This window comes from Pseudomonas sp. R2-7-07, from assembly GCF_003852355.1.
In the GTDB taxonomy this organism is placed as follows: domain Bacteria; phylum Pseudomonadota; class Gammaproteobacteria; order Pseudomonadales; family Pseudomonadaceae; genus Aquipseudomonas.
This window is the reverse complement of record NZ_CP027759.1, coordinates 1,840,007-1,897,677: the sequence shown is the minus strand read 5'-3', so window position 1 is coordinate 1,897,677 and position 57,671 is coordinate 1,840,007. Positions and strand designations below refer to the sequence as shown.

Genomic DNA, 57,671 nt, shown 5'->3' with positions numbered 1-57,671 from the left:
CCTGATCCGGGAAGGCAACCTGAGCGACGCCAGTCACCACCAGCGGATAAGCCACGCCGGTGATCAGGGTCATGAGTACCAGCAGGCTCAGGGCCGGGCGGATTGTATTAGTCATCGTCAAATCCTCAATAAATCGGCCACAAAAGACCGCAGGGTTACACCAGGTGCAGCGCCGTCAGCAGCATGTCGATCGCCTTGATGCCCACAAACGGCACCAGCAGCCCACCCAGGCCGTAGATCAGCAGGTTGCGTCGCAACAAGGCCGCCGCACTCGCCGCCTGCACGCGCACACCGCGCAGGGCCAGCGGGATCAGCACCACGATGATCAGCGCGTTGAACACAATTGCCGACAGAATTGCGCTCTGCGGGCTCTGCAGGTGCATGACGTTGAGCACGCCCAATTGCGGGTAGATCGAGGCGAACAGCGCCGGCAGGATCGCGAAGTACTTGGCCACGTCGTTGGCGATGGAAAAGGTGGTCAGCGCGCCCCGGGTCACCAGCAACTCCTTGCCGATCTGCACCACGTCCAGCAGCTTGGTCGGATCACTGTCGAGGTCGACCATGTTCGCGGCTTCGCGTGCGGCCTGGGTGCCATCGTTCATCGCCATGCCGACGTCGGCCTGGGCCAGCGCTGGCGCGTCGTTGGCACCGTCGCCGCACATGGCGACCAGACGGCCGTCGTTCTGCTCATGGCGAATACGGGCGAGTTTTTTCTCAGGCGTGGCTTCAGCCAGCACGTCATCCACGCCGGCTTCAGCGGCAATCGCGGCGGCCGTCAACGGGTTGTCGCCGGTGACCATCACGGTACGAATCCCCAGCTTGCGCAGCTCGGCGAAACGCTCACGGATGCCAGGCTTGACCACGTCTTTCAGATGGATCGCACCAAGCAATTTGCCATCGGCGCACACCAGCAACGGCGTGCCGCCGCTTTGGGCGATCTTGTCGATTTCCCGCGACAGTGCAGGTAAAAGGTCGCTGCGCTGCTGGCCGATAAACGCCAGCAGCGAATCCACCGCGCCCTTGCGGAATACGCGGCCCTGATAGTCGACACCGGACAAACGGGTTTCGGCGCTGAAGGGGACCGCAGTCAGTTCGTCCGGCGTCGGCTCTGCCTGGGGGTGCAAGGCGCGCAGGTATTCGACGATGGACTTGCCTTCGGCGGTGTCATCCGCCAGGGAGGCGAACAGTGCACCTTCCGCCACTTCCCGACCACTGACACCGGGCGCCGCAACCACTGCCGAGCAACGACGGTTACCGAAAGTGATGGTGCCGGTCTTGTCCAGCAGCAACACATGCACGTCCCCTGCCGCTTCCACCGCGCGGCCAGACTTGGCGATCACGTTGAGCCGCACAAGGCGGTCCATGCCCGCGATACCGATGGCCGACAACAAGCCGCCAATGGTTGTAGGAATCAGCGTCACCAGCAGTGCGACCAGGAACACCAAGGGCAGGCTGCCATTGGCGAAGTGAGCGAACGGCTGCAGGGTCACCACCACCAGCAGGAAGATCAGGGTGAGGCCGATCAGCAGGATATCCAGCGCGACTTCGTTGGGCGTTTTCTGGCGTTTGGCGCCTTCCACCAAGGCGATCATGCGGTCCAGGGTGGACTCACCGGGGTTGGCGGTGATGCGGATCAGCAGCCAGTCCGACACCAGGCGGGTGTTGCCGGTGACGGCCGAGCGGTCGCCGCCGGATTCGCGGATCACCGGAGCGGATTCGCCGGTAATCGCCGCTTCGTTGACGGCAGCGATACCTTCGATCACCTCACCGTCGCCAGGAATCATTTCACCTGCGGCGACGCGCACCACATCACCTTTGCGCAGGCTGGTGGCCGGTACCACCTTGAAACTACCGTCGGACTCCTTGCGACGAGCGCTCAAGCCTTCACTGCCGGCCTTGAGGCTGTCGGCGCGGGCCTTGCCACGGCCTTCGGCCAAGGCTTCTGCGAAATTGGCGAACAACACGGTGAACCACAGCCACACCGCGATTTGCACGGCCACGAAGGTCGGCACGGCGGCGTCGGGCACAAAGCACAGCACGGTGGTGAGGATGGCGGTCAGCTCGACCACCAACATTACCGGCGAGCGTTGCAGTTGGCGTGGGTCCAGCTTGACGAACGCCTGGACCAGCGCCCCGCGCCACAGGGCCGAGATCGCGGTGTTGGCAGGTTCCTGGGGTTTGACCGGGGCCGCATTTTTTACAGGCATATTCATTTTCATATCCCTTGGTTAGAAGCCCATGCTCAGGTGTTCAGCAATAGGGCCCAGCGCCAGCGTCGGCAGGAAAGTCAGGCCGCCCACCAGCAAAATGGTCACGGTCAACAAGGTCACGAACAACGGGCCGTGGGTCGGGAAACTGTTCTGACCAATCGGTGCGGTCTTCTTCATCGCCAGGCTACCGGCCAGGGCCAGTACCGGGAGGATGTAGCCGAAACGGCCGATCAACATGCCCAGGCCAAGCATCAGGTTGTGAAACACGGTGTTGCCGCTGAACCCACCAAACGCCGAGCCGTTGTTGGCACTGGCCGAGGTGTAGGCGTAGAGCAACTGGCTGAAGCCGTGGGGGCCAGGGTTGCTGATGGCGCCGGCCGGGCCTGGCAGGCTGGCGGCAATGGCACCCAGTACGAGCACACCCACCGGCATCACCAGCAGGGTCACCACCAGCAGTTGCACTTCCTTGGCCTGGAGTTTCTTGCCCAGGTATTCCGGGGTGCGGCCTATCATCAGGCCGGCGAGGAACACCGCAATCAACACGTTGAGCAACATGCCGTACATACCGGCACCGACCCCGCCGAAGATCACTTCGCCGACCATCATGTTGACCAGTGCCACCATCCCGCTCAGGGGGCTGAGGCTGTCCTGCATGCCATTGACCGAGCCGTTGGACGCTGCGGTGGTGGTCACCGACCAGAGCACCGTGCCGGTGGTGCCGAACCGTGTTTCCTTGCCTTCCAGCGGCGCGGTTTGCTCAACGGCCGGGTTGTTCAAGGTTGGGTTGGGCTGGTATTCGGCCCACAGTGAAGTCGCGCCGCCGATCAGGAACAAGGCCAGCATGCAGGCGAGAATGGCGCGGCTCTGACGCAGGTCTTTGACGTAATGGCCGAAGGTAAACACCAAGGCCACCGGGATCAGAATGATCGAGGCCACTTCGAAGAGGTTGGCCCAGGCTGTCGGGTCTTCGAACGGATGCGCCGAGTTCACTCCAAAGAAACCGCCGCCATTGGTGCCCAATTGCTTGATCGCAATCTGGCTGGCCGCCGGGCCGAGGGGGATGACCTGATCCACGCCTTGCATCGTCACGGCATCAACGTAATGGGCGAAGGTCTGTGGTACGCCCTGCCATACCAGAAACAACGCCAGCACCAGGCATAACGGCAGCAAGCCGTAGAGGGTGGCGCGGGTCATGTCGACCCAGAAGTTACCCAAGGTCTTGGAGGATTTGCGACCGATCCCACGGCAAAGCGCGACCAGGACTGCCAGGCCGGTGGCGGCACTGACGAAGTTCTGCACAGTGAGGCCGACCATCTGGCTGAGGTAGCTCAGGGACGCTTCACCGCTGTAGTTCTGCCAGTTGGTGTTGGTCATGAAACTGACCGCGGTGTTGAAGGCCAGCGTCCATTCCTGGCCCGGCAATTTCTGCGGGTTGAGTGGGAGATAGTTCTGAAACAACAGGATTGCGAACAGCAGCAAAAAGCCCGCGAGATTGAACGCGAGCAAGGCCAGCATGTATTTCTGCCAGCTTTGCTCCTGTTGATCGTCCACACCCGAAAGGCGATAACAGGCTTTCTCCACAGGCCCCAGCACCGGCGTCAGCCACGTGCGCTGGCCTTCCATCACCTTGTAATAGAACCGCCCCAGAAACGGTGCCGGCACCAGTACCACGGCGAAGAAGGCGATGATCAGCCAATAGTCATAACTGTGCATAGCCTGCTCCTAGTTCCGATCCGCGCGTAACAGCGCAACCAGCAGATAAATGAACAGCGCCACAGCCAACAGCAGTGACACCCCGTCCAGAACGCTCATGGAAGTTTCTCCGTTTAACGGCGAGTGCCGCGTGTGGGGCAATTGTCCGCAGGAGCGGTGTAAAGGAACGAGAGCGAGGCGGGGCGTGGGGCGTAAAGATGGCGTAAAGAGTGGCTTTATGCGGGGTTTACACGGGGATTTCGGCGCCTGGGCGGGTGCTGTCGAGTTGTCATGCCGAGCGCCGATCAACCTGTGGGAGGGGGCTTGCTCCCGATGGCGCCAATCAAGACCCCCTCGCACTTATCTGGTGCGACGTCGCCACTATTCAAACGCCAAACCATCTCCCAGGCGACAGTGGAAGCGCTTTACGACACCACTTTGGGAAGTGGCATGTCCACTGCAACACCTTGAATCATTCCAAACCGTTCAGGGAGCACCACACAATGAACACACACCTCAAACCCACCTTGGGCACCCTCCATCTCTGGGGCATCGCCGTCGGGCTGGTGATTTCCGGCGAGTACTTCGGCTGGAGCTATGGCTGGGGCGTGGCCGGCACGCTGGGTTTCCTGGTGACCTCACTGATGGTCGCCGCGATGTACACCTGCTTCATTTTCAGCTTCACCGAGCTGACCACCGCGATTCCCCACGCTGGCGGCCCCTTCGCCTACAGCCGCCGCGCCTTCGGCGAAAAAGGCGGCTTGATTGCCGGCCTGGCGACCCTGATCGAATTCGTCTTCGCCCCACCCGCCATCGCCTTGGCCATCGGTGCCTACCTCAACGTGCAGTTTCCAGCGCTGGACCCGAAACACGCCGCCGTCGGCGCCTACTTCGTGTTCATGGGCCTGAATATCCTCGGCGTGAAACTCGCCGCTACCTTCGAACTGGTGGTGTGCGTACTTGCCGTCGCCGAACTGCTGGTGTTCATGGGCGTCGTTGCGCCGGCGTTCAGCTTCAGCAACTTCGCCCTGAACGGCTGGGCCGGTTCCGACACCTTCGGTGCCCCGGCGATTGCCGGCATGTTCGCAGCGATCCCCTTCGCCATCTGGTTCTTCCTCGCCATCGAAGGCGCGGCCATGGCGGCCGAAGAAGCGAAAGATCCCAAGCGCACCATTCCAAAGGCCTACATCAGCGGCATCCTGACCCTGGTAATCCTGGCCATGGGCGTGATGTTCTTCGCGGGCGGCGTCGGCGACTGGCGCACCCTGTCGAACATCAACGACCCACTGCCCCAGGCGATGAAAACCGTCGTAGGCGAAAGCTCCGGCTGGTTGCACATGCTGGTCTGGATTGGCCTGTTCGGCCTGGTGGCAAGCTTCCACGGCATCATCCTCGGCTACTCGCGCCAATTCTTCGCCCTGGCCCGCGCCGGTTACCTGCCGTCTTTCCTGGCCAAACTGTCACGTTTTCAGACGCCCCACCGAGCCATTCTCGCCGGTGGCGTGGTCGGCATTGCGGCCATCTACAGTGATGGCCTGATCAACCTGGGCGGCATGACCCTGACCGCCGCGATGATCACCATGGCCGTATTCGGCGCCATCGTCATGTACATCATGAGCATGCTCAGCCTGTTCAAACTGCGCAAAACCGAACCGCTGCTGGAACGCACCTTCCGCGCACCGGGTTACCCCGTCGTGCCGGGCATCGCGCTGGCTCTGGCAGTGGTGTGCCTGGTAGCGATGGCGTGGTTCAACACACTGATCGGGCTGATCTTCCTCGGTTTCATGGCCGTGGGCTTCATCTACTTCCAACTGACCGCCCAAGACCGCGCCGATGCGCCAGCAGATGCGATGTTGACCGGGTTATAGGGTTTACGAGGCAGAACGGGCCTACAATGAACTACTCAGAAAGCCCATAACTCAAAGCAGTTATTACCGTGGGAAAATTCTCCCCCGGCTATCTGCCTCAAGGAGAGCCTTATGCCGTGGTACGCGTGGTTGATTATGGTAATTGCGATCGGGTCGATCGTCGGTGGGTTGATGATGCTGCGTGACAGCGCCAACAAAGTGGAACTCACCGACGAACAACGTAAACGCGTGGCCGAGCGCAATGCGCAAGCGGACGCCAAGGATGCGCAGGATCGCTGAACTTGAGTTACTCCCAATCAGCTTTAGCGATATGCAAGCCGTGCTGCCCCTTATAGGCAGCACGCTCCGGCTGACTCCAGACACTCAGCAATTCGTCCTCCAGCCTGTAGATTTCAACCCCCAACGGACGACACACCGTCAGCGGGTCCTGCGCGTCCGGCCCCCACATCGGCAACGACAAATCCCCACCTGGGCATGTCGATAGCGCACACAGCAAATCAATCTCCGCGAAAAACTCCAGGTAATCGCCCTTCTGCGCCGGGCAGGCTTTCATGAAATACATGTCGTCGTGATTAAGGCCAGTGCACTGGAAAATATTCAGCACGTCGTGCACATCGAATTCCGTCAGACCGTGGGGCAATACTGCACGGGTCAGGTTTGAGTGGCAGTGGTGATGAAAGTCCTCGCCAGTGAGCATACGGTTTACATAGGGGTCGCAGCGTGTGCCGAGCAAATCGTGCAGGCGCCCGCCGTGCTCATCGATGCCGTAGCTTGCGAGACTGTCATCCGTAATAGTGACTAGCGGTCGTAGAAATGGAAGGTTCGACCACAAGCGGTCGTGAGTGCTGACGTGGGCGCCTTGAAGTTGCCGAGTGCGCGCCGCCCACAAGCGTTCGCGCGGGTCGTTGGCATTCCACACATTGAAGTCGCCCACCTGGGGGCCTACAGGCGTGGTCACCCGGAACACATGCCCGGCCGGCACTTTCCACGCCCTGCCCGTGCGGATCGGCACCTCGAACTGTTCGATCAGAGTGCGCTGATCCTTGCGATCACGGATACGTTCATAGAAGGTCGCATCCACCTGTAACGCCGAGCCTTTGCTGACCTGGTAAGCGGCTGGATAGTCTTTGTACATGGGGCGAACCTCCATTAAGGGTGACTGTTGAACAATCGATGATCTTGAGGTAACCACATTTCATGCCAGGGCTGGGCTAAAAACACATGATAAAAGGCCGATCATTGATCGGCCCCTGGGTGACGTCGTTTAGTTGATAACCAGCCTGTCGCGATTCTTCTCCAGCAAAGCCTTGCCGATGCCCTTTACTTCCAACAACTCATCCACCGAGGTGAAGGGCCCATTGCTTTCGCGAAAGGCGACGATCGCTTTCGCCTTGGAGGCCCCAATACCGAACAAATCGCGTCGCAGGGTTTCAGCGTCGGCGGCATTGAGGTTGACCTTGGCCGACTGCTCGGTTTTGGTCATTTGTGCGGAGATGGGGGTTGGCGCTTCAGGTTTGGCGGATGGGGCCGCGGTGGCGGCGACGGAGAGGCTGGTGAGGAAGGCGAAGATGAGGGAGGAAAGGTAGGTGTTATGCATTGGTGACGCTCCATGACATCGGTAAGAGAAAAGCAGCTTTTCCGAAGCTGCTTTTCTAACTTAGGCGATGATTGGAGGGTGTCAAAAATGGGTGAGTAACAGCGTGTGTTTGACTGTTTTCTAAGATGCCAAGAAACCATTTACTGCCGAGCCTCAGCAAGGCCTTTCGCAGAAAAGGACCGCTTCAGAGGTGACCTATCGGCAGCGTAACCGCGCCGAAAATCTCATGGATCAGCATGTGGGTAATCTCGGTGCTGCGTAAGCACTAGCGGTGCACCAAACAAAAAGACATCGAAAAAAATGGAAATCGATTTCCTTTCCAAGAGACTATTACGCTTTGAGTCAAAAGCAGGTGGAGAAAAAATGAGCGATCCTAAAGACTACTTCGTGCACTCTCATGCATTGTGCGAATCAACAGACGTTGGCAAAGGCTCCAGAATCTGGGCATTCACACATATTTTGCCTAACGCAAAAATTGGAGCGGACTGCAATGTCTGCGACCATGTGTTCATCGAAAATGATGTGACCATTGGGGACCGCGTCACGATCAAATGCGGTGTGCAAATCTGGGACGGCATCACTATTTCTGACGACGTGTTTATTGGACCAAATGTTACCTTCACCAATGATATTTATCCCAGAAGCAAAGTCTATCCTGAAAGTTTCGACCGCACTGTTGTATGCAGAGGCGCATCGTTAGGTGCCAACTGCACTATTTTGCCTGGGTTAGAGATTGGCGAAAATGCAATGGTAGGCGCAGGGGCGGTAGTTACTCGGTCAGTACCAGCGAACGCAACCGTCGTAGGTAACCCTGCCAAAATCGTGCGCATTCAAACCAAAAAAAACGTATAGAGACTTACTTAGCTATGCAAAAAAGCCGGTCAAAGACCGGCTAATTATTTAGCTTCAAAAAACACCTTAGAAGATCTCTTGCATAAGCGCTGTTATGTATCGTTTTTGATTCAGGGTTCAAGACGACGTTGCTGATAAATCCAATCGACAATTTCACCGTCCGGTGTATAGCCGCTAACGGTGTCACGCAATAATTGGCGCACCCGATTATAGTCATCCTGTTCGACAGCCGTGAGCAACTCAGACAATTTAACCTTGAGCGCCTCCCACGGCAGATGATCCTCATTAGCACTCATGATCATCGGATGTTGTGTCGCAACGACGTTGTCACCAATCAACAACTCTTCATACAGTTTTTCTCCCGGTCTTAAACCGGAGAACTCGATGGCGATGTCTCCGTGAGGATTTTTGTCTGAGCGAACGCTCAAGCCGGATAGGTGAATCATCTTTTCAGCCAACTCAACAATCTTGACAGGTTCGCCCATATCCAATACGAACACATCGCCACCAAGCCCCATGGAACCAGCTTGTATGACCAGTTGAGCCGCTTCGGGAATGGTCATGAAATAGCGGGTAATTTTCGGGTGCGTAACCGTTATGGGCCCACCCGACTTAATCTGTTTGTGAAACAACGGAATCACTGAGCCGGAAGAGCCCAATACATTACCGAACCTCACCATGGTGAAGCGAGTTTTGTTCACTCGGGAGACATTCGACTTATCACCAAACAGCACGGGTGCAAGCTCACGGCTCAAGGCTTGAAGCGTCAACTCAGCAAGGCGCTTGGTACTGCCCATTACATTAGTTGGTCGCACAGCCTTATCTGTCGAGATCAGAACAAAATTCGACACGCCTGCCTGAAGTGCAGCCTGGGCGGTATTCAGCGTGCCAATAACATTATTCAACACGCCTTCTGCGATATTGTGTTCAACAATGGGTACGTGTTTATAAGCTGCGGCATGGTAAACCGTATCAATACGCCAAGTTTTCATTATATCAAGCAGCTTGGCTTGATCACGCACCGACCCCAATATAGGCAGCAACTTGACCGGCAACGAATTACGAGTAATGTGCTGCTCCAGTTCGGAAAAAATGCTGTAAAGATTGAACTCACCGTGCTCGAACAACAGCAGGGTCGTAGGTCTGAGCTCCAAGATCTGACGACACAATTCAGAACCGATTGACCCGCCCGCTCCCGTCACAAGAACGCTCTGCCCCTTAATACAGTGCTCGAGTAGCTCATCTTGTGCAGGCACCGAATCACGACCCAGCAGGTCGGCAATATCGACCTCTTGAATATCATCAACCTTGACCCGGCCACTGGCGAGGTCCATGAAACCGGGAACGCTGCGAACATGGAGTGGGAAGCCTTCCAGAAAGCCGAGAATCTCACGACGCCGCCCACGGCTCGAGGACGGAATGGCCAAGAGAATTTCCTGAGCTCCCGTTTCATCGATCATCCGCTGAATATGTTTGGGCTTATAGACTTGAAGCCCGGAAATGACACGATCCGAGATCGTGGTGTCGTCATCAATAAACGCCACTGGGCGCATGACGCGCCCCATTCGCAGCGCTGCAACCAATTGATTACCAGCAGCGCCGGCACCATAAATTGCCACCCGCGGAAGACCATCTTCACGGCTGGTAAAGGGCACATGCTGAGCAGCGGCAAACCAGTCACCCAAAAAATATTGGCGCATAGTCAAGCGTAAACCGCCCACCATGATCAAGCTCAACCACCAATAGTTGAAGATAATTGACCGAGGCACGACGTTTTGATGGTTGCTATACCAATATACGACTACACCCAGAATCAATGATGAAAGACTCACCGCTTTGATAATCGCTACAAGCGCGTCATTGCCAAAATAGCGCATGACAGCACGGTACATACCAAAGCGAATGAAAAGCGGAATAGCGACCACCGGCGCGGCTAAAAACAACCACAGATGCATTTTGACAGGGTTTATCATCTCGTCGATGCCGAGGCGAACAACAAACGCCATCCACAGCGCCAAGAATACCAAAACAACGTCCGCAACTACCTGTATCAGTCGTTTTTGGTGACGAGGCAATTTCAATAGCCAAGTGCGCAACCGGTTAATCATGATTCACCTACGGTCCTTGCGTTAGATCAAAATTCTTGTCGACCGCGCAATAAACGCAGAACAAAAAACATTGTATGCCGCCTGCCGGAACAAGCTATTCATTGACGTCTCCACCGCGTCAATGGGATACGCCATCTCGTTTGAGTACCTTCAAAGCTGTCAAAAACAGGATTTTCAGATCAAAAAATAAACTCATATTTTTCGCGTAATAGGCATCATAGCCAACCTTAACAGGTATCGGCAACTCGTCCCGCCCGTTTACCTGCGCCCAGCCTGTAAGGCCTGGCCGTATAAGGTGCACGCCTTGCTCAGTACGCAATGCAATAAGGTCTGCCTGGTTAAAAAGCGCTGGCCTGGGCCCGACAAAGCTCATATCTCCAGCAATGATGCTCCACAGCTGAGGCAACTCATCCAGACTGGACTTTCTTAGGAAATTTCCAATCGGCGTAAGATATTTAGCCGGGTCCTGAAGCAGATGCGTGGCCACCGCGGGGGTACCCGTGCGCATTGAGCGGAACTTTGGCATTTTGAACACGGTATTATTCACACCCACACGGTCAGACCAATACAGTGCCGGACCTTTTGACGTCAATTTTACCGCAATGGTAACAAGCACAATCGGAATTAATAGTATGAGCAGCGCAAAGAGGCTCAGCAAAAGATCAAAGAAACGTTTCATTTTTCAGCACCACCCTTAAAATTCATAATTATCTAGTTGAGGATTTAGTAAACATTTCCGAAAGCTTAGCGGGTAATTGAGAAAGTCTCCCGGCGATCGCTTTTTTACGCAAAATACAAGGGTGCTCAATAAAGTGCCAGGAAAGTACGGCGGAAATAAGCGCTATCGGTAAAGCCACCAAAATAAGAGCAACGGGCGATATGCCCTTCCAGAGGTGGGCCAAAATCTCTTGCGTAGGAAAGGCATAGATATACAGGCCATAAGAATAGTCGCCCAACCTATTAAACTGACGAGCAAACCATTGCGTGTTGAAGGCAACCCAGAATACCGAGTAACTCCAGGCCCCCACAAAAGCCTCAACAAAAACCGGTGACTTGTACAAGAAAAACGTAACCAACCAACACGCCGTCAAAATACGATAGTCCAGCCGAATCTTGAACCTGTATGCGTAAAGCAACATGCCTACGACAAACGCGAAACTCCATTGCACCCACATACGCGTCTGAAATCCGGGGTGAATGAGCTCCCGCTCCACCAAGAATCTAAATGCAAAATAAAACAAAAAATATGCAACAAAAAATATCGACACCCGGCGCACGTTTTTCAAAAAACCTACGACACCTAACACCAAAACCAAAGCGTAGAGTAAGACCTCATAATATAGCGTCCACAGTGACCCATTGATGCCTGGATAAGGATTATCTTGAAACAGGCCTGGTAATTGAAATTGAATATTTTTCAATTTCAAATTAGCGGTCACATAACTATAGACCTCACTTGAAGGAAAGTAGTCGTGCAGGCTCAGAGTCGAAAACAACGGGCCCACCACAAATGCACTTAACACCAAAACAACCAACAGGGCCGGGTAGAGTCTTAAAAATCTCGCGACGACGAAATCAACCTTGCTTTTTGACCGCTGATAACTCAGTGATATAAAAAACCCAGAAATGCAAAAAAAGGTAAATACACCTAAACCGCCAAGCGAGATACCGAGCTGCGCCACTAGCGGTTCGACTTCAATGGCACCACGCGAAATCGGGTATGCATGGGAAATCAGGACAAAAAGGGCAGCCACCATGCGGATAAAATTAAAGTTATTATCCCGGGTGTCAAGCATCTGCGCCAAATTAACCATGAGAGGTGTCACTTCGTTTTTTCTTATAAGAGCGCGCTGTAATAGCAAACGCTTCATCAGTGCTGACAGGTGGTGCCCAGCCTAAGAGCTCCCGCGTATCTGCAATATCGACTTGAAGCGATCCGCACAGACGCTGGAAAAATTCTTTCTTCCCTACTATCGACGCAAGCTGCCCCAAAAGGGATTGCGGAAACGAAAATATACGGGACTGTTTGTTCATTGCCACAGCCAGCTTTTCCAGAATCTGCCCGATGGACAAGTCTTCCCCGTCACTAACCAGGAATACACGATTTGCTGCCTCAGGGTGATGAATGCACACGCGGATCAAATCGATCAAGTTGTCTATGAACACCAGGCTCCTGCGGTTATCAATCGTGCGGAATGGCAGAGGCAGGCCTTTGTCAACAGTAGCTAACATTTTTTCAAAGTTTGCTTTTACACCGGGGCCGTATACCAAGACAGGCCTGATGATTACCACGTTCATCGCGGTTTGCTTCGCCAGCGCCATCAACGCCTGCTCCGCTTCCAGCTTAGATACGCCATAATCATCCAGCGGTGCTGGAGCGTCCGAGGGCTTGAACGCACGATCTCTCTCGGTTTCCTCGCCATTGACCTTAACGGAGCTGACAAATATAAAACGCTTCACGCCAGCTTGCGCAGCTTGTCGGGCAAGGTTGAGCGTAGCGTCCACATTCACTTCCCGAAAGGCTTGCAGCGGATTGCTGTGGGTTTCGTTCATTATATGGGCACGCCCAGCAGAGTGGATTATCACCTCCACTCCCTGTAATGATGCACTCCAGTTGTTGTCCCCAGACAACGTCGAGATCACGCAGCTCTGAACGCCAGGCAGCTCAATTGCGGCGCTCCTGCGTGTCACGTTAACAACTGGATACCTGGCAGCAACCAGGGCCTCAAGCAGCGGGCGCCCGACAAAACCAGTACCGCCGGTAAGAAGAATCTTCGGTAGAGGTGAAATGGACGAGCTACTCAAACCATCGGACATAATCAAGCCCTATCAGAGGACAACAGTTGTTTGAATAGCTTATCGTATTGAGAAGACACACCTTCCCAACGATATCGACGCACCGCGACTTCATGCATTTTTTCACTCAAGGCAGCACGCGCAGCCTCGTCGGCAAAAAGCATGGACGCATGAGCTATAAGTGACTCACTGGAATCGAAGAATTTGGCGCTGTCTTCGGTAGAGGCACGATTGAATGAAACATCGAACGCGATGATAGGCAAGCTCAACCACATCGCCTCCACAAGAGAGGGATTGGTTCCACCCGCACTGTGGCCATGAATATAAATAGTGGCATTGCTGCGTAACGGGCTTAGTTCATCGCCGTCGTAAATAGGGTCGAGCAGATGGAGGTTTTCCGCACCAGCGTACTTGTCTTGGATCGCCCTTCCATAGTCACTCTGCTTCCAGTTCCCAACGATAACCAAATCGAGTTTACTGGCGTGAAACGCTTCGACAATAATATGAATATTATTTTCAGGCTCAATCCTACAGACAGAAAACGCGTAAGGGCTACGTAAAAATGGATAGCGTTCGCGATCGGACTCAACGAGTGCGCGCGTCTTAGCCTGATCACCGCCATAGGCAATAAGAGTACTTTCTCGGCCGTATTCGCTGCGGACATAATCCTGAAGAACCTGATTATCAGTCACCACTGCGTCAGAATACTTGACTGCCACAGCCTCTGAAAATTTCAAGAACTTCTTGGCTAAAGGTGACCATTTCGCACGCTTCCATTCATAACCGTCAATATTCACGACGATTTTCTTCTTTGTAAGCATTTTTATGAATGGAAGCGCAATGCAGCCGGAGACCCCCAGGATCAGCAGCACATCATTCTTGCGATAGGCATGCAGCATGCTGACAATGTCATAAGGAATACTTTGCACGCCGTTCGCTTTTAACGGAATGTAAATCAGATCGGCATTGCCATATTTTTTGGGTTGAGACGCATAGGATTTAGAACTGCAATATACCGAAATCTCGTAATCACGATCCAGATATGTAACCAGTTGCTCTGACAGCGTTTCCCACCCACCATACTGAGCTGGAAGACCGACTGTACCTATGACTGCAAATTTAAATCCCATCAAACACCCCAAGCACACCACTTTCAAATTTTTCACTTGAGAAACTAAGTGACTTTATCTTTGCTGCTGCAGACAGGCGATAACAGGTATCCGAGTCTTTTTGTAGAGCTACCAGTTTTGCAGAAATTTCTTCGACCCTATTAGAGGTCATTAGATACCCCTCGCAGTCGTCGGACACGAGCTCAACGGGCCCGCCTACCGGAGGTACAATGCACGGGATCCCAAATGAAAGCCCCTCAAGAATCGTCAAACCAAACGTTTCCACACATTCATCCGGTTTCGAAAGACTCAGTAAGATACTCGCTTGCTGATAATAAGGCACAACATCAGCACAGTTCGAAATGATAGTCAGATTATCGGGAATCGAAGTGCCCAAAAAAAAGTCAGAAGTTTCAATCTCCGTTGCACCAAGGACCAAGTTAAACTTGAAGCTCGGATGCGAACTCAACGAGCGAGCAATATGTACAAACTCATTGACGCCTTTGTAAGCTTTCAATGAGCAAATCATCAATACACAAAACGTTCCATCCGTGAATGGATGATAAACATGACGGGCAGCGATTCGGCTCATTGCTTGCGGAATAGCATTATAAACAACATGGCTCTCAACCTTGGAAAAGCCTTCGGTCCGCGCGAGAAAATGCGATACAAATATATTACTGCTTGAACATTTTTCAACTACCCAACGCAAAAAGGCCTTCAAAGGCCGTGGGCGAACGGACGTTTCGTGAATATGATAAAAAACCTTAATCCCCAAAAACTTGCCTGCCAGAGCCGCACCGAAGGGCAACAAGGTATTAACGTAAAAAATCGCAGAAGATTTTCGATACTTCAGCAACTTAAAAAACAACAAAACTTGCGATACGGTATAACTAATCAACGTCAGAAACTTATTATCAAAACGCTTGTAAAAATAGCGCCGTTGAACACAAGGCACAGACGTAAGGAAGCCGGAACCGCCTTTCCCTCCCAAAAACAACTCGGCGTCAAATCCTTTCTTCGATACAGCATCAATCACCTGGGAAAGAACCTTCGGGCTCCCGCTGTAGTCATTGAGCAAATGAAAAAATATAATTTTTTTCACTACACATCCTTTTAGCAACGTTCTTTTATTCGTTTTGCAGGGACGCCCGCATAAATAGAGTTAGCGGCGTATCGTCCAGCCTTCAAAACGGCGCCAGCCGCGATTACACAACCATCCTCAACGAAAACTCCATCCAGTACGGTCACCTTAGCGCCTATCCAGCAGTTACTACCGATCTGGATTCCCAAACTATTTACTCCCTGCAGACGAATAGGCGTTGCAGGGTCAGAAAAATTATGATTCTCCGAATGAAACGATACATAGTTACCAATAATCGTGTCATCGCCTATGGTAATACCGCCAGCACAGCCCAGAAAGCTGCCACTGCCGATACCGACATTATTACCAATCGAGAGCCCTTCGCCCAATTTGTTCAGGCTGCCCGTGCACTCAATAGTAACATTTTTCTTCAAAGAAACCCCTTGCCCAAAGGTAATGCCTTTGACCGCCAAGGCATCAATAAAGCATCCATCATCGACTACAAGTCCCTTCCCCCCAAAGATCAATGATCGAGCCTTCACGGTAACGCGCTTGCCTACCAAGACGACCGAGAGCCGCCTGAAGGTTAAGAAACCATTGACCATCATGTAAGCTCTAGACAAAACGAAGTCAAAGAGATAACCGTCAGGTATACGCTTATCAATTTTTATACCGCGCTTTCTGATTTTTAAAGAAAGAAATTCAACGAATCCTATTAACATTATTTTTTCTCTGTAAAAGACGAAATATAGGAACGAAAAAACCCAGAATCCTTGTAAGAAATACTCTTGCGCAATGCGGAAATTATCAAATAGCCTTCCATCACACCGCGAAAAAAATAACTTTTTCGTTCGAAAATCACTCGAAAACCACGAATCATTTCCTGAAAACGAAAGACCGCACGCTCGGGACTGTCCGATGTGTGTTCAGACAGGTCATGTTGCAGTGCAGTATCAAGCACATAGAAGTGCGAATAATAAGACTCATACCTCACGAAGAACGCTGTGTCCGTGGCATAAAATTTAAGCCGCTCATCAAAAAGCGGCGCCATCCGCGCATAACAAGCTTTTGTGAATATGACCCCACTGTTAATGGCCAACTTATCAAGCGAGGTGTTCATACCACTGTCGACCGTCGTTGACAGGCGGCCAAAAAACCAGAAACGCTCGCCTGGACTGACCAGTTTCTCTCCTGAGTAAATTTTCGGCAGCATTACACCAAATACATCAGGCGACGATTTTGCTTCAAACTCAACGGCACTGACAATCGCGCCAACATAATTGGGCGCTGAGTAATCAGTATCATCATCCGAAATCACAAAATGCGTGGCTCCTGCTTCAAAGGCCTGCGCAGCAACACGATTATAAATATGAGGCAGCCCGTCGTTATTTCCTTCCAACCACGTTAAGTTTTCTCTAACTAAAGAGGGCGAACACTGTGGAGTGTTATTCCACACAAACACATCAACCTTAATCCCTTTTTCTTGAAAACTCTTAACACACGCTAGCAAAGTTGTTATAGCAATCGAATCCTCATAATGGCGCTTATAAAGAACAACCAATACCGAGAGCTTAATTTGTGCGATATTTTGAGTCATACATCACCACTACTATAACCAGCGTAAAAAGATACAAAACAACACTATTGGTATAGGACTGAAAGAAGAAACTGCTCAGGAAAAACGGGTAGCTGATAACCAGATAGTCGGCAACGCCTGCCATAAAGGCGCTTCCTCCCATACGTAGCTGTTGGGTGACCGTGACGATTTTTCCGTAAAACGCGATCAGCCCGATCATGACGGCGAGCCCTAGATAGCCAGCGGACGCGAGGAGATTCAACCAGAAGGAATCATACCAATGCGCCTGGCCCGGCCCGATAGCACCAAACCCCAGACCCAAAGGCATGGAGCTAAGCGATTCGAGTACCACATACCATTGCCTTATCCGATCAAGTGCGGACAAATCTTCGGTGTATCCTAACGCAAGATAGAGAAATATCGAGCAGGTAAAAAACAGAAAATAGCTATAGCCCAACACGCTAATGAATATTCTGCGCTTGAACAGTTGCAACACCGCTAGAAAGAACACGGCAGATATCATTCCGATAACAGCCGTACGAACGGAACCATAACAAATCAGCACCGCCGAAAACAAAGTCGCCAGAAGATAAGCTAGGAAGCTCAAATTATATTTCCGCTTCCTGACAGCCTGCACGAGCAGACAAACTGCGAATAGTGCAGTATTTAAAACAAATGCGTTGAATTCGAGGGTACCGGTAAAGAATCCTGACATCCGGGCGTTGCCTTCCCTCATGGAGTTGTACGCCTCTAATTCAAAACCTTTTTCTGCCAGTAAAGGCCAATACCAAAATTGTTCTGCATCACTGATGGTGAGATATTGATAAATGGCGTAACAACCAGAAATAAAAGTCATCATCACTAAGGTGGAAAATATTACACGAAGCTTTACTTCAAGTTTTAACTCCCGACATACCGCATTTACCATCAATGCGAAAAGAACAGGCATCGCAAAAGAGCGAAACATCCGAAATGAGCTATCAGAAAGCTCTCCGCACATCAAATAAAAAGCGATAAAAAATGCGAACACCAGTAACTGCTCGCTATACTTCCGCGGTATCGAACGGAGCGTTCCGGCCTCAAACACCACGAGCAACACTGTCAGCAGGATATAGAGCAATACCATCCCTTCACGCCAAGCCCCAAAAACAGACGGCGCGTGGAACGTTAAGATAATGTAATCCGAGAGCATGAGCAGAATAATAAAGAAACGCAGCCCTAGCGCTCTCATACCTTATCCGACCCTGCGCCTTTTCCTGCTAACCTTTTGAGCCTCAAAAGCGCTAGCTTAATTAGCATCTTCGTCCTCTGCATGACGCTCAACTCTCGCAATACAGCAAATAGAAAACGTTTATCGTAGCCGATCAACTTAGCGATCACCGCAGGTGGAACAGCTGACGTTATTTTCCCTGCTTGCTCATAAACGGCGATATCGCCTGTCCACGCTACATGCTGTTCCATTTCATTCGCACATAATATATTGTCATACAGGCATGCCAGGTAGCGCGACTTTACCGCGTCATAGCCATTTACTGCGTAAACTGATTCGATTACTAATTCATTGTTATCAGATTGAAGAATGCTCTCAATTAAATCATCTACACTCTTACTTTTAAGATTATCTGCAGGCGAATAGCCTTGTACCGGCGCACGGAGCCCCACACAGCGACGACCACTGACAAGTTGTTCGGCAAATGCAGTCCCCCCGGGTGTCGGATAGCTATCGACGTAAAAGTCAGCTTTCTCCAAAAGCTTTAAATAACTTGCATACGGCACGGACGACAAAATCTTAAAACGACGCCAATACTTGAGTTTTAGTGGCCACCACCAAATATTTGTATAAGGATTAGCTCCAACTATCCAGAATGTAGAGTTTTTGAACTCCGACAAAATCCTGTGAATTGTGGGCCGTGGATCATACCCTTTTACGGGTTTAAACTTAAACGGCGACGCTGCACTGAAGAAATGCAATGCATCATTCTTTCCAGGCAGACGATGCTTTTTCGGGACTAGCTGTGTACTCAGCGGGATACCCAGAAAGGATTTTTCCCCTGATATGCTCTTCTTCTTATCCCGATGCATGCCAAATGTACTGATTTCGAAGTACACATCCGCCACCGTGCTGCCATAGGTGAATACATGATCAGCGTGGTTTACAAAGAAAATCTTAGCACCTGTCATTTTTTTTATAATACGACAAGCAATGATGGTGACCATGTCGTCAGGATGGATATGTAAAACCACCCTCTTATATGATTTCAAACACTCTATAATTTCAACTATTTTTTGCAGCGCTGTCCCGGGTTGTACGACCGTGCACTCATTAAAAAAACTACGCGTACGCTCGACCGCCCTTTCATCACTTTGGCGGATCACCAGGAGGTCCGGCTTTTCCGAATGCATTGTAGAGAGCTGCTCCATCAACCGGGTATGACCTCCGATCAAAAAGGGCTCAGATATCAGATGAATGCAGTCCTTCAAAGCTACAGGGGCTTCGCCCTGTTGGACCTCGGTCATGCACCGCTCAGTTAATATATCCTCCAACTCGGGATCATCGTAAACGCCCTTATCAGCCGCCCAGAGTATAGCCCCGTAGATTTCAGCCAACTCGATACTCTTACTGATATCTTGTTGCGTTAAAATTAAATCGCGAATCGAGGATAACAAGCGGCTCATGGGCAAAAAACCTCAGACTGCATTATGTTGATTTAGCTTTCTATAAATAAGAAAGTACATGACAACCAAATAAAAACCGTAATTTACGGCATGAGCCCACGTCACACCAATTGGCCCACCGACCTTCGTCAATACTATCGTCAACACATAAAAGCTGAACGCAAAAACTACTTCTGTGACGATATACATCTTAACCATCGCCTTGCCCAGCATCAGATAGGCGAGTATCCAGCTCGCAATTTTCAGCGTATCACCCAACATCTGCCACGCGAAAAAGTCTCTCATTGGGCTGAATGCGTTTGTGAATAGCAGCCCGATGATAAAATCTCTCAAGAGATAGATCATCAAACCACAGAACATCGCAACAGGTAGGATTAACTTATACCCTTGTACGATCTCCTTCCTGATATCCTGCGGATCGACCAACTCTGATAACTTCGGCAAAAAGTACAAACCCAGCGTCGTTGTCACGAGCAGCAAATACGCCGTACTTAAACGCCACATAGCCTCCCAATAACCGGCCGTCTCCCAGCCAAATTCCGAACCAAGATAGTTCCGAACTAAAATATGGCTGACCGGCACACAGGCGGCTGTGGTAAGCGCCATGGCGGTAAATTTTGTCAGGTTTATGGCAATTTGCTTGTCCAACCGCCCCAGAAAGTTAGAAAACCGAAACCACGGCGTTCTATAGCAAAGCAGGCACGTCACGAAAAAGGCAATGGACTGGTAGAGCACCAAGGAAATCAGTGCGCCGTACAGCCCGTACTGCACAACCATGACAATAGTGACCAACAGGGAGAGGACGCTCCCCCCGATATTGGCCAAGATATATCGGTTGATTTCTTTTCTGCCATTGAGAATCGCGAGTAGCAAGGTGTTGAACGAGAAAAATACTACCGTAGCAGCGCACCAGATAAATACGCTGTAAAAAGACTCGTCATTAAAACACCACATGGCCAATGGTTTGCTGAAGCAAACAATCAAGACAGATGTTACGACTGACCCTACAAATGCAATCGTGCCCGCGGTGCGCCACACCCGGCGCTGGGCCTCCTCGTCGTCTTTATATTCAGCAGTGTATTTGGTCACCCCATTGCTAATGGCGCCTGTCGAAAACGTCGTAACCATTTGTACAGCGTTCTGAAACTGGCCTAACGCGGCATAACCAGACGGGCCCACATAAATGGCCAGCATTTTGTTGATACCCAACAAAGTGAGCATCTTGATAATGACCGCAATGCCGTTAAGGAAGCTTGTTCGAAGCAGCGTCATGTCAGGCGTCTACAGAAAAGCTATTGCAAGCTTCAACGACACGCCGAGCCTCTACGTCGCTCATCACTGGACTGATTGGCAAGCTCAAGACTTCCCGGTGGATACATTCGGTAATAGGGAACGACTTATTGTAAAAGTCGGACTGTGAATAAGCTTGTTGTTGATGAGGCGGGATGGGGTAATGAATTAGCGTTTGAACACCGGATTCCGCTAGGTGGCGCTGTAGCGCCTCCCGCATCTCGGATCGTACGACAAAAAGATGCCACACGTGGGAGGTATAATTCATCACATCAACGCTGGAATCCAATGGCAACTTAATTAAAGGATTCTTTATTCCTGCCATGTAAATAGCGGCCACGCGTCGACGAGCATCGGTCTGCGCCTGCAGATATTTCAGCTTTACGCTCAACATAGCGGCTTGAATTTCGTCCAGTCGGCTGTTCACGCCCTGCACGAGGTTCTTGTACTTCTCATGGGATCCATAGTTTCGTAAAGCCTGAATCATATTGACCAATTCGGCATCACTGGAGGTAATCGCACCTGCATCTCCAAGCGCCCCGAGGTTCTTGCCTGGGTAAAAACTGAAGCCGGATGCATCTCCCCAATTACCCGCACTCTTACCCGCCGCCTGTGCGCCGTGAGCTTGAGCAGAGTCTTCCAGGACGAGCAAATGTTCGCGCTTTGCGATTGCATGAATTGCAGGCATATCAGCCAACTGCCCATAGAGGTGAACAGGCATGATCAACCGAGTCTTGTCAGTCAACGCACGCTCGATGTTCTTAGGGCACAAATTATAGGTGTCTGGGTCAGGCTCAACCAAAACCGGTGTCAGGTCATTTTCGGTAACGGCCAGTAACGTCGCGATGTAAGTATTGGCTGGAACTATTACTTCATCGTGATCCTTGAGCTTTCCCAGCTCTTTCCAGGCGCGTATGGTCAAGGTCAATGCATCCAGACCGTTCGCCACGCCCACGGTGTGAAGCGCGCCTGTGTAGGCTGAGAACTCCTCCTCAAAGCGTTTAAGGCATTCGCCCTGAATATACCAACCTGAATCAATGACATGTGTCGCAGCTTCTATGAGCTCTTCACGATGAGCTTTGTTCAATGATTTTAGATCGAGAAATGGAATCATCAAAAAATACCTGACGTCGGTGCTTCGTTATTAGGTGCTTACAGGCACAGCCATTGCTGCACCCGATGCAAAGCTGTGGGCCGCGATCAGACCGCGCTGAAATGCCCGCTCGCTGATACTGGATCGCAGCACGCGCTGCTAAATCAAGTGTATCGTTTAACCGCACGGATGAAATCATCGTAGTTTCGCAGGTAGTCGCCCTCATCATAATGATTGCTTGCGAATACCAGAAGGACGCAATCTTCGCTAAAATCGTGCATCTCGCGCCAAATTAGCTTCTTAATGTGAATGGCCTTGTTCGGGGCGTCCAGCCATATTGATTCCTGCTTCAGACCATCGTCGATCAAGATTCGGCACTTACCCGATAAACAGATAATGTACTGTTCCAATCTGAAATGTGCATGCGAGCCCCTGCTGACGCCTGCCTTGGTGTTGAAAATATAATAGGCTCGCCTGACATCGAAAGGGATATCACGCCCTTGCTCCAAGGCAATCAGGCTGCCACGATCATCTCCAATTACTTGCAGCTCACTCGACGTCACATTGCCTGTCAGCGCTGAAACAAAGGAAATCACATCAGAGAGTAACGGAGCGTCGTTATCTTTCTGGCTGATAATCAACCCTTCTGTTACTGGCCATTGGATACCAATGTCGGGATCGCTCCAGTTAATCGATTGCTCGCAGGCCTTGGAGTAGGTATCCGTGGTCTTGTAGAGGAACTCAGTGTTGTCTTCCAAGGCTAAGAAACCATGAGCAAAGCCTTCTGGAATCCAAAGCATCCGGCCATTGCTTGCTGACAGCTCGACGCCCACCCATTGACCAAATGTTTCCGAGCCCTTCCTTATATCAACCGCCACATCATAGGCGCTGCCTGCGGTAACTCGCACAAGCTTGCCCTGGGCATGGGGATCATCCTGAAAATGAAGCCCCCTCAACACATGCTTTTTTGAGTAGGAATGATTGTCCTGCACAAACGGGCGCGGAATCGGGTGACCTAACGCAGCGAGTTGCTTATGAAACAACGGCTCATTGAAACTTTCCATAAACCATCCACGCTCATCCGTGAACACTCTGGGTTCAATAATGACCACGCCGGCCAACTGGGTCTCTATAAACTTCATTAGCTCTTATGCTCTATCAAAATATTGCGCAGGTATTGCCCATAGCCTGTTTTACTCAAGTGCTGCACTTGTACGGCCAGCTGTTCGGGTGTAATCCAGCCTGCATGAAAAGCGATTTCTTCGAGGCAAGCCACTTTCAAGCCCTGCCTATGCTCAATGGTATGTACAAACTGGCTCGCCTCTAGCAGCGACTCATGGGTTCCTGTGTCCAACCAAGCAAAGCCTCGGCCCAACATTTCGACACTCAAGCTTTGCTGCTCAAGATAAGCACGGTTTACATCGGTAATTTCAAGCTCACCACGTGAAGAAGGGCGGATGCTTTTTGCAATTTCCACGACTTGGTTGTCATAAAAGTACAGCCCGGTGACGGCATAGTTTGACTTTGGTTTGACGGGTTTCTCTTCGATACTGAGCACACGCCCAGTATGGTCAAACTCAACCACACCAAAGCGTTCTGGATCCGACACGTGATAACCAAACACAGTTGCACCGGACGCCTGCGACATGGCAGATCGTAGATTGTCGGAAAAGTGCTGACCATAGAAAATGTTGTCGCCCAGGATCAGGCATATAGGGTCTTTGCCAATAAACTCCTCACCGATGATGAATGCCTGCGCCAAGCCATCGGGGGTCGGCTGTTCCGCATAGCTCAATTGCACGCCGTATTGGCTGCCGCTACCCAGTAATTTCTTAAATCCTGGCAAGTCATCAGGGGTAGAGATAATCAAAATTTCACGAATACCTGCCAGCATCAGCACCGATAGCGGGTAGAAGATCATCGGCTTGTCGTAGATGGGGAGCATTTGTTTAGACACCCCCAGCGTCAATGGGTAGAGGCGGGTACCCGTGCCCCCGGCAAGAATGATCCCCTTACGCTTCAACATTGTCATATCTAAAACACGTCCTTAACGTTCACATCCCCCACCATTCGGACAGAGGTTTACTTGATTAATACCGGCAAAACGCCTACTCATCCAAAATCTGTCGCTGACATCTCGAGAGGGCGTTGGACCACTGCACGTCTCCCATATTCGTCGCAGTGGCGGCTTCGGTTGAGCCTGATACCTAGCCAAGGCGAGTGTCTATTTCCTGTCCGGGCAGCCCTTTGGATAAAAGCCTTGCCTCTCTGCACTGACCCAGCATTCCAGGGAGCTACAAAGGAGATGATGATACAGCCCTCACCCTCCAATTCAAAAACGAACCGTGAAAAGACTTCAACGGATTCGAGGCTGCACACAGCGATATCAATAAGCCATTTCGTGGCGAAATTTCACCTCAAAATGCTGTGAACTCAAAAATCACATCAAGGGCGACAAGCGCCGCGCATAGCGACATAACGAAGAAAACCGGCGCCCCACTCCACCCAGGGTTTAGAGCTTCAAGTTGATATTTGAAGAGATGCCCGGCAACCTCAAAACCCGGGATCAATAATGAGCCATGATCCATGCACGATCACGGCCTGCTGGATGCGCTGGAGAACAGGATTACAGCGTCGCCTTCTCGTGCAACGACTTGCCTGCGGCGTTAGAAAGCAGCGCAGTAACCTCTTGCTCCTTGGCGCGTCGACCTAGGAGGACAAGATGCCTGATCAATGCAGCTAGAACGCCCAGCATCCCTCCCGCTAAAACGCCGACGGCCAATATCAAGATTTTTTTAGGATTTACGGGGCTTAATGGCTCAAGCGCTTTGCGATCTATCGTTACCAGCTTCATGTTGCTGATGTCGAGATTACCTAGGTTTTTCAGGCGCACAACCTCGGCTCTCAGGGGCTCAACCCCTGAAAGAAAGAGATCTTCATTCTGGCGCTGTTTCAATACCTCAATCTCACGGTTACTCTGCAACAACTGCAATTCACGAGCGATTTGGGCAATTCGGCCTTCAGTAAAATCATCAGACTTGCGCTGCAACAGCGCCGTACGTTCAGCCGATAACGCTTCTACGCCCATAAAATAAAGCGGTATCTGCTGATTGTTAACCTCTGTTCGCATCACGCTGCTATTTTCACGGGAACCGGCACTTTTTTCACCCAGTGCGGAAGGTGTCGTCGGTTTCTCAATTCCGAGAGATTTTGCAATCGCGATTGCCTCGCCCAATTGCGCAATGCGGTCTTGGCGAGCAGTTTTGATTTGCTGACGCAGCGCTTTTAGCTCGTCCTGCAGCTGCGCTCGCTTGAGATTATCAGCCTCCAGAAGCGTCGCGATTCGCGCGTCCTTGTTAGTCTGGTAGCTTGACCGAGCAGCTTCAATTTTGCCTTCCAGCTCTGTTAGACGATTTTTAACAATTACTCTGAGATCAGCAGCAATCTGTTCACGCTCAGCATCAATTGCGTACTCAACGAATTTATTAAGCACGCTGACGCCATCAATACCCTTTGGATAATTGAGCCCTAAGCCTATGTACGCGCTCAGAGAGTCTGATTTTTTCGGATCGGGAAGGACCAACTTGAGAGAGTCACGATTAAAGGCGTCAAAGCTTTGTTCAAGCGTACGTCCAGGACGCTCGAAAGGCTTAAACAATGCCTGATTAGCCCTGAAAAAATTGAGTCGAGTTTCATAGGACTCTAAGGATGCACCTACTTTGACGAGCGCATCCGCTGGTGATAATTGATAGACTTCAGAACGATTCAATGCATCCAGCTCATTAATAGCAGCCGGACGTAAAACACTACTTACTTGGTATTCAGGAGTTGCAGTGAAAGCATAGGCCGCCGCAGCCAATGCCACCCCAACGGTAACAAATAAAACAAGGGCTTTCTGCTGCCACACGGCCTGAAAAACTGCGGTAATGCCAATTTCACCGTACGGGGGCGTAGAGGGGGCGCGGAAGCTACTACTCACAACAAAAACCTGCCTTCAAAGAGAAACTGCGGGCTCGTTATGCAGACAATTTGCGTGTTTTTATTCTAATTGGATGACCGCCAAAACCCAGCGTCTCTGCCAGATTTTGAGCGCACAAAATGACCGTTATCGAGAACAGATTCCATTTTGCCATCTCTTTGGCATATTACAAGACTTGACACGTCTGTAAGAAAAGTCCTAATCAGCCAATAAAATAGCTCATTTTTTGGCGCCACAGGAGTCAGACGTCAGCAGATTTGAATAGGTAAGACAGCACTCAGTCGGAAATGCTGGGCCTAGCCTTAACAGGGTGGCTAATCGATGTGATCCAGCAATGTAAAAAAGGCGCTACAGAGTAAATTTTATCTGACAGACGGTCGCATAAAATACTCTCTGAAGCTGTGGAAATGCACCCGATCTCCTACTCTCTCGGCGCAGTCCTAACACGCCGGCCACGCACAAAAACACCGAGCAACGGCCCAATCAACATCCCCACAATCAACCCCACCACTACAAACACCGCCACCGGCATCTGCGCAGTACTCCACCCCAGGAACAACAGCACAACACCCTGCTGATTCTCGAGCACAAACGCCAACACCACCAGCGCAGCAACCAGCACCGCTAACACTGAAACAACGCGCTTAACCCCACGCATAACCATCTCCTACTCCAAAAACACTCAGACGCCCTCTTCCTCTTCTTCGTTCACCCGATCGCGCAATTCCTTGCCCGGTTTGAAGTGGGGTACGAATTTGCCGTCGAGGCTGACGGATTGGCCGGTCTTTGGGTTGCGGCCTACGCGCGGGGCGCGGTAGTGGAGGGAGAAGCTGCCGAAGCCGCGGATTTCGATGCGATCTCCGGTGGCAAGGCATTGGGACATTTGTTCAAGCATGGTCTTGATAGCCAGCTCCACATCCTTGGATGAGAGCAGCCCTTGATGGGTGACAATTCGTTCGATCAACTCCGACTTCGTCATATTTTTCCCTTCTTTTTCAAGCAGCTAGGAAAAGCGCTTCGAAGGTTTTAGCATGACTTGATGAATTTGAACAGCCCGTATATCAACTTATCTGCCGCTTAAATAAACGCTCGCGATGAGCACATGGAAACCTCAATTGCAGATTACCAACATGGTGCGCGTTACTGCGCCGGCGGGATTCCAACCAAACGGATAGTCGCCCTCTTCATCCGCCGCATCACTGGAACGGGTGAGGACTTTGTAGCCCTGCATTTTGCATTCACGAGCAGCGCGTTTTTCGCACTTCTCCCATTTATTGCCCAGACCAGAGCAGTCGATCTCAATACCGCTGACGCCGCGCTTGGCATGGGTCCTGGCGCTGGTGCTGGAGCAGCCGGCCAGTATGACTAATGCAAGCACTACGAGAATCCTGTTCATTCAAACCCTTATCGAATCAGTAACACGGAATATCTTTAAAAGACTATAGCCAGTTCTGACCGCAGGCTGAATGCCTTGGTTCGGCGGTGTTGATTCATCAAATTTCAGGCACAAAAAAGGGCGACCGAAGTCGCCCTTTTCCTACAGCTTTACAGAACTTAGTTCTGCTTAGCCATTGCTTCGCGCAGCAGGGAGGCCATGGTGGTCTCGCCAGTTGCAGCTGCCGGAGCTTCTTTCAGGCTCTGGATAGCTTCTTTCTCTTCCACTTCGTCTTTGGACTTGATGGAGAGCTGGATTACGCGGCTCTTGCGGTCAACGCTGATGATCTTGGCTTCTACTTCCTGGCCTTCTTTCAGAACGTTGCGCGCGTCTTCAACGCGGTCACGGCTGATTTCGGAGGCTTTCAGAGTCGCTTCGATATCGTCGGCCAGAGTGATGATGGCGCCTTTGGCGTCAACTTCTTTCACTGTACCTTTAACGATGGCGCCTTTGTCGTTCTCTTGAACGTACTCGGAGAACGGATCGCTTTCCAGTTGCTTGATACCCAGGGAGATGCGCTCGCGCTCTGGGTCAACCGACAGGATAACGGTGTCCAGCTCGTCGCCCTTCTTGAAACGACGAACAGCTTCTTCGCCCACTTCGTTCCAGGAGATGTCGGACAGGTGAACCAGGCCGTCGATGCCGCCGTCCAGACCAATGAAGATACCGAAATCGGTGATCGACTTGATGGTGCCGGAGATTTTATCGCCCTTGTTGAACTGGCCAGAGAAATCTTCCCATGGGTTAGATTTGCACTGCTTGATGCCCAGGGAGATACGACGACGCTCTTCGTCGATGTCCAGAACCATAACTTCCACTTCGTCGCCGACTTGTACGACTTTCGAAGGGTGGATGTTCTTGTTGGTCCAGTCCATTTCGGAAACGTGTACCAGGCCTTCAACGCCTTCTTCCAGCTCAGCGAAGCAGCCGTAGTCAGTCAGGTTGGTAACACGCGCGGTCACGCGGGTGCCTTCTGGGTAACGGGCTTTGATAGCGACCCATGGATCTTCACCCAGTTGCTTCAGGCCCAGGGAAACACGGTTGCGTTCGCGATCGTATTTCAGAACCTTGACATCGATCTCATCGCCAACGTTGACGATTTCGGAAGGATGCTTGATACGCTTCCAAGCCATGTCGGTAATGTGCAGCAGGCCATCGACGCCACCCAGATCGACGAATGCGCCGTAATCGGTGAGGTTCTTGACGATACCTTTGACTTGTTGGCCTTCCTGCAGGGATTCCAGCAGAGCTTCACGCTCGGCGGAGTTCTCTGCTTCCAGCACGCTGCGACGGGAAACGACAACGTTGTTGCGCTTCTGGTCGAGTTTGATGACCTTGAATTCGAGTTCTTTGCCTTCCAGGTGCGTGGTGTCGCGCACTGGACGAACGTCGACCAAAGAACCTGGCAGGAACGCACGGATGCCGTTAACGTCGACAGTGAAGCCGCCTTTAACCTTACCGTTGATAACGCCCTTGACCACTTCTTCAGCTGCGAAGGCTGCTTCGAGAACAATCCAGCATTCAGCGCGCTTGGCTTTTTCACGGGACAGCTTGGTTTCACCGAAACCGTCTTCAACCGAGTCCAGAGCAACGTGAACTTCGTCACCGACATTGATTGTCAGATCACCAGCATCGTTGTAGAACTGTTCCAGCGGGATCAGAGCTTCAGACTTCAGACCAGCGTGAACGGTTACCCAGCGAGCTTGGTAATCGATATCAACGATAACACCGGTGATGATGGAGCCTGCCTGAAGGTTCAGGGTTTTTAGGCTTTCTTCAAAGAGTTCCGCAAAGCTTTCGCTCATTTTAATTCCTGTTGATAAGGGCGAAGAATACGCCCATCTCCACACCCCAGACGGTGTGGGTCAGTTTCAATTAAAAGAAGCGCCGCAGGACTATGACTGGTCCCCTGCAACCTTCTTGGTCACCCGGCGATATCGCGAATGGCGATCTCGCTCATGATGCGTTCCAGCACCTGCTCGATGGACAACTCCGTGGAATCCAGCTGTATGGCGTCAGCCGCCGGCTTGAGCGGGGCTACCGCACGCTGGGTATCACGCTCATCGCGTGCACGGATCTCATCTAGCAGACTCGACAGACTAACACCATCGACTTTGCCCTTCAACTGCAAGTAGCGGCGGCGGGCACGCTCCTCGGCGCTGGCGGTCAGGAAAATCTTCAAAGGCGCCTCGGGAAACACCACGGTGCCCATGTCGCGGCCGTCGGCCACCAGGCCCGGCGGCTCCTGAAACGCGCGCTGGCGCTGCAGCAAAGCCTCGCGAACCGCCGGCAGAGCCGCCACCTGGGACGCGCCGGCGCCGATACTCTCGGTGCGAATCACGTCACTGACTTCATCACCTTCGAGGATGATGCGCTGCAATTGACCGTCGGTCGCCGCGATGAACTGCACGTCCAGATGGGCGGCGATTTTCGTCAGCAACTCTTCGTTGGTCAGATCCACACCATGGTTACGCGCAGCGAACGCCAGCAGGCGATACAGCGCGCCGGAATCCAGCAGGCACCAGCCCAGGCGCTTGGCCAGGATGCCGGCGATCGTGCCTTTGCCCGAGCCGCTTGGCCCGTCGATGGTAATCACCGGTGCTTTGATATTCACAATTGAGCCTCTTGGGCAACACGCATGCCGACGTGGGCACACAGTGTAAGAAAATTCGGAAAAGATGTAGCAACGTTGGCGCAATCACGGATACGAATCGGCGCCGCCGCTCGCAAGGATGCCACGCTGAACGCCATGGCAATCCGATGATCGTCATGGGCATGCACGTCGCCACCGTCTATCGAGCCGCCGTCGATGATAATCCCATCAGGCGTCGGTTCACACTTCACACCCAGCGCCAACAGACCGTCGGCCATGACCTGGATACGGTCGGACTCCTTCACCCGCAACTCCTCGGCACCGCGCAGCACGGTGCGCCCCTGCGCGCAGGCGGCAGCGACGAACAGCACGGGAAACTCGTCGATCGCCAGCGGCACCAGCGCTTCGGGAATCTCGATACCCTTGAGCACAGCCGCGCGTACACGCAGGTCGGCGACCGGCTCACCGCCCACTTCACGCGGGTTTTCCAAGGTGATGTCCGCACCCATCAGGCGCAGGATATCGATCACCCCGGTGCGGGTCGGGTTGATACCGACATGCTCCAGCAACAACTCGGAACCCTCGGCAATCGTGGCCGCGACCAGGAAAAATGCCGACGAGGAGATGTCCCCCGGTACCTCTATATGGGTAGCGGTCAACGCATGCCCGGATTCAACCGACGCCGTCGCGCCCTCCACGCCTACCGGATAGCCAAAACCGCGCAACATGCGCTCGGTGTGGTCGCGGGTCGGTGCAGGCTCGGTCACGCAGGTTTTACCTTCGGCATACAGCCCGGCCAACAACAGGCAGGATTTCACCTGGGCGCTGGCCATCGGCAGTACATAATTCAAGCCTTTCAGCCCCTGACCGCCGCGGATGGTCAGCGGCGGACGCCCTTGCGGCCCGGTCTCGATCACTGCGCCCATTTCCCGCAACGGCTCAGCCACGCGACTCATCGGGCGCTTGGACAGCGATGCATCGCCCGTCAGCACGCTGTCGAAGCGCTGCGCCGCCAGCAACCCGGACAACAGGCGCATGGACGTTCCGGAGTTACCCAGGTAAATCGGCCCTGGCGCCGGTTTCAGGCCGTGCAAACCCACGCCATGAATCGTCACCCGCCCATGGTGCGGCCCTTCGATCACCACGCCCATGTCGCGAAATGCCTGCAACGTCGCCAAGGCATCCTCGCCCTCCAGGAAGCCTTCAACTTCGGTCACGCCGTCGGCCAATGAGCCCAGCATGATCGACCGATGGGAGATCGACTTGTCACCCGGCACCCGGATGCGCCCGCTTAAGCGGCCACCGGGGCTGGCGATGAACGTCAGCTCGTCGGCGTCCACAGCGGTTTCCATATAGGCCCGGCGCGCCAGGATCTTGCTGAAGTGCTCACGCGCCACCCGCGCACGGGTGAACACGCCCAGTAATTGGTGGCCATCGCCCGCATCCACCGCATCGCGCAAGGCATCCAGGTCGCTGCGGAAGGTGTCCAAGGTGCGCAACACCGCTTCGCGATTGGCGAGGAAGATGTCGTGCCACATCACCGGATCGCTGCCGGCAATCCGTGTGAAGTCGCGAAAACCTCCGGCGGCATAGCGGAAAATCTCCAGATTTTCGTTGCGCTTGGCCAACGAATCCACCAGGCCAAACGCCAGCAGATGGGGCAGATGACTGGTAGCAGCGAGCACTTCGTCGTGGCGTTCGACCTGCATATGCTCCACGTCCGCCCCCAGCTCGCGCCACAGCCGATCCACCACGGCCAACGCCGCTGGGTCGGTCTGCGCAAGCGGGGTCAGGATCACTTTGTGCCGTCGAAACAGCTGTGCATTGGACGCTTCCACCCCGCTCTGCTCGGAACCGGCAATCGGATGGCCCGGCACGAAGCGCGGCGGCATTTCACCAAACGCCAGTTGCGCCGCGCGCACCACATTGCCCTTGGCACTGCCGACATCCGTGAGAATCGCGCTGCCCAGGTCCAGGCCGGCCAAAATCGCCAAAAGCTTTTCCATGGCCAGGATCGGTACCGCCAGCTGGATCACGTCGGCGCCCTGGCACGCGACGGCCAGGTCCGCCTCACAACGGTCTACCACCCCCAGTTCTACCGCCAACTGGCGCGAATGCGGGTCCAGGTCCACGCCGACCACTTCGCCGCACAAACCACTCTCACGCAGGCCTTTGGCGAATGAACCACCGATCAACCCAAGACCAACCACCACCAGGCGACCGATCATAGGCACAGCAGGTTGCAATGCAGTGACATCAACCACGGGCCAGAACCTTGGCCAACGCCTCCAGGAAGCGGCTGTTCTCAGCCGGTAACCCGATGGTGACACGCAGGTGATTCGGCATGCCGTAATTGGCCACCGGGCGCACGATCACGCCTTCGCGCAGCAACCCCTGGAAGACCGGGGCGGCTACCTGGCCGAGGTCGACACAGATGAAGTTGCCCTTGGACGCAATCCAGCCCAGGCCCAGCTCGCGGAAACCTGCCTGCAATTGCTGCATGCCGCTTTCGTTGAGGCGACGGCTTTCTGCCAGATAGTCGGCATCCTTGATCGCCGCACAGGCCGCCGCCAGGGCGAGACTATTGACGTTGAACGGCTGGCGCACGCGGTTCAGCACATCGGCAACCACCGCCGTGGACAAGCCGTAGCCGACCCGCAGCGAGGCCAGGCCATAGGCCTTGGAGAACGTGCGCGAGACCAGCAGGTTCGGGTAGGCCGCCAGGAAGTCCAGGCCATCCGGCAGGTCGCTGCCTTCGGCGTACTCGATGTAAGCCTCGTCCAGCACCACCAGCACGTGCTCGGGCACGCCTTGCAGGAAGTCGTCCAGCGCCTGTGCGTCGAACCAGGTACCGGTGGGGTTGTTCGGGTTGGCAATGAACACCACGCGGGTCTGGGCGTCGATGGCCGCCAGCATCGCCGGCAGGTCATGGCCCCACTCTTTCGCCGGGATAACGCGGGCATCCGCGCCTACGGCCTGGGTCACGATCGGGTAGACCGCAAAGGCATGCTCACTGAACACCGCATTCAGGCCCGGCGCCAGATAGGCGCGACCGACCAGCTCAAGGATGTCGTTGGAACCGTTGCCCAAGGTCACCTGATTCAGCTCGACCCGGCATTTTTGCGCCAGCAGCGACTTGAGGGCAAAGCCGTTGCCGTCGGGGTAACGGGTCAGCTCAGCCAGCTCTTCACGAATCGCCGCCAGCACCTTGGGGCTCGGGCCCAGCGGGTTTTCGTTACTCGCCAGCTTGACGATCCTGGACGGGTCCAGATTCAACTCACGCGCCAGCTCGTCCACAGGCTTGCCCGGAACGTAAGGCGACAGTTGTTGCACGCCCGGCTGCGCCAGGGCGAGGAAGTTGCCACTCATGTTAAAGCCTCACAAAACCGCTTTCGGGTAAGAGCCCAGCACCTTGAGTGCCACGGCCTCCTGGCTGATTTTCTCCAGCACGCCTTTGACCAGTGGGTCGCGGTGATGCCCGATGAAGTCGATGAAGAACACGTAGGTCCATTTACCGCTGCGCGAAGGACGCGTCTCGATGCGCGTCAGGTCGATGCCGTTGTCATGGAACGGCACCAGCAGCTCATGCAGCGCGCCGGGCTTGTTGCTCATGGAAACGATGATCGACGTCTTGTCATCGCCCGTGGGCGGCACTTCCTGGCTGCCGATCATCAGGAAACGCGTGGAGTTGTCCGGGCGGTCCTCGATTTTCTCGGCCAGGCGCGTCAAGCCATACAGGCCCGCCGCCATATCGCCGGCAATCGCCGCCGAGTTCCACTCGCCCTTGACCCGCTTGGCCGCCTCGGCATTGCTGGAGACCGCCACGCGCTCGACATTCGGGTAATGCGCATCCAGCCACTTGCGGCACTGCGCCAGGGACTGGGCGTGGGAATAGATCCGGCTGATGCTGTCGGTCTTGGTGTTCTCGCCCACCAACAGGTGATGGTGGATGCGCAGCTCGACCTCACCGCAGATCACCATGTCGTGTTCCAGGAAGCTGTCCAGCGTGTGGTTGACCGCGCCTTCGGTGGAGTTTTCCACCGGCACCACGCCAAAATTCACCGCACCGGCTGCCACTTCGCGGAACACTTCGTCGATCGCCGCCATCGGCTTGCTGATCACGGCATGGCCGAAATGCTTCATGGCTGCCGCCTGGGTGAAGGTGCCTTCCGGACCGAGGTACGCCACTTTCAGCGGCTGCTCCAGGGCCAGGCATGAAGACATGATTTCACGGAACAACCGCGCCATTTCTTCGTTGCCCAGCGGGCCTTGGTTGCGTTCCATCACGCGTTTGAGCACCTGGGCTTCTCGCTCGGGCCGGTAGAACACCGGCACTTCGCCTTCTGCCAGGGACGCCATTTTCACCCGCGCCACTTCCTGGGCGCAGCGTGCGCGCTCACTGATCAGCTCGAGGACTTTCTCGTCCAGGCTGTCGATGCGTACACGCAGGGCCTTGAGTTCTTGCTCAGACATTAGCCGTGTTCCTTTTCAAACTCTGCCATGTAGGCAACCAGCGCGTTGATCGCGTGGATGTCGACAGCGTTATAGATGGAGGCGCGCATGCCGCCGACCGAACGGTGGCCCTTGAGGTTCAACAGGCCACGCGCTTCGGCGCCGGCCAGGAATGGCTTGTCCAGGCGGTCGTCAGCCAGGCGGAACGGCACGTTCATCCACGAGCGGTCGCTGAGGTTGATCGGGTTGCTGTACAGGCCGCTGGCGTCGATGAAGTCGTACAGAGTGCGCTTCTTCACTTCGTTGAGCTTACCCATGGCCACCACGCCGCCCTGCTCCTTGAGCCATTCGAACACCAGGCCGGACAGGTACCAGGCGAACGCCGGCGGGGTGTTGTACATCGAGCCGTTATCGGCCGCGACCTTGTAGTTGAGCATGGTCGGGCACAGCGAGCGGGCGCGACCCAGCAGGTCTTCACGGATGATGTTGACCAGGATGCCGCTCGGGCCGATGTTTTTCTGCGCGCCGGCGTAGATCATGCCGTACTTGGACACATCGATCGGGCGCGAGAGGATGTCCGAAGACATGTCGCACACCAGTGGAACGTCGCCAACCTGCGGCACCCAGTCGAATTCCAGGCCACCGATGGTTTCGTTGGCGACGTAGTGCACGTAGGCCGCGTCCTTCGACAGTTTCCATTCGTTCTGACCCGGAATGGCGAAGTAGTCATAAGGCTTGGCGGTGCCTGCCACGTTGACGTGACCGTAGCGGGAGGCCTCTTCAATGGCCTTCTGGCCCCAGATACCGGTGTCGATATAGTCGGCGGTACCGTCTTCCGGCAGCAGGTTCAGCGGGATCTGGGCGAACTGCTGGCTCGCGCCGCCCTGCAGGAACAGCACTTTGTAGTGGGAGGGGATGTCCAGCAAGTCGCGCAGATCCTGCTCGGCCTTGGTGGCGATGGACACGAACTCATCGCTACGATGGCTCATTTCCATCACAGAGAGGCCTTTTCCATGCCAGTCGAGGAGTTCAGCCTGCGCGCGCTGCAGGACTGCTTCAGGAAGCGCCGCGGGACCGGCACAGAAGTTATAGGCTCTCTTGCTCACATCCAATCTCACTCTGGTCTGGTGGTAGTCACGCAAACATATCAGCCGACACCGGATCCCGTGTGGGAGCGGGCTTGCTCGCGAAAGCGGTGGGTCAGTCAGCTTATGTGCCGGTGACACTCCGCAATCGGGAGCAAGCCCCCTCCCACAGTTGGATTTTCATCGCTGTCGATATTTCCATCCGGACAAACAACAAGGGGGCGAATCTTCATCCGCCCCCTGTGTGTCCGCTTATTCCTGCGGTTCTTCTTCGTCTGCGGCTGCATCGAGGGTTGGCTCGTCGACGTTGTCATCGCCGGTTGCGATCACCTCGCCCTCAAAACCTTCCCCTTCGAGCTCGTCATCTTCAACTTCCGAAGGCTCCTGCACACGTTCCAGGCCGACCAGTTTTTCGTCCTTGGCCAGCTTGATCAAGGTCACGCCCTGGGTGTTACGGCCCAGGCTCGAGACTTCTGCCACGCGGGTACGTACCAGGGTGCCCTGGTCGGAAATCAGCATGATTTCCTCGCCGTCGAGCACCTGCACCGCGCCGACCAGACGACCGTTGCGGTCGTTGCTGACCATGGCGATCACGCCCTGGCCGCCACGCTTGTACTCCGGGAACTCGCTGATGGCGGTGCGCTTGCCGTAGCCACGCTCGGACGCGGTAAGGATCTGGCTGCCTTCTTCCGGGATCAGCATGGAAATCAGCTTCTGCCCTTCCGGCAGGCGCATGCCGCGCACACCACGGGCAGTACGGCCCATGGCGCGAACGTCGGATTCCTTGAAGCGCGTGACCTTGCCGCCGTCGGAGAACAGCATGACTTCGCGCTCGCCGTCGGTGATGGCCGCCGAAATCAGCACGTCGCCTTCATCCAGCTCCAGGGCGATCAGGCCCACGCTGCGTTGACGGCTGAAGGATTCCAGCGGGGTCTTCTTCACGGTGCCTTTGGCGGTGGCCATGAAGATGAAGTGACCCTCGGTGTATTCATCGACCGGCAGCATGGTGGTGATGTACTCATCACTGTCCAGCGGCAGCAGGTTGACCAGTGGGCGACCACGGGCAGCGCGGGAGGCTTCAGGGATTTCGTAGGTTTTCAGCCAGTACACCTTGCCCTTGCTGGAGAACAGCAGCAGCGTGGTGTGGCTGTTGGCAACCAGCAGGTGAGCGATGTAGTCCTCATCCTTCACGCCGGTAGCCGATTTACCTTTACCGCCACGACGCTGGGCCTGGTAGGCCGCCAATGGCTGAGTCTTGGCATAGCCGCCGTGGGAGATGGTCACCACGCGCTCTTCTTCCGGGATCATGTCACCCAGGGTCAGGTCGAGGCGCGCATCAAGGATTTCGGTACGGCGCACGTCGCCGTATTCGGCGCGGATCACTTCGAGTTCTTCGCGGATCACTTCCATCAGGCGCACGGCGCTGTTGAGGATGCGGATCAACTCGCCGATCTGGTTGAGGATTTCCTGGTACTCGGCCAGCAGCTTCTCGTGCTCCAGACCGGTCAGACGGTGCAGGCGCAGTTCCAGGATGGCCTGGGCCTGTTCCGGCGACAGGAAGTACTTGCCTTCGCGCAGGCCGTATTGCGGATCCAGGGTTTCCGGACGGCACGAGTCGGCGCCGGCGCGTTCAACCATCGCGACCACAGCGCTGGATTCCCACGGCGTGCTGATCAGCGCTTCCTTGGCTTCCGACGGGGTTGGCGAGGCCTTGATCAGGGCGATCACCGGGTCGATGTTCGACAGCGCAACCGCCTGGCCTTCCAGGATGTGGCCGCGCTCGCGGGCCTTGCGCAGTTCGAACACGGTACGGCGGGTGACCACTTCGCGGCGGTGACGCACGAAGGCTTCCAGCAAGTCCTTGAGGTTCAGGATGCGCGGGCGGCCATCGATCAGCGCAACAACGTTGATACCAAACACGCTTTGCAGCTGGGTCTGAGCGTAGAGGTTGTTGAGGATCACCTCAGGCACTTCGCCACGACGCAGCTCGATCACCACGCGCATACCGTCTTTGTCGGACTCGTCGCGCAGCTCGGTGATGCCTTCGAGCTTCTTCTCTTTAACCAGCTCGGCGATCTTTTCGATCAGGCGCGCCTTGTTCAGCTGGTACGGAAGTTCGGTGATGACGATCTGCTGGCGGCCACCGACCTTGTCGATGTCTTCGATCATCGAGCGGGCGCGCATGTAAATGCGGCCACGGCCGGTGCGGTAGGCTTCGATGATGCCGGCGCGACCGTTGATGATCGCGGCGGTCGGGAAGTCCGGGCCGGGGATGTATTGCATCAGCTCATCGATGGTCAGCTCGGGGTTGTCGATGAGGGCCAGGCAACCGTCGATCACTTCACCGAGGTTGTGCGGCGGGATGTTGGTCGCCATGCCCACGGCGATACCGCTGGAACCGTTGACCAGCAGGTTGGGAATACGGGTGGGCATCACGGCCGGGATCATTTCGGTGCCGTCGTAGTTCGGCACCCAGTCCACGGTTTCTTTATGCAGGTCGGCCAGCAGCTCGTGCGCCAGCTTGGTCATGCGCACTTCGGTGTATCGCATGGCTGCGGCGTTGTCGCCGTCGACCGAACCGAAGTTGCCCTGGCCGTCTACCAGCAGGTAGCGCAGGGAAAACGGCTGGGCCATCCGAACGATGGTGTCGTACACCGCAGTGTCGCCGTGAGGGTGATACTTACCGATCACGTCACCGACAACACGGGCAGATTTCTTGTACGGCTTGTTCCAGTCGTTACCCAGCTCGCTCATCGCGAACAGCACACGCCGGTGCACGGGCTTCAAGCCGTCGCGCGCATCAGGCAGTGCCCGACCGACAATTACGCTCATCGCGTAGTCGAGGTAGGACTGTTTCAGCTCGTCTTCGATATTGACCGGGAGGATTTCTTTGGCCAGTTCGCCCATGAGAAGCCTGATTCCTTTTTCGGGTGAAACTTCGTCACGTCCAGATGGGCCGAACGAAGCTCGCCGCTGCCGGCACGGTGCCTGACAACGACTTACGACAAATCAACGAGTTATGACACGGATCTGCACGTTATGGACAACCCCTCGGGGCGGCCCTGGAAACCGCCGGATGTTATCACAATCGCCGCCACGCACCTATCCCCCTGATGCGCATGGAGGCTAGTAATTTGATGAATGACAGGCTTGAGGAGGACGAGAGGGGCTCAGAGATGGGGTGGTGCTGTTTTTTGGGGGGTGGATCCGGAAGTTTTATTGACTTTTAGGGCCAATCGGGAGCAAGCCCCCTCCCACATTTTGACTGTGTTCACAAATCAAATGTGGGAGGGGGCTTGCTCCCGATTGCTCTTCAACAAACACCACCACCCTCAATGCAGCCGCTTACGGCACATCAGCTTAGCCAGCTTGGCCGCATCCGGCCGCTCCACCACCCCTTTCTCGGTGACGATCACATCAATCAGGTCGGCCGGGGTGACGTCGAAAACCGGATTGAAGGCCTGAACCTCCAGCCGCTGGCCATTCACCTCCAGCAGTTCAGCCACATCACGCTCTTCCAGGGCCACGTCATCGCCAGTGGCCATCATCAGGTCGAGGGTCGAGCTCGACGCCACCACCATAAAGCGCACGCCGTGGTGCATGGCGCACACGGCCAACTGATAGGTGCCGATCTTGCTGATCACATCGCCATTGGCCGCGATGCAGTCAGCGCCGACCACCACCCAGGTCACGCCTTTGGTTTTGAGGATATGCGCTCCGGCGGAGTCGGCATTGACCGTCACCGGGATACCCGCGCCCGCCAACTCCCACGCCGTCAGGCGCGAGCCTTGCAGCCAGGGACGGGTTTCGTTGGCATAGACCTGCTCGACCAGCCCCTCCAGGAACGCCGCGCGAATCACCCCGAGGGCCGTGCCGACACCGCCCGAGGCCAATGCGCCGGCATTGCCATGGGTGAGGATCGCCTGGGCGTTGCCCTGGTGCTTGCGAATCCGCTCCATACCCAATTGGGCCATGACCACATTGGCCTCGCGGTCACTTTCATGGATGGCGATGGCTTCGGCTTCCAGCACAGCCAATGGGTCGGCGTGCTGCTTGAGGCGGTCGAGGCGGTCGCGCATGCACTTCAGCGCCCAGAACAGGTTCGATGCAGTGGGTCGGGTATCGGTCAGCAGTGCGTAGTCTTCTTCCCAGGCCGCCTGCCAGTCGCCGCCTTCGGCCATGCGCTCGCGAGCAGCCAGCACCAGCCCGTAGGCTGCGCTGATGCCGATGGCCGAGGCGCCGCGCACCACCATCGAACGAATGGCGGCGGCCACCTCGCCGACGGTCGAGCACGCCACCCAGCATTCCCGGGCCGGCAGCGCACGCTGATCGAGCAGGTGCAGCACGCCATCACGCCAATCGATGGCCTTCACCTTCTCTGCAGCCAACAGTCGGTCGCGCATCCCTTACCCCGTACTCATGAACAAAAGCCGCCGATTATAGCGATCCGCCAGCCAGGACGCTCGGGTATACTTCGCCCTTCTTTTATAGCTGCCCAGGAAGAAGCCTGCGATGACGCCCACTGCCGCCCCGCTCGACTTATTGCTCCTGCCGACCTGGCTGGTCCCCGTCGAACCCGCTGGCGTGGTGCTCAAGGAGCATGGCCTGGGTATCCGTGACGGCTGCATCGTGTTTATCGGGCCGCGGGCGGCGGCGCTCAAGCTTGAGGCCAGCGAGGTGCGCGAGCTGCCCGGCATGCTGCTCAGCCCGGGCCTGATCAACGCCCACGGGCATGCGGCGATGAGCCTGTTTCGCGGCCTGGCCGATGACCTGCCGTTGATGACCTGGCTGGAAAAACACATCTGGCCCGCCGAGGCCAAGTGGGTCGATGAAGCCTTCGTCCGCGATGGCACCAACCTGGCCATCGCCGAGCAGCTCAAGGGCGGCATCACCTGTTTCTCGGATATGTACTTCTACCCCAAGGTCGCCAGCGACTGCGTGCACAACAGCGGCATGCGCGCACAGATCGCCATTCCGATCCTGGATTTCCCGATCCCCGGCGCCAGCAGCGCCGATGAGGCAATGCGCCAGGGTATCGAGCTGTTCGGCGACCTCAAGCACCACCCCCGCATCAAGATCACGTTCGGCCCCCACGCGCCTTACACCGTCAACGATGACAACCTGGAGAAAATCCGGGTGATCGCCGAAGAGCTGGACGCCGCAATTCATATGCATGTGCACGAAACCGCCTTCGAAGTGCAGCAGGCCGTGGAACAGACCGGCGAGCGGCCATTGGCGCGCCTGGGTCGCCTCGGCTTGCTGGGCCCGCGCTTCCAGGCCGTTCACATGACCCAAATCAGCGAGGATGACCTGGCTTTGCTGGTAGAAAGCAACACCAGCGTCATTCATTGCCCGGAATCGAATCTGAAACTGGCCAGCGGCTTCTGTCCGGTTGAACGCCTGTGGCAGGCTGGCGTCAATGTGGCTATAGGCACTGACGGCGCCGCCAGCAACAACGACCTCGACCTGTTGGGCGAAACCCGCACCGCCGCCATGCTGGCCAAGGCCGTCGCCGGTTCGGCGACCGCGCTGGACGCCCATCGCGCGCTGCGCATGGCGACCCTCAATGGCGCGCGGGCGATGGGCCTGGACAGCCAGATCGGCTCGCTGGAAGTCGGCAAGGCCGCAGATATCGTCGCCTTCGACCTTTCGGGGCTGGCGCAACAACCGATCTACGATCCGGTCTCACAGCTTATCTACGCTACCGGTCGCGATTGCGTGAAACACCTTTGGGTCGCCGGCAAGCAGTTGCTCGACGACCGACGATTGACCCGCATGGATGAAGCACAGTTGACCGCCACGGCCATTGCCTGGGGCCAGCGCATCAGCGGGCACAGCGAATAAACCGATTTATCAGATTCAGAGGATTCACCATGAGCAACGTCGACCACGCCGAAATCGCCAAATTCGAAGCCCTGGCCCACCGCTGGTGGGACCGTGAGAGCGAGTTCAAGCCCCTGCATGACATCAACCCGCTGCGGGTCAACTGGATTGACGAACGCGTCAACCTGGCCGGCAAGAAGGTGCTGGATGTGGGTTGTGGCGGTGGCATCCTCAGTGAAGCCATGGCCCAGCGTGGCGCTACCGTGATGGGCATCGACATGGGCGAAGCGCCGCTGGCCGTGGCCCAGCTGCACCAGCTGGAATCCGGCGTGAGCGTGGAGTACCGCCAGATCACCGCCGAAGCCCTGGCCGAGGAAATGCCTGAGCAGTTCGACGTGGTCACCTGCCTGGAAATGCTCGAGCACGTGCCGGACCCGTCTTCGGTGATCCGCGCCTGTTTCCGCATGGTCAAGCCTGGCGGCCAGGTGTTTTTTTCCACCATCAACCGCAATCCCAAGGCTTATCTGTTCGCGATCATCGGCGCCGAATACATCATGAAGCTGCTGCCGCGCGGCACCCATGACTTCAAGAAATTCATCCGCCCGTCCGAGCTGGGGGCCTGGAGCCGTCAGGCCGGCCTCAGCGTAAAAGACATCATCGGCCTGACCTACAACCCACTGACCAAGCACTACAAGCTGGCCAGCGACGTTGACGTCAACTACATGATCCAGACCCTGCGCGAGGAGTAAGCCTGTGAAGTTGCGAGCGGTTCTCTTCGACATGGACGGTACCCTGCTGGACACCGCGCCGGACTTTATCGCCATCTGCCAGGCCATGCGCGCCGAGCGTGGCCTGGCGCCGGTCAATCCGCAGCACATCCGCGATGAAATCTCCGGTGGCGCGCGGGCCATGGTCGCCGTGACCTTCTCGATGGACCCGGAGTCGCCAGGCTTTGAAGCACTGCGCCAGGAATTCCTCGAGCGCTACCTCAAAGACTGCGCGGTGCACAGCAAACTGTTCGACGGTATGGCCGAACTGCTGGAAGACATCGAGAAGGCCAAGCTGATCTGGGGCGTGGTCACTAACAAGCCGGTGCGCTTTGCCGAGCCGATCATGCAGCGACTGGGCCTGGCCGAACGCTCGGCCGTACTGATCTGCCCGGACCACGTGAAAAACAGCAAGCCGGACCCGGAACCGATGCTCCTGGCCTGCAAGCTGCTCAACCTGGACCCGGCCAGCGTGCTTTTCGTCGGCGATGACCTGCGTGACATAGAGTCCGGCCGTGATGCCGGTACGCGCACGGCGGCGGTGACCTATGGCTACATTCACCCGGATGACAACCCCCGTCACTGGGGCGCGGATGTGGTGGTGGACCACCCGCTGGAGCTGCGCAAGGTGCTGGATAACGCGCTGTGCAGTTGCTGATAACTCACCGCTCTTACTGACCGATGAAGATCCAATGTGGGAGGGGGCTTGCTCCCGATAGCAGTGGATCAGCCAATAAATGCAGTGACTGACACTCTGCTATCGGGAGCAAGCCCCCTCCCACATTTGGATTTGTGTACTGTTTGGATTTTGGCCACATACTGAATTTTGTCGAGGCTATTTATGTTTGATTACGCTGCACCGCCAGAACTGCTCAAAGGCCGCATCATCCTGGTCACCGGTGCCGGCCGTGGGATCGGCGCCGCCGCGGCGAAAACCTACGCGGCCCACGGCGCCACCGTGCTGCTGCTGGGCAAGACCGAAGCCAACCTGGCCCAGGTGTATGACGAGATCGAAGCGGCGGGCCAGCCGCAGCCGGTGGTGATCCCGTTCAACCTGGAGACTGCCCTGCCCCATCAATACGATGAGCTGGCGGCGATGATCGAAAGGGAATTTGGCCGCCTCGACGGCCTGCTGCACAACGCCTCGATCATCGGCCCACGCACACCGATCGAACAGTTGTCCGGCGAGAATTTCATGCGGGTGATGCACGTGAACGTCAACGCGATGTTCATGCTGACCAGCACCTTGCTGCCGCTGCTCAAACTGTCCCAGGATGCGTCGGTGGTGTTCACCTCCAGCAGCGTCGGGCGCAAGGGCCGGGCGTATTGGGGCGCCTACGGTGTGTCGAAGTTCGCAACCGAAGGCTTGATGCAGACCCTGGCCGATGAGCTGGAAGATGTCGCAGCCGTGCGCGCCAACAGCATCAACCCGGGCGGTACGCGCACCAGCATGCGGGCCCAGGCGTACCCAGGGGAAAACCCGATGGAAAGGCCGGCGCCGGAAGAGATCATGCCGGTGTACCTGTATTTGATGGGGCCGGACAGTGCGGGGATCAATGGACAGGCGTTTGATGCGCAGTAGCCATTGACACAACCTAAATCAAAATGTGGGAGGGGGCTTGCCCCCGATAGCGGTGGGTCAGTCACAGATACAGTGACTGACACCCTGCTATCGGGGGCAAGCCCCCTCCCACATTTTTTAGTTTTTCACCACTTCCTCGAGCGTGAAGCGCCCCAACGGGTTCTGCAGGAAGTTGCTCACATTCTTGCGTGAGATGTTGATATACGGGCTGTAATACAGATCAATCCAGTTCACATCCTGCTTCGCCAGTTTCTGCAATTGCACATACATCTGCTCACGCTTGGCCGGGTCGGCCTCGATGCGCGCTTGTGCCACCAGCGCCTTGACCTTGTCGTTCTGGTAGCGGGTCATGTAGTTCTGGTTGGTGTCGTGGCCCAGCACGAAGGTGGTCTTCTGGTCCGGGTCGAGAATGTCGTTGGTCCAGTACATCACCGAAATATCGTACTCACCGTCCACCAGCATCTGCCAGCTCTGGGTCGGGTCGACTTTCTGCAGGTTGGCGGTGACGCCGACCTTGGCCAGTTGGTCCTTGATGATCACCGCGATCTGCTCGTCAGCTTCATTGCCAGCGTTGACCACATAGTTCAACTTCAAGTCCGTGGCGCCTGCCTCTGCCAGCAGCTTTTTGGCCGCAGTCGGGTCATACGGGCGCTGCAGGTTATTGGCGTAGTGATACAGCGAGCCTTTGGGGATGTAGGAATACGCCACGGTGCCTTGACCGTAAGTGGCGGTCTTTACCAACGATTGTTTGTCGATGGCCATGTCCAGCGCTTCACGCACCTGCGGCTTGGCCAGCAGGCCGTGCGCGTGGTTGATCAGCAGGTGATCTTCGCGGGTGGACGGGTCGGCGTGGATCACCACGTTCGGGTCTTTCTTCAACTCCTCGACGCGGGAGAAGGGTACGAAGATCGCCGTGTCCAGCTCGTTGTTCTGCACCATGCGCATGCGTGTGTTGTCGTCGGTGACCGACACCCATTCCACGCCGTCCAGGCTGACCTTACTGGCCTGCCAGAAGTTCGGGTTCTTCTTCAGGACCACGCGGTCGCCCTTGCGCCATTCGTCCACGGTGAAGGCGCCGGAGGTCACCGGGTTTTCCGAGTAGGCATCTTCGCCCATCGCCGTCATGGCTTTTTCCGACAGGATCGACACCGTTGGCGAGGCCAATTGCGAGAGAAACGCCACAGCCGGGGTTTTCAGGGTAACCACCAGCGTCTTCGGATCGCTGGCCTTGGCGGTGTCGATCAGGCTGAACGGGTCACTCCACAGCGACGCCTTGTTATCGCGGATGCGCAACAGGCTGAACGCCGCATCGCTGGCGGTGATCGGCGAACCGTCGGAAAACTTCGCGTCGCGCAGTTTAAAGGTGTAGGTCAGGCCGTCCTTGGAAATCTCCCAGCTTTGCGCCAGGCCCGGTTCCATTTTGGTGCCCAGGTTATCCACGCGCACCAGGGTGTCGTAGACGTTGGCGAACACCCAGGTATCGCGGTTCTGCGCGCTTTTGATCGGGTCAAAGGTGGTGCTGTCTTCACGGCAGCCGATGGTCAACACGCCGGCGGCCTGGGCCAGGCCGGCAGTCAGGGACCAGGCGGTCAGCGTGGCGGCAGCGAGCAATTTCAGATGGCGCGATTGCATGTCATAACTCCTTGTTCATGATGGGCAGGAAGGGTCAAAGGGTGTTCAAGCACGCAACTGTATCGATGCTCGTGCAGCGAATGGGTGGGCGGCAACACCACGGAACACATGGCGCGGGCATACCGGCAACGCGGGTGAAACGCGCAACCGGTGGGCAGGTTCAGTGGGCTGGGTGGTTCGCCGGGCAGCGGCTGCGCCGGTAATGGACGATGCGGGTCAATCTGTGGAATCGCCTCGATCAACGCCGCCGTATAGGGGTGACGCGGTGCAGTGAATACAGCTTCCACCGGCCCTTCCTCGACGATCTTGCCCAGGTACATCACCGCCACGCGGTCGCACAGGCGCCGCACGATGGCCAGGTCATGGGCGATAAACAGGATCGCCAGGTTCATGCGCTGTTGCAATTGCAGCAGCAAGTTAATGATCTGGCCCTGGATCGACACGTCCAGCGCCGCCACGCATTCGTCGGCGATGATCAAGCGCGGCTCCACCGCCAGCGCCCGTGCGATTCCCACGCGCTGGCACTGGCCGCCGCTGAGGGAGCCCGGCTTGCGCGACGCCAATTCAGGCCGCAGGCCGACCAGTTCGAGCAGCTCATCGACCCGGGCGCGGATGTTTTCCGGGGCGACCTTGCGCTGCACCCGCAACACTTCGGCGAGGGTTTCGCCGAGAGTGAGGCGCGGGTTCAGGGCGGCGTAAGGGTCCTGGAAAATCATCGCGGTTTCCTGGCGCAACCGCGCAATATCGATGGCGCTGCCCTGGGCCATGTCGACACCGTCAAACAACACCTGACCGGCGCTGATCGGGTTAAGGTGCAAAATCGCCCGCCCCAACGTACTTTTACCGCTGCCGGACTCGCCCACCAGCCCGAGGGTTTCACCGGCCGCCAGGTTCAGTGAAACCCCGTTCACCGCCCTCACCCACTGCTTGTTCAACCCGAACAGGCCAGTGCCGGACGCGGCAAAGCGCACCTCCAGGTCCTTGATCTGCAGCAGACTCATGGGCGTTCTCCGAGGGGATAGTGACACGCCACCCGTGCGCCTTCCGGCAACAGCGCCGTACACAGGGCGCCGACCTGCGGGCAGCGGGGGTTGAAACGGCAGCCGTCAGGCAATGCGTCGAGCAGCGGTGGCTGGCCAGGGATAGTGCGCAGCAATGCATGACCGCTGCTGTGGGCCGGCTGGCAATCGATCAGCCCGGCGGTGTACGGATGCCGGGGGTGGGCGAGCAGTTCGTATTTGCTGCCGTGTTCGCACAGCCGCCCGGCGTACATCACCGCGATGGAGTCGCAGCTTTGCGCCACCACGCCGAGGTCATGGGTGATCATGATGATCGACAGGCCACGCTTGTCGCGAAGGTCGAGCAACAGCCGCAGGATTTGCGCCTGCACCGTCACATCGAGGGCGGTGGTGGGTTCGTCTGCGATCAGCACCTTAGGGTTGCACCCCAGGGCTACCGCAATCATCGCGCGCTGGCGCATGCCGCCGGAAAATTCATGGGGATAGTTGTCGACCCGCGCCTGCGGGTCGGGAATACCCACTTGGCGCAGCACGTCGATGGCCTGCAGGCGCGCGTCTTTTTTCGAGGCGCCCTGATGCAGGCGGATGCCCTCGGCGATCTGTTCGCCGATACGCATCAACGGGTCCAGGTGACTGCTGGGGTTCTGGAAAATCATGCCCAACTGCCCGCCCCGGATGGTACGCATGCCGGCTTCATCCAAGCGCAACAGGTCCTGGCCGGCCAGTTGCACTGCGCCGCCTTGTACGCGCAGGTTGGGCGACGGCAACAGGCGCATCAGCGCGCGACAGGCCAGGGTCTTGCCCGAACCGCTTTCACCGACCAACCCCAGGATCTCGCCTTCGGCCAGGTCAAACGACACGCGATCGACCAGGCACAACTCGCGCCCGGCGTTATTGGCGATCACGCTAAGGTCGCGCACCTGCAGCAGGCTCATGAACGATCCCCCAACACTTGCGCCACACCATCGGCCAGCAGGCTGAAGCCCATGGCCAGGGTCACGATGGCCACCCCTGGAAAGGTGCAGATCCACCAGGCGGTGGTGATAAAGGCCTGGCCCTCGGCGACCATCGTCCCCCATTCGGCGGTGGGCGGTTGCACGCCCAGGCCCAGGTAGCTCACGGCCGCACCGTTGAGCAGCACCAGCACCGCGTCGGACATGGAAAACACAATCGAGCCGAACAGCGCATTGGGCAGCAAATGCCGGAACAGGATGCGCCCATGGCCAAACCCCAGGCTCTTGGCGGCCAGGGCGAACTCGCTTTCCTTGAGCACCAGAATCTGCGAGCGGATCAACCGCGCATACGACACCCAGCCCACCAGCGCCATGGCGATGTAAAAGCTCTGCAGCCCAGGCCCGAGAATGGCCATGATCGCCAGCATCAGCACCAGGAACGGAAACGCCAGCACCACATCGATCACGCGCATGCACACACTGTCGAAGCGCCCACCGATATAGCCGGACACCGCGCCGACGAAGGTGCCGATCATGAACGGAAAGATCACCCCGACAATCGCCAGTTGCAGGTCGATGCGCGCGCCCCAGATCACCCGTGAAAGGATGTCACGGCCGTAGTTGTCCGTGCCGAACGGGTGCGCAATGCCGGGCGCAAGCAGACTCATCTCGGTGTTCTGCGCGATGGGGTCGTAGGGGGCGATCCACGGCGCGAACAGCGCCAGGGTCAACCATGCAAACAGTATCAACAGGCCCCACGCGGCAGTCAGGCGACCGTTGCCAAAACCCAGGCGCAGGCGCCAGGGGGCGACCAATGGGCGGCCGTTCATTGCATCTTCACCCGTGGGTCGAGGGCCACCGTCACCACGTCGGCGACGAAGTTGACCACCACCGTCGCACAGGCCAGCACCATCGCCACGCCCTGCACCACCATGTAATCGCGGGTAAAAATACCGCGCACCAGCAACTGGCCGATGCCGGGAATGGCGAACAGGCTTTCGATGACCACCGTGCCGCTGATCAGCCAGCCGATATTCACTGCCAGCAGGTTAACCGCCGGCACCAGCGAGTTGGGCACCACATGGCGACGGAACACGGCGGCTTCAGACAGCCCCCGCGCCCGTGCCGCGGTGACATGGTCGGCCTGCAGTTCCACCAGCATGCTCGCGCGCAGATTACGCACCAGCACCGCCGACAGCGCCAGCGCAATGGTCAGACACGGCAGCAGCATATGGTGGGCCTTGTCCAACCAGGTGCGGCCATAACCGGACACCGGAAACAGGCCCCATTGCACACTCAGCAACAGGATCAGCATCAGGCCCAGCCAGAACGCCGGCATGCCCAGGCCGACCGTGGTGAACACGCGAATCAGGGTGTCGGGCCAGCCGCCTTTATTGCGCGCCGCCAGTGTCGCCAGCGGCAGCGCGATCAACAGCGCCAGCACCACGCTGCCGAGCACCAGCACCGACGTCGGTTCGATACGGGTGACAATCAGCTTGAGGGCGTCGACCTTGTACAACAGCGATTGGCCGAGGTCGCCCTTGAGCAGGTTCTTCAGGAAATAGAAGTATTGCAGCCACAACGGCTCATCAAGGCCGTACTGGGCGCGGATTTTCAGCAACGCGTCCGGCGTGCTGCGCGAGCCCAGCAGCGCACGCGCCGGATCGCCCGGGATCGAGCGCACCAGCACGAAGGTGATCAAACTGATGCCCAACAGCACCGGCAACAACTGCAGGGGCCGGGACAACACGAAACGGTAGCGGGCCAGGTTCATCCATCAGCCTCGGTGGCGGGCGAGAAAGTCCAGCAGCACCGGAAAATACGCCTGGGGTTCTTCGTAGAACGGCATATGGCTGCTGTTGGGAAATACGTGCAATTCGGCGTGCCGGGCCGCCATTTTCATGCGCATGGCACAGGCCGGGGTGAGTTCGTCGTGCTGGCCGGTGGTGATCAGCATCGGCATGCTGAAGTCGGCCATTTCGGCGATGCGGTTCCAGTCCTTGAGGTTGCCGACATACAGGAATTCGTTGGGCCCTTGCATGGTTTCGTAGGGGCCCATGTTCCAATCGCCGAGGGAGCGTTTGACCGGCTCCGGCCATTCATCCAGGCGGCAGACGTGGCGATAGTTGAGCAAGGTGATGGCGGCTTGATACTGCGGGTGGTCGAGGGTGCCCATGGCCTCATGACGTTGCATCATGGCCACGGTTTCGCTGCCGAGGGCGCCGCGCAGGCGCTCAAGCTCCTGGGACAGGTGCGGAATATCGCCGACGGTGTTTTCGAGGATCAGGCTTTTCAGCGCATCGGGATAATGAATGGCGTACTCGATGCCCAACCAGCCGCCCCAGGAATGCCCAAGCAGGTGCACACGGCCCAGGTCCAGGGCCTGGCGGACGGTTTCAACTTCTTCGACATAACGGCGGATTTCCCACAGGGAAACGTCGTTCGGTCTGGCTGATGCGCCGGTGCCAAGCTGGTCGAATGCAACCACTCGCAGGTTATGTTCTTTGAGCCAGCCATGGGCGTCGCGCAAATAGTCACACGGCAGGCCCGGGCCGCCGTTGAGGCACAGCAGCACCTCATCGCCTTCGCCAAAGCTGTAGACCACGAGATTATGGCCGTCGACTTGCACGTTGTACCGCTGGTCGGGGGCTATTTCACGCCACATGCATACATTCCTTGTGTTGTATCGGCCTGGCAGGTAGTGGCCGTTTATCACGTCAACACTACCGAGGATGCCGCGCGTCCATAACCTAGCGTTTCTTATAGGTTTGGCCTGGCAGTCCTTCGCCGGGGCGTGGCATTCTACTTGCAGCAAGTCGAGATTCAAATGAATTCGGGAGCAGAACGGATGCTGGCCAAGCTAACTGCCTTCAATAGTCGTCTGATGCCGGGCAGGAGCCTGGACGAGCAGATGGACAATACGTTTATCCTCGCCCAACAGTTGGGCTTCGATGCGCTGGTGTATGACTACACGCCAGTGCCTATCGACCTCAACGGTGCGCTGATCACGCCCTCGGTGCTGCAACTGCGCAACACGCCGACCGACTGGCACGCCTTGTGGTGCAGCGAAGGGTTCTACCAGATCGACCCGGTGCAACATTTGGCCTTGAACAGTGTGTCGCCATTTGTCTGGTCTTATGAGGCCAAGGCCGAGACTGCCCTGCAAACGATCATCGACCCCTGCCATGCACCCGTTTCGTCCTACCTGCACGAACAGCAGTTGACCTGCGGCGTCAGCGTACCGATCCACCTGCCCCGCGGTGGCTTCGCCTCGTTGACCGGCCTGCGCACCGGCACGGCGAGCACGGTATTGAAGGATGCGCAGCAAACCTTGTCGGACTTCAGCGTGATCAGCCATGCGTTACAGGAGGCGGCTTACCCTTTATTCAACAAAGCGTTGCGCACCTACCCGCATATCCACCTGACCAAACGCGAGCGCGAGTGCCTGAAATGGGCCGCCGATGGCTTGACTGCGGCCGAGATCGCCGCGCAATTGAGCCGTTCGCTGGCGGTGGTCACCCTGCACCTGGCGTCGGCCATGCACAAATTGGGCGCCAAGAACCGCGTGCAGGCGGTGGTGCGAGCCACGCACTACCGGTTGCTGGACGATTGATCCTTAGGCAAAACCTAGCTGTTTTGCTAGTTACCTAAACGTTGCGTGCAGACTATCGTAGCCCTGATCCTTTTTTCAGAGCAGGGTACGAAATGGAATTCATCGAGAAAGTCCGCGAAGGCTACGCACCCTTCGGCGCCTATCAGACGTGGTATCGCATCACCGGTGAACTGGCGACAGGCCGCACACCGCTGGTGATCATCCATGGCGGCCCCGGCTGCACCCACGATTACGTCGACGCATTCAAGGATGTCGCCGCCAGTGGCCATGCGGTGATTCACTACGACCAATTGGGCAATGGCCGCTCGACGCATTTACCTGACAAGCCTTCTTCGTTCTGGACCATCGGCCTGTTCCTCGACGAGTTGAACAACCTGCTCGACCACCTGCAAATCAGCGATAACTACGCGATCCTCGGGCAATCCTGGGGCGGCATGCTTGGCAGCGAACATGCCATTTTGCAACCCAAGGGCCTGCGCGCCTTTATCCCGGCCAACTCACCGACGTGCATGCGCACCTGGGTCAGCGAGGCCAATCGGCTGCGCAAATTGTTGCCCGAAGGTGTGCATGAAACCCTGCTCAAGCATGAGGCCGCCGGTAACTACCAGGACCCGGAATACCAAGCGGCTTCGCGGATTTTCTACGACCAGCACGTGTGCCGCGTCAACCCATGGCCGGAAGAGGTGGCGCGCACCTTCGCCCAGGTCGATGCCGACCCGACGGTGTACCACGCCATGAGCGGCCCGACTGAGTTCCATGTGATTGGCAGCTTGAAGGATTGGAATGTGATTGGCCGACTGTCAGCCATCAAGGTGCCGACCCTGGTGATTTCCGGTCGCCATGACGAAGCCACGCCGTTGGTGGTCAAGCCGTTCCTGGATGAAATCCCGGACGTACGCTGGGCGCTGTTCGAAGACTCCAGCCACATGCCCCATGTGGAAGAACGCCAGGCGTGCATGGGGACAGTGGTGAAGTTTCTGGATGAGGTGTGCTCAATGCAGCACACGGCGCTCAAAGCTGGCTAGATTCCAAATGTGGGAGGGGGCTTGCCCCCTCCCACATTTAGACCTCGGTGGGCTCAGGCTTTGATGCTTTTCTCAAAGTATCCGCCACCAACGGAATCTCTTTACCCTCGGCATCGAACAACTTCCCACCTCGGTAGTAATCCCCATCGCGCAGCGCCGCCACGTCGCGAAAGCACAAACTGCGCTCAGTGCCTGCCACGAATACCGATTGCTGGTCCGAGTTACCGGCGGTGAAATGGTTGAACGTCAGGTTCAGCAAGATCGCCATGATCGCCGACGAACTGATGCCCGAATGGAAAATGGTCGCGAACCAGCTGGGAAACTGGTCATAGAAACTGGGGGCAGCGATGGGGATCATGCCGAAACCGATACTGGTGGCCACGATGATCAGGTTCATATTGTTGCGATAATCCACCTTGGACAGCGTGCGAATACCGCTGGCGGCCACTGTGCCGAACAACACAATGCCGGCCCCGCCAAGCACCGATGTGGGCACGGCGGCAATCACCCGGCCCATGAACGGCAGCAGGCCCAGCACCACCAGGAACACCCCGCCCGTTGCCACCACAAACCGACTCTTCACCCCGGTGACCGCCACCAGGCCGACGTTCTGGGCGAATGCGCTTTGCGTGAAGGAACCGAAGATCGGCGCGAACATGCTCGACAGCATGTCGGCGCGCAGGCCATTGCCGAGGCGTTTGGAGTCGACTTTAGTGTCGATGATCTCGCCCACCGCCAGGATGTCCGCCGAGGTTTCCACCAGCGTGACCATCACCACGATGCACATGGAAATAATCGCCGCCACATGAAAGGTCGGCATGCCGAAATGGAAGGGCGTGGGAAAACCGAACATTGGCCCCTGGGTGACGGCGGAGAAGTCGGCCATACCCAACAACACCGCGATCACTGTGCCGATCACCATCGCGAGCAAAATCGACAAGCGCGAGATGGCTGCGCTGCCGATTTTGCTCAACAGCAACACCAGCACCAACGTCAGTGCAGCCAGGCCGATATTCGACATGCTGCCGAAATCCGCCGCGCGGCTGTTGCCGCCCATGGCCCAGCGCGCCGCCACGGGCATCAGGGTCAGGCCGATGGTGGTAATCACGATACCGGTCACCAGCGGCGGGAAAAACTGAGTGATGCGTGAGAACACCGGAGTGATTAACAAACCAATGAACGACGCGGCCATCACCGCGCCGAGAATCGCCGGCACGCCCCCTGCCCCGTCGCTGCCGACGATCGCCACCATCGTCGCCACACCCGCGAACGACACGCCCTGCACCAGCGGCAGCTGACAACCGAAGAACGGCAGGCCAAGGGTTTGCAACAGCGTGGCCAGGCCACCGGCGAACAGTGACGCGGCGATCAACAGGCCAATATCCGCAGGTGACAACCCGGCCGCCTGGCCGACGATCAACGGTACAGCAACGATGCCGCCGTACATGGTGAGCACATGCTGCAGGCCGTAAGCCATGTTGGCGGCGACGCCTAGATTTTCATCTTCGGGCCGCTGCGGTGACGCCTTCGGGATAGTCATAGTGAGGGGTCTCTGTTTTTGTTGTGCGCTCACTGTATGCAATGTTCAGACTGTATGTCCATAGAGTTGTATACAATCGTTCAGACAAGATACCCTGCCGCGGCGTTACAAAAACAATCCGGCCGTCATGAGCCAGAACGCCAAAGGAGCCAACAGAATGAAAAAGGCATTGCAGGGCGCAACCGTCGCATTGACCCTCCTCGGCGGTGGCGAGGCTGTCGCAGTGGAATGGATGAACAACAGCCTGGGGTTTCGCTACGGTCAGCACTTCACCAACCCTAACAACCCCGAAGACTTCAGCAAGCGCACCTACAGCTTCACCCACGCCAGCGGCTACCAGTACGGCAGCAATTTTCTGAATCTCGATGTATTCCTTTCCGACAGCAAGGACCCGCGCAAGGGCACCGACCACGGTGGCAGCGAGGTCTACGCGGTGTACCGGCACCAGTTGTATGCCTCACGGGTCTTCGATACGCCGCTGGGTAGCGGGCTGGTCAAGGACTACGCGCTGACGCTGGGCTTCGACGCCAACCGCAACAACAACCTCGCTTCCGCCAAAAAGCGCGCCCTGGTGATCGGCCCCACCTTGAAATTCAATACCGTCGGTGTGCTGGACCTGAGCCTGATGTACTACAAGGAAAAGAACCACACAGGCATTCCCGGCGCGCGGGAATCGAACCACACCTTTGACGACACTTACATGCTCAACCTGACATGGATGCGCCCGTTCGAGATCGCCAACCACGCGGCGAAATTCCAGGGCTTCATCAATTACGTGGGGGAGAAAGGCGAGGATTATCATGGCCGCGATACTGCGCCGGAAGCCCTGATGCGCACCGCGCTGATGGTGGCGGTGCGGCCGGGCAAGAGCGTCAAACCGAACCTGTACCTGGGCGTGGGCTACGAGTACTGGCATAACAAATTCGGCGTGGACGGTGGCCGGGGTAGCCGCACATCAACGCCGACGGTGAATCTGGAAGTGACGTTCTAACTGAAGAAACACAATACAAATGTAGGAGGGGGCAAGCCTTAATACCAGTCAGTTAAGCGTACACCGCCGTCTGTAGGAGCGAGCTTGCTCGCGAAAAACGTCAACGATAACGCGTGCTTTCTGAATGAACGCGGTGCCTGTGAGTTTTTCGCGAGCAAGCTCGCTCCTACAAAAAGCCTTAACTGACTGGCATTAGGGCAAGCCCCCTCCCACATTTTTACCGCATTGTCAGCTCAGGCGCTGGCCAGTTCGGAAGCATTACCCTTCGGTCGCGCCAGCCAATAACCCAGCACAGCCAGCGGCGCGGTCGCCAGCATCACGATTACCGTAATCAACAACGGCTGCTCGATCATGGATGACACCAACAGGCTGGCAAGAAAGCACAAGCCCAATTGCAGGGTATTTTGCAGTGCCGCCGCCTTGCCGGAATTTTCCGCAAAGGGCATCAGTGCATTCGCTACCACGATCGGGTAGCTGGCACCGTTGCACAGCGCCATCAGGCAGAACGGAATCAGCAAGGTAGTAAGGGTCGGCACGGTCAGGGTTGCAACCAGATACAGCGCCACCATGCTCAGGCAATAGAACGCGAGCAGCCACGGCAGCAGGGTCTTGCCCGGCAAACGTTGCAAGGCGCTGCGGCAACTGTAGCCACCGACCAGAAACGCCAGGGTCGGCAACACGTAGCTGAGGCCAATGTCATTCGGGCTGTAACCCATGCCGCCGAGGATAAATGGCGAAGCGGTCAACCAGGCAAAGAAACTGGCGGAGCAGGCGGCAAATATCATGACGTTGCCGGTAAATACCCGTGAAGTGAGCAGCTGTGCATAGCCCAGGCGCACCGGTGCGTCCGTCTGGCGCTTCGGCGCGCTGCGCAGGAACACGGTCGGCAGCAGCAAGAGCAGCGACACGCCCAGCAATACGCCGAAAATCGCCTGCCAGCCAAAGTGATTCAACACCATCGCGCCCAACAACGGCGCCAGGGCCGGCGACAACGACATCAGCGGCATGATGCTGGCGAACACGCGGTGCGCCTTGTCGGCCGGGTAGCGATCAATCACCAGCGCCTGCCAGCTCACGGCGGCGGAACACACACCGATCGCCTGGATAAAACGCAGCGCCCACAGCTGCGGCGCGGTCTGCACCCAGAACATGCCCAGGCACCCGAGTACAAACAGGCTCAGTCCCGTAAGCAGCACCGGCTTGCGCCCGAGCCGGTCGGACAACGGCCCCCACAGCAACTGCCCTAGCGCAAACCCGGCGAGGAAAATACTCAAGCTGGCGCCCACGGCCCCGGCGCCAATCTGCAGTTGCGCGCCCATGGCGCCAAACGCCGGCAAATACATGTCCATGGCGAGATAACCGAGCATGCTCAGCCCCGCCAGATACCAAGTGAAACCAAAGGAATTTTTCATTGAAGCCTTGTAGATCCTGCCATCAAACTATTTGCTGACTGGCGCCCATTATGAAGCTGACAGTTTTCCTGTGAAGCGATAATAATTGGACACTCTTATCAATAATTTTGAAGGCAGCCGCCATGTGGTCCGAATACTCCTTGGATGTGGTCGATGCCGTCGCACGCCACGGCAGCTTCAGCGCCGCCGCTCAGGAACTGCATCGCGTACCGTCGGCCATCAGCTATACGGTGCGTCAGCTTGAGGAATGGCTGGCGGTGCCGCTGTTCATACGGCGCCACCGTGACGTGGAGCTGACGCCCGCCGGCCGGCTGTTTATAGACGAAGCCCGCGGCGTGATGAAAAAAATGCTCGGCACACGGCGCTTGTGCCAGCAGGTGGCCAATGGCTGGAGCGGGCAACTGAAGGTGGCAGTGGATTCCATCGTCAAGCCGCAGCGCTGTCGGCAACTGGTGCTGGATTTTTATCGGCAGTTTCCCGAAGTGGAATTGCTGCTGGAGTACGAGGTGTACAACGGCGTGTGGGATGCCCTGGCGGATGAGCGTACTGACATTGTGATCGGTGCCACCAGCGCGGTGCCGGTGGCCAGCCACTTCACATTCCGCGACATGGGCCTGTTGAACTGGCTGTGCGTGGTCAGCGCCAGGCATCCCTTGGCGGCGATAGAAGGCCTGCTCAGTGACGATCAACTGCGCCCATACGCCTCCCTGTGCATAACCGACACCTCACGCAACCTGCCCAAGCGCGATACCTGGACCCTGGATAACCAGCGCCGCCTGGTGGTGCCCAACTGGTCCTCGGCGCTCGATTGCCTGCGTGATGGCTTGTGCGTCGGCATGGCCCCGGCGCATCAGGTGCTACCGTGGATCGAGCGCGGTGAGCTGGTGGCGCTGCAACTGCACCGGCCTTTCCCCGCCAGCCCGTCGTGCGTGGCGTGGGCGCAGAACAAACTGTCGCCGGCGATGACGTGGTTGTTGGAATACCTGGGGGATACCGAAACCATGAATCAGGAATGGCTGAACGGCAATGATCTCTGAAGATGACGCAGATCCCCTGTGGGAGGTTTCAGTCCAATAGGCGGGTGATCGCCCGTACGATCATCTCGACTTCCTTGGCATCCAGCGTCAGCGGAGGCAGCAGGCGGATGATCTTGCCGCGCGTCACGTTGATCAGCAGCCCATGCTCCTGCGCCGCACGCTGGGCCAGCTCGCGATACGGGCGAGCCAGTTCGATGCCGATCATCAGGCCCTGCCCCCGAATCGCCACTACCTGCGGATGCTCGCTCAATTCCACCCGCAACCGCGCCAGCAGCCGTGCACCTTGTTGCGCAGCGTTCTGCAGCAAGCCTTGCTCTTCAATGATGTCGAGCACCGTGCAGCCCACCCGGCAGGCCAAGGGATTGCCGCCAAAGGTGCTGCCGTGACTGCCGGGGGTAAACAACTGGCCGACGGCGGCCCGGGCCAGGCAGGCGCCGATGGGCACGCCGTTGCCGAGGCCTTTGGCCAGGGTCATCACGTCCGGGGTAATGCCTTCGTGCTGGAAGGCGAACCAAGCGCCGGTGCGGCCGATGCCGGTCTGGATTTCATCCAGCATCATCAGCCAGCCGTGGCGCGTGCAGTGATCGCGCAGGGCTTTCAGGTAGCCGGGGGGCGCGGGCAACACGCCACTTTCGCCCTGGATCGGTTCGAGCAGCACGGCCGCTATGCGCGTGCCGAATTGTTCAGTAATGGCCTCGAGGGCCGCCAGATCGCCAAACCCGACTTTGAGAAAATCCCCCGGCAAACGCTGGAAACCCAGGCGCACCGAGGGCCCGTCACTG

General features: G+C 56.5%; 52 protein-coding genes and 1 pseudogene (2 of these 53 running past the window's edge). 11 read left to right on the top strand and 42 right to left on the bottom strand.

Annotation, left to right across the window (positions count from 1 at the left end; translation table 11 throughout):
- The 4 genes in view from kdpC to kdpF are tightly spaced (at most 40 nt apart) and all read right to left on the bottom strand, a layout consistent with a single transcriptional unit that may run on beyond the window.
- Positions 1-115 carry the 5' end (the start) of a potassium-transporting ATPase subunit KdpC gene (kdpC, locus tag C4J86_RS08660; RefSeq protein WP_124370101.1) on the bottom strand. Its footprint begins 431 nt before the window's first position, so only the first 115 of its 546 coding nucleotides appear in the window; its start codon is at positions 113-115; the stop codon falls past the left edge of the window.
- A 40-nt stretch (positions 116-155) separates the two neighbouring features.
- Positions 156-2,219 carry a potassium-transporting ATPase subunit KdpB gene (gene kdpB / locus C4J86_RS08655; protein WP_124370100.1) on the bottom strand — a complete coding sequence of 688 codons (2,064 nt, stop codon included), beginning with the start codon at positions 2,217-2,219 and terminating at the stop codon, positions 156-158.
- A 9-nt stretch (positions 2,220-2,228) separates the two neighbouring features.
- On the bottom strand, positions 2,229-3,923 hold the full coding sequence (kdpA, locus tag C4J86_RS08650) for a potassium-transporting ATPase subunit KdpA (protein WP_124366348.1): 1,695 nt from the start codon (positions 3,921-3,923) through the stop codon (positions 2,229-2,231).
- A gap of 9 nt (positions 3,924-3,932) precedes the next feature.
- Positions 3,933-4,022: a K(+)-transporting ATPase subunit F gene (gene kdpF / locus C4J86_RS08645; protein ID WP_003218754.1), complete on the bottom strand. Its 90-nt coding sequence runs from the start codon at positions 4,020-4,022 to the stop codon at positions 3,933-3,935.
- A gap of 383 nt (positions 4,023-4,405) precedes the next feature.
- On the opposite strand from kdpF, the gene eat reads away from it, so the two are divergent.
- Positions 4,406-5,770, top strand: coding sequence for an ethanolamine permease (eat, locus tag C4J86_RS08640; RefSeq protein WP_124366347.1), 1,365 nt, complete (start codon positions 4,406-4,408; stop codon positions 5,768-5,770).
- Between the two features lie 111 nt (positions 5,771-5,881).
- Positions 5,882-6,049 carry a DUF2897 family protein gene (locus tag C4J86_RS08635; RefSeq protein ID WP_124361874.1) on the top strand — a complete coding sequence of 56 codons (168 nt, stop codon included), beginning with the start codon at positions 5,882-5,884 and terminating at the stop codon, positions 6,047-6,049.
- Positions 6,050-6,056: 7 nt separating this feature from the next.
- Here C4J86_RS08635 and C4J86_RS08630 read toward each other — a convergent pair whose 3' ends face one another.
- Positions 6,057-6,905, bottom strand: a complete 849-nt coding sequence (locus C4J86_RS08630) for a DUF1989 domain-containing protein (protein ID WP_124370099.1) — start codon at positions 6,903-6,905, stop codon at positions 6,057-6,059.
- A 129-nt stretch (positions 6,906-7,034) separates the two neighbouring features.
- Positions 7,035-7,367 carry a ComEA family DNA-binding protein gene (locus C4J86_RS08625; protein ID WP_124370098.1) on the bottom strand — a complete coding sequence of 111 codons (333 nt, stop codon included), beginning with the start codon at positions 7,365-7,367 and terminating at the stop codon, positions 7,035-7,037.
- Between the two features lie 363 nt (positions 7,368-7,730).
- Between C4J86_RS08625 and C4J86_RS08620 the strand changes: the two genes are divergently transcribed.
- The gene (locus tag C4J86_RS08620; protein WP_124372405.1) at positions 7,731-8,219 is read left to right on the top strand and encodes an acyltransferase; all 489 of its coding nucleotides are present in this window, start codon (positions 7,731-7,733) and stop codon (positions 8,217-8,219) included.
- A 110-nt stretch (positions 8,220-8,329) separates the two neighbouring features.
- Here C4J86_RS08620 and C4J86_RS08615 read toward each other — a convergent pair whose 3' ends face one another.
- The 27 genes and pseudogenes from C4J86_RS08615 to mtnA form a co-directional block, all read right to left on the bottom strand.
- Entirely contained in the window at positions 8,330-10,327 is a 1,998-nt protein-coding gene (locus C4J86_RS08615; RefSeq protein WP_164487520.1) for a nucleoside-diphosphate sugar epimerase/dehydratase, read from the bottom strand.
- Positions 10,328-10,445: 118 nt separating this feature from the next.
- Positions 10,446-11,006 (bottom strand): sugar transferase, encoded by a 561-nt coding sequence (locus C4J86_RS08610; protein WP_124370097.1) that lies wholly within the window; start codon positions 11,004-11,006, stop codon positions 10,446-10,448.
- A gap of 28 nt (positions 11,007-11,034) precedes the next feature.
- Positions 11,035-12,198: an acyltransferase gene (locus C4J86_RS08605; RefSeq protein WP_124370096.1), complete on the bottom strand. Its 1,164-nt coding sequence runs from the start codon at positions 12,196-12,198 to the stop codon at positions 11,035-11,037.
- Positions 12,134-13,144, bottom strand: coding sequence for an NAD-dependent epimerase/dehydratase family protein (locus C4J86_RS08600; protein WP_124370095.1), 1,011 nt, complete (start codon positions 13,142-13,144; stop codon positions 12,134-12,136). The genes C4J86_RS08605 and C4J86_RS08600 overlap by 65 nt, the downstream gene beginning before the upstream one ends.
- Positions 13,145-13,146: 2 nt before the next feature.
- A complete protein-coding gene (locus tag C4J86_RS08595) occupies positions 13,147-14,253 on the bottom strand; it encodes a DUF1972 domain-containing protein (protein WP_124370094.1) in 1,107 nt (368 codons plus the stop codon).
- Positions 14,243-15,337: a glycosyltransferase family 4 protein gene (locus C4J86_RS08590; RefSeq protein ID WP_124370093.1), complete on the bottom strand. Its 1,095-nt coding sequence runs from the start codon at positions 15,335-15,337 to the stop codon at positions 14,243-14,245. Before C4J86_RS08590 ends, C4J86_RS08595 begins: the two co-directional genes overlap by 11 nt.
- An 11-nt stretch (positions 15,338-15,348) precedes the next feature.
- Positions 15,349-16,038 carry a DapH/DapD/GlmU-related protein gene (locus C4J86_RS08585; RefSeq protein ID WP_124370092.1) on the bottom strand — a complete coding sequence of 230 codons (690 nt, stop codon included), beginning with the start codon at positions 16,036-16,038 and terminating at the stop codon, positions 15,349-15,351.
- The gene (locus C4J86_RS08580; RefSeq protein WP_124370091.1) at positions 16,038-16,913 is read right to left on the bottom strand and encodes a hypothetical protein; all 876 of its coding nucleotides are present in this window, start codon (positions 16,911-16,913) and stop codon (positions 16,038-16,040) included. Before C4J86_RS08580 ends, C4J86_RS08585 begins: the two co-directional genes overlap by 1 nt.
- The gene (locus C4J86_RS08575) at positions 16,888-18,123 is read right to left on the bottom strand and encodes a hypothetical protein (RefSeq protein WP_124370090.1); all 1,236 of its coding nucleotides are present in this window, start codon (positions 18,121-18,123) and stop codon (positions 16,888-16,890) included. Before C4J86_RS08575 ends, C4J86_RS08580 begins: the two co-directional genes overlap by 26 nt.
- The gene (locus tag C4J86_RS08570) at positions 18,120-19,568 is read right to left on the bottom strand and encodes a hypothetical protein (protein ID WP_124370089.1); all 1,449 of its coding nucleotides are present in this window, start codon (positions 19,566-19,568) and stop codon (positions 18,120-18,122) included. The genes C4J86_RS08575 and C4J86_RS08570 overlap by 4 nt, the downstream gene beginning before the upstream one ends.
- 12 nt (positions 19,569-19,580) lie before the next feature.
- Positions 19,581-20,840, bottom strand: a complete 1,260-nt coding sequence (locus C4J86_RS08565; protein WP_124370088.1) for an O-antigen translocase — start codon at positions 20,838-20,840, stop codon at positions 19,581-19,583.
- A gap of 1 nt (position 20,841) precedes the next feature.
- Complete coding sequence (locus C4J86_RS08560) at positions 20,842-21,972, bottom strand: DegT/DnrJ/EryC1/StrS aminotransferase family protein (protein WP_124370087.1); 1,131 nt, start codon at positions 21,970-21,972, stop codon at positions 20,842-20,844.
- Between the two features lie 143 nt (positions 21,973-22,115).
- A complete protein-coding gene (locus C4J86_RS27030; protein ID WP_256657494.1) occupies positions 22,116-22,514 on the bottom strand; it encodes an FdtA/QdtA family cupin domain-containing protein in 399 nt (132 codons plus the stop codon).
- 21 nt (positions 22,515-22,535) lie between these two features.
- Positions 22,536-23,093: pseudogene (gene rfbC, locus C4J86_RS27025) on the bottom strand (dTDP-4-dehydrorhamnose 3,5-epimerase); the annotation flags it as partial.
- The gene (gene rfbA / locus C4J86_RS08550; protein ID WP_124370085.1) at positions 23,093-23,983 is read right to left on the bottom strand and encodes a glucose-1-phosphate thymidylyltransferase RfbA; all 891 of its coding nucleotides are present in this window, start codon (positions 23,981-23,983) and stop codon (positions 23,093-23,095) included. The pseudogene rfbC and the gene rfbA, both read right to left, overlap by 1 nt.
- Positions 23,984-24,577: 594 nt before the next feature.
- Positions 24,578-25,930, bottom strand: a complete 1,353-nt coding sequence (locus C4J86_RS08545) for a Wzz/FepE/Etk N-terminal domain-containing protein (protein ID WP_124370084.1) — start codon at positions 25,928-25,930, stop codon at positions 24,578-24,580.
- A 421-nt stretch (positions 25,931-26,351) separates the two neighbouring features.
- The gene (locus C4J86_RS08540) at positions 26,352-26,588 is read right to left on the bottom strand and encodes a lipopolysaccharide assembly protein LapA domain-containing protein (protein ID WP_124370083.1); all 237 of its coding nucleotides are present in this window, start codon (positions 26,586-26,588) and stop codon (positions 26,352-26,354) included.
- Positions 26,589-26,612: 24 nt separating this feature from the next.
- Positions 26,613-26,909 (bottom strand): integration host factor subunit beta, encoded by a 297-nt coding sequence (gene ihfB / locus C4J86_RS08535; protein WP_003189779.1) that lies wholly within the window; start codon positions 26,907-26,909, stop codon positions 26,613-26,615.
- A 132-nt stretch (positions 26,910-27,041) separates the two neighbouring features.
- Positions 27,042-27,326 carry a hypothetical protein gene (locus C4J86_RS08530; RefSeq protein WP_124370082.1) on the bottom strand — a complete coding sequence of 95 codons (285 nt, stop codon included), beginning with the start codon at positions 27,324-27,326 and terminating at the stop codon, positions 27,042-27,044.
- A gap of 158 nt (positions 27,327-27,484) precedes the next feature.
- A complete protein-coding gene (gene rpsA / locus C4J86_RS08525; RefSeq protein ID WP_124361860.1) occupies positions 27,485-29,170 on the bottom strand; it encodes a 30S ribosomal protein S1 in 1,686 nt (561 codons plus the stop codon).
- 119 nt (positions 29,171-29,289) lie between these two features.
- Positions 29,290-29,979, bottom strand: coding sequence for a (d)CMP kinase (gene cmk, locus C4J86_RS08520; protein WP_005786302.1), 690 nt, complete (start codon positions 29,977-29,979; stop codon positions 29,290-29,292).
- Positions 29,976-32,186 carry a bifunctional prephenate dehydrogenase/3-phosphoshikimate 1-carboxyvinyltransferase gene (locus C4J86_RS08515; RefSeq protein WP_256681738.1) on the bottom strand — a complete coding sequence of 737 codons (2,211 nt, stop codon included), beginning with the start codon at positions 32,184-32,186 and terminating at the stop codon, positions 29,976-29,978. Before C4J86_RS08515 ends, cmk begins: the two co-directional genes overlap by 4 nt.
- A 28-nt stretch (positions 32,187-32,214) precedes the next feature.
- A complete protein-coding gene (gene hisC, locus C4J86_RS08510) occupies positions 32,215-33,327 on the bottom strand; it encodes a histidinol-phosphate transaminase (protein ID WP_124370080.1) in 1,113 nt (370 codons plus the stop codon).
- A 9-nt stretch (positions 33,328-33,336) separates the two neighbouring features.
- Positions 33,337-34,431, bottom strand: a complete 1,095-nt coding sequence (gene pheA, locus C4J86_RS08505; RefSeq protein WP_094952927.1) for a prephenate dehydratase — start codon at positions 34,429-34,431, stop codon at positions 33,337-33,339.
- Positions 34,431-35,516, bottom strand: a complete 1,086-nt coding sequence (gene serC / locus C4J86_RS08500) for a 3-phosphoserine/phosphohydroxythreonine transaminase (protein ID WP_124370079.1) — start codon at positions 35,514-35,516, stop codon at positions 34,431-34,433. Before serC ends, pheA begins: the two co-directional genes overlap by 1 nt.
- A gap of 231 nt (positions 35,517-35,747) precedes the next feature.
- Complete coding sequence (gyrA, locus tag C4J86_RS08495; protein WP_124370078.1) at positions 35,748-38,402, bottom strand: DNA gyrase subunit A; 2,655 nt, start codon at positions 38,400-38,402, stop codon at positions 35,748-35,750.
- A 425-nt stretch (positions 38,403-38,827) separates the two neighbouring features.
- Positions 38,828-39,898: an S-methyl-5-thioribose-1-phosphate isomerase gene (gene mtnA, locus C4J86_RS08490; RefSeq protein ID WP_124370077.1), complete on the bottom strand. Its 1,071-nt coding sequence runs from the start codon at positions 39,896-39,898 to the stop codon at positions 38,828-38,830.
- A 109-nt stretch (positions 39,899-40,007) separates the two neighbouring features.
- Here mtnA and C4J86_RS08485 point away from each other — a divergent pair, with 109 nt between their 5' ends.
- The 4 genes from C4J86_RS08485 (at position 40,008) to C4J86_RS08470 (ending at position 43,667) form a co-directional block, all read left to right on the top strand.
- A complete protein-coding gene (locus C4J86_RS08485) occupies positions 40,008-41,339 on the top strand; it encodes a TRZ/ATZ family hydrolase (protein WP_124370076.1) in 1,332 nt (443 codons plus the stop codon).
- Between the two features lie 29 nt (positions 41,340-41,368).
- Positions 41,369-42,067, top strand: coding sequence for a bifunctional 2-polyprenyl-6-hydroxyphenol methylase/3-demethylubiquinol 3-O-methyltransferase UbiG (ubiG, locus tag C4J86_RS08480; protein ID WP_124361853.1), 699 nt, complete (start codon positions 41,369-41,371; stop codon positions 42,065-42,067).
- Between the two features lie 4 nt (positions 42,068-42,071).
- Entirely contained in the window at positions 42,072-42,743 is a 672-nt protein-coding gene (mupP, locus tag C4J86_RS08475; RefSeq protein ID WP_124361852.1) for an N-acetylmuramic acid 6-phosphate phosphatase MupP, read from the top strand.
- A 183-nt stretch (positions 42,744-42,926) separates the two neighbouring features.
- Entirely contained in the window at positions 42,927-43,667 is a 741-nt protein-coding gene (locus C4J86_RS08470; protein WP_124366321.1) for a YciK family oxidoreductase, read from the top strand.
- A gap of 117 nt (positions 43,668-43,784) precedes the next feature.
- Here C4J86_RS08470 and C4J86_RS08465 read toward each other — a convergent pair whose 3' ends face one another.
- The 6 genes from C4J86_RS08465 to C4J86_RS08440 are packed head-to-tail and all read right to left on the bottom strand — an operon-like array spanning position 43,785 to position 49,936.
- Positions 43,785-45,299, bottom strand: coding sequence for an ABC transporter substrate-binding protein (locus C4J86_RS08465; protein WP_124370075.1), 1,515 nt, complete (start codon positions 45,297-45,299; stop codon positions 43,785-43,787).
- Positions 45,281-46,300 (bottom strand): ABC transporter ATP-binding protein, encoded by a 1,020-nt coding sequence (locus C4J86_RS08460; RefSeq protein WP_124370074.1) that lies wholly within the window; start codon positions 46,298-46,300, stop codon positions 45,281-45,283. Before C4J86_RS08460 ends, C4J86_RS08465 begins: the two co-directional genes overlap by 19 nt.
- Entirely contained in the window at positions 46,297-47,253 is a 957-nt protein-coding gene (locus C4J86_RS08455; RefSeq protein ID WP_124370073.1) for an ABC transporter ATP-binding protein, read from the bottom strand. Before C4J86_RS08455 ends, C4J86_RS08460 begins: the two co-directional genes overlap by 4 nt.
- A complete protein-coding gene (locus tag C4J86_RS08450; protein WP_124370072.1) occupies positions 47,250-48,101 on the bottom strand; it encodes an ABC transporter permease in 852 nt (283 codons plus the stop codon). The genes C4J86_RS08455 and C4J86_RS08450 overlap by 4 nt, the downstream gene beginning before the upstream one ends.
- A complete protein-coding gene (locus C4J86_RS08445) occupies positions 48,098-49,045 on the bottom strand; it encodes an ABC transporter permease (protein ID WP_124370071.1) in 948 nt (315 codons plus the stop codon). The genes C4J86_RS08450 and C4J86_RS08445 overlap by 4 nt, the downstream gene beginning before the upstream one ends.
- Before the next feature lie 3 nt (positions 49,046-49,048).
- Positions 49,049-49,936, bottom strand: coding sequence for a proline iminopeptidase-family hydrolase (locus tag C4J86_RS08440; RefSeq protein WP_124366316.1), 888 nt, complete (start codon positions 49,934-49,936; stop codon positions 49,049-49,051).
- 183 nt (positions 49,937-50,119) lie between these two features.
- Between C4J86_RS08440 and C4J86_RS08435 the strand changes: the two genes are divergently transcribed.
- Both C4J86_RS08435 and C4J86_RS08430 read left to right on the top strand, forming a co-directional pair.
- Entirely contained in the window at positions 50,120-50,884 is a 765-nt protein-coding gene (locus C4J86_RS08435; protein WP_124370070.1) for a LuxR family transcriptional regulator, read from the top strand.
- A 92-nt stretch (positions 50,885-50,976) separates the two neighbouring features.
- Complete coding sequence (locus C4J86_RS08430) at positions 50,977-51,909, top strand: proline iminopeptidase-family hydrolase (RefSeq protein ID WP_124366314.1); 933 nt, start codon at positions 50,977-50,979, stop codon at positions 51,907-51,909.
- Between the two features lie 37 nt (positions 51,910-51,946).
- Here C4J86_RS08430 and C4J86_RS08425 read toward each other — a convergent pair whose 3' ends face one another.
- Complete coding sequence (locus C4J86_RS08425; protein WP_124370069.1) at positions 51,947-53,449, bottom strand: nucleobase:cation symporter-2 family protein; 1,503 nt, start codon at positions 53,447-53,449, stop codon at positions 51,947-51,949.
- Between the two features lie 157 nt (positions 53,450-53,606).
- Here C4J86_RS08425 and C4J86_RS08420 point away from each other — a divergent pair, with 157 nt between their 5' ends.
- The gene (locus C4J86_RS08420; protein ID WP_124370068.1) at positions 53,607-54,440 is read left to right on the top strand and encodes a nucleoside-binding protein; all 834 of its coding nucleotides are present in this window, start codon (positions 53,607-53,609) and stop codon (positions 54,438-54,440) included.
- Positions 54,441-54,673: 233 nt separating this feature from the next.
- Here the strand turns inward: C4J86_RS08420 and punC are convergent, their stop codons facing one another.
- Entirely contained in the window at positions 54,674-55,852 is a 1,179-nt protein-coding gene (gene punC, locus C4J86_RS08415; RefSeq protein WP_124366311.1) for a purine nucleoside transporter PunC, read from the bottom strand.
- A 122-nt stretch (positions 55,853-55,974) separates the two neighbouring features.
- On the opposite strand from punC, the gene punR reads away from it, so the two are divergent.
- Positions 55,975-56,889 (top strand): DNA-binding transcriptional activator PunR, encoded by a 915-nt coding sequence (punR, locus tag C4J86_RS08410; protein ID WP_124370067.1) that lies wholly within the window; start codon positions 55,975-55,977, stop codon positions 56,887-56,889.
- A gap of 28 nt (positions 56,890-56,917) precedes the next feature.
- On the opposite strand, the gene C4J86_RS08405 is transcribed toward punR, so the two are convergent.
- On the bottom strand, positions 56,918-57,671 hold the 3' portion of the coding sequence (locus C4J86_RS08405) for an aspartate aminotransferase family protein (protein ID WP_124370066.1). 416 nt of this gene lie beyond the right edge of the window; only the last 754 of its 1,170 coding nucleotides appear in the window; its start codon lies off the right edge, out of view; its stop codon occupies positions 56,918-56,920.

What these genes read in the sequence shown, in the direction of transcription:
- kdpB (WP_124370100.1), bottom strand. Translation starts at nt 2,219, where the DNA reads ATGAAAATGAATATGCCTGTAAAAAATGCGGCCCCGGTCAAACCCCAG.
- kdpA (WP_124366348.1), bottom strand. Translation starts at nt 3,923, where the DNA reads ATGCACAGTTATGACTATTGGCTGATCATCGCCTTCTTCGCCGTGGTA.
- kdpF (WP_003218754.1), bottom strand. Translation starts at nt 4,022, where the DNA reads ATGAGCGTTCTGGACGGGGTGTCACTGCTGTTGGCTGTGGCGCTGTTC.
- eat (WP_124366347.1), top strand. Translation starts at nt 4,406, where the DNA reads ATGAACACACACCTCAAACCCACCTTGGGCACCCTCCATCTCTGGGGC.
- C4J86_RS08635 (WP_124361874.1), top strand. Translation starts at nt 5,882, where the DNA reads ATGCCGTGGTACGCGTGGTTGATTATGGTAATTGCGATCGGGTCGATC.
- C4J86_RS08630 (WP_124370099.1), bottom strand. Translation starts at nt 6,905, where the DNA reads ATGTACAAAGACTATCCAGCCGCTTACCAGGTCAGCAAAGGCTCGGCG.
- C4J86_RS08625 (WP_124370098.1), bottom strand. Translation starts at nt 7,367, where the DNA reads ATGCATAACACCTACCTTTCCTCCCTCATCTTCGCCTTCCTCACCAGC.
- C4J86_RS08620 (WP_124372405.1), top strand. Translation starts at nt 7,731, where the DNA reads ATGAGCGATCCTAAAGACTACTTCGTGCACTCTCATGCATTGTGCGAA.
- C4J86_RS08615 (WP_164487520.1), bottom strand. Translation starts at nt 10,327, where the DNA reads ATGATTAACCGGTTGCGCACTTGGCTATTGAAATTGCCTCGTCACCAA.
- C4J86_RS08610 (WP_124370097.1), bottom strand. Translation starts at nt 11,006, where the DNA reads ATGAAACGTTTCTTTGATCTTTTGCTGAGCCTCTTTGCGCTGCTCATA.
- C4J86_RS08605 (WP_124370096.1), bottom strand. Translation starts at nt 12,198, where the DNA reads ATGAAGCGTTTGCTATTACAGCGCGCTCTTATAAGAAAAAACGAAGTG.
- C4J86_RS08600 (WP_124370095.1), bottom strand. Translation starts at nt 13,144, where the DNA reads ATGTCCGATGGTTTGAGTAGCTCGTCCATTTCACCTCTACCGAAGATT.
- C4J86_RS08595 (WP_124370094.1), bottom strand. Translation starts at nt 14,253, where the DNA reads ATGGGATTTAAATTTGCAGTCATAGGTACAGTCGGTCTTCCAGCTCAG.
- C4J86_RS08585 (WP_124370092.1), bottom strand. Translation starts at nt 16,038, where the DNA reads ATGTTAATAGGATTCGTTGAATTTCTTTCTTTAAAAATCAGAAAGCGC.
- C4J86_RS08580 (WP_124370091.1), bottom strand. Translation starts at nt 16,913, where the DNA reads ATGACTCAAAATATCGCACAAATTAAGCTCTCGGTATTGGTTGTTCTT.
- C4J86_RS08575 (WP_124370090.1), bottom strand. Translation starts at nt 18,123, where the DNA reads ATGAGAGCGCTAGGGCTGCGTTTCTTTATTATTCTGCTCATGCTCTCG.
- C4J86_RS08570 (WP_124370089.1), bottom strand. Translation starts at nt 19,568, where the DNA reads ATGAGCCGCTTGTTATCCTCGATTCGCGATTTAATTTTAACGCAACAA.
- C4J86_RS08565 (WP_124370088.1), bottom strand. Translation starts at nt 20,840, where the DNA reads ATGACGCTGCTTCGAACAAGCTTCCTTAACGGCATTGCGGTCATTATC.
- C4J86_RS08560 (WP_124370087.1), bottom strand. Translation starts at nt 21,972, where the DNA reads ATGATTCCATTTCTCGATCTAAAATCATTGAACAAAGCTCATCGTGAA.
- rfbA (WP_124370085.1), bottom strand. Translation starts at nt 23,983, where the DNA reads ATGACAATGTTGAAGCGTAAGGGGATCATTCTTGCCGGGGGCACGGGT.
- C4J86_RS08540 (WP_124370083.1), bottom strand. Translation starts at nt 26,588, where the DNA reads ATGCGTGGGGTTAAGCGCGTTGTTTCAGTGTTAGCGGTGCTGGTTGCT.
- ihfB (WP_003189779.1), bottom strand. Translation starts at nt 26,909, where the DNA reads ATGACGAAGTCGGAGTTGATCGAACGAATTGTCACCCATCAAGGGCTG.
- C4J86_RS08530 (WP_124370082.1), bottom strand. Translation starts at nt 27,326, where the DNA reads ATGAACAGGATTCTCGTAGTGCTTGCATTAGTCATACTGGCCGGCTGC.
- rpsA (WP_124361860.1), bottom strand. Translation starts at nt 29,170, where the DNA reads ATGAGCGAAAGCTTTGCGGAACTCTTTGAAGAAAGCCTAAAAACCCTG.
- C4J86_RS08515 (WP_256681738.1), bottom strand. Translation starts at nt 32,186, where the DNA reads ATGATCGGTCGCCTGGTGGTGGTTGGTCTTGGGTTGATCGGTGGTTCA.
- hisC (WP_124370080.1), bottom strand. Translation starts at nt 33,327, where the DNA reads ATGAGTGGCAACTTCCTCGCCCTGGCGCAGCCGGGCGTGCAACAACTG.
- pheA (WP_094952927.1), bottom strand. Translation starts at nt 34,431, where the DNA reads ATGTCTGAGCAAGAACTCAAGGCCCTGCGTGTACGCATCGACAGCCTG.
- gyrA (WP_124370078.1), bottom strand. Translation starts at nt 38,402, where the DNA reads ATGGGCGAACTGGCCAAAGAAATCCTCCCGGTCAATATCGAAGACGAG.
- mtnA (WP_124370077.1), bottom strand. Translation starts at nt 39,898, where the DNA reads ATGCGCGACCGACTGTTGGCTGCAGAGAAGGTGAAGGCCATCGATTGG.
- C4J86_RS08485 (WP_124370076.1), top strand. Translation starts at nt 40,008, where the DNA reads ATGACGCCCACTGCCGCCCCGCTCGACTTATTGCTCCTGCCGACCTGG.
- ubiG (WP_124361853.1), top strand. Translation starts at nt 41,369, where the DNA reads ATGAGCAACGTCGACCACGCCGAAATCGCCAAATTCGAAGCCCTGGCC.
- C4J86_RS08470 (WP_124366321.1), top strand. Translation starts at nt 42,927, where the DNA reads ATGTTTGATTACGCTGCACCGCCAGAACTGCTCAAAGGCCGCATCATC.
- C4J86_RS08465 (WP_124370075.1), bottom strand. Translation starts at nt 45,299, where the DNA reads ATGCAATCGCGCCATCTGAAATTGCTCGCTGCCGCCACGCTGACCGCC.
- C4J86_RS08460 (WP_124370074.1), bottom strand. Translation starts at nt 46,300, where the DNA reads ATGAGTCTGCTGCAGATCAAGGACCTGGAGGTGCGCTTTGCCGCGTCC.
- C4J86_RS08455 (WP_124370073.1), bottom strand. Translation starts at nt 47,253, where the DNA reads ATGAGCCTGCTGCAGGTGCGCGACCTTAGCGTGATCGCCAATAACGCC.
- C4J86_RS08450 (WP_124370072.1), bottom strand. Translation starts at nt 48,101, where the DNA reads ATGAACGGCCGCCCATTGGTCGCCCCCTGGCGCCTGCGCCTGGGTTTT.
- C4J86_RS08445 (WP_124370071.1), bottom strand. Translation starts at nt 49,045, where the DNA reads ATGAACCTGGCCCGCTACCGTTTCGTGTTGTCCCGGCCCCTGCAGTTG.
- C4J86_RS08440 (WP_124366316.1), bottom strand. Translation starts at nt 49,936, where the DNA reads ATGTGGCGTGAAATAGCCCCCGACCAGCGGTACAACGTGCAAGTCGAC.
- C4J86_RS08435 (WP_124370070.1), top strand. Translation starts at nt 50,120, where the DNA reads ATGCTGGCCAAGCTAACTGCCTTCAATAGTCGTCTGATGCCGGGCAGG.
- C4J86_RS08430 (WP_124366314.1), top strand. Translation starts at nt 50,977, where the DNA reads ATGGAATTCATCGAGAAAGTCCGCGAAGGCTACGCACCCTTCGGCGCC.
- C4J86_RS08425 (WP_124370069.1), bottom strand. Translation starts at nt 53,449, where the DNA reads ATGACTATCCCGAAGGCGTCACCGCAGCGGCCCGAAGATGAAAATCTA.
- C4J86_RS08420 (WP_124370068.1), top strand. Translation starts at nt 53,607, where the DNA reads ATGAAAAAGGCATTGCAGGGCGCAACCGTCGCATTGACCCTCCTCGGC.
- punC (WP_124366311.1), bottom strand. Translation starts at nt 55,852, where the DNA reads ATGAAAAATTCCTTTGGTTTCACTTGGTATCTGGCGGGGCTGAGCATG.
- punR (WP_124370067.1), top strand. Translation starts at nt 55,975, where the DNA reads ATGTGGTCCGAATACTCCTTGGATGTGGTCGATGCCGTCGCACGCCAC.